Source organism: Trichocoleus sp. FACHB-591 (genome assembly GCF_014695845.1).
Classification (GTDB): Bacteria; Cyanobacteriota; Cyanobacteriia; order FACHB-46; family FACHB-46; genus Trichocoleus.
On record NZ_JACJPA010000021.1, the window covers coordinates 1 to 57,671 of the forward strand.

Genomic DNA, 57,671 nt, shown 5'->3' on the forward strand with positions numbered 1-57,671 from the left:
TTGCCTACGAAAGTGGTAGAACTATCTATCAAATCAAGCACGGGATGCTCTCTGAGTATCTCAAGGAGCAACTCAAGCATCCGTCCGTTCAAATGACTTTTGCGTAAGTTCTGCTTGAATAAACTCATTCAAATTTGCTATCAAAAAATTGACATTTACCTAAACCCCGGTTAGTCTATCGGGATATAGTATTTTTGAAGGCTATGTCTATCTCCGTGCTACCTCGAACTCAAGCCTCATCAACGAATTCCCGGCATTTTGCGCCGCGATCGCTGTTGCCTTTGGAAACGGAGAGCTGCTGGAAGATTGAGACGGGTGTAGTTAGAGCCTTGAGCTGGTTAGAGGATGGCACTGTCGTCACACTGGGCTTGTGGGGAGCAGGAGAAATTGTGGGCAAAACGTTAGCCCAAATCGATCCCTATCAATTGGAGTGTTTGACAAAAGTAGAGGCAACTCGGCTGCAAACCGACAATTGGCTGCAAACTCAATCCGCTTTGCTGGCTCATATTCAACAAGCTGGAGAGTTGACGCTAATTCGCAGCCATCGTCGCGTTGATATGATGCTGCTGAAGCTATTGAATTGGTTAGGCAAAAAGTTTGGTCGTCAAGTTGAGCAAGGACAACTGATCGATCTCCGCCTCACCCACCAAGATATTGCTGACATGCTCGGCTCCACTCGCGTCACTATTACCCGCACTCTCAATCAGCTAGAGCAACAGGGCTTGATTCGTCGCCTATCCCTTCAGCGCATTGTGCTGCAAGAAGAAGAAGTTTGGCACTATGAGATCTAGGGGAGATCTAGGGCAACCATGAGAGGGCTATAACGAGTAGAGTTTGATGTGGGTCAGAAGTTAATCTTTAGGCGGATGCGAATCGTGTCAACTAGTAGCGAAACTATGTAGTAGTTGCCCCCTCCTAACCGCGATCGCGCCAGTTGTTCATGTCAACTAGATTTTTTGTATCCGTTGAAGAAAAAACACGGCTATTCCATGCGGAGCTGGTTAAAGCAGGGGTAGAGTATCAACAAGCCAGTCGGGTAGCCAAGGTTCTAGCCCAGAATCAGTTCGAAGAATCCTTGCCCCCTGAAGAAGCTCAACTGACTGAAGAAGCTTGCCGCATTTGGTTGCAGCATCGCCAGCGCCTAAACTTTATCGAACAAACTCTCGCTTCTTTTTCTGCCAAGCCAACTACTGAGATTTCTGCTACCAAGTTAACTGAGTCGAACTGCAAAAATTGTGCAGGTTCTAACCAATCGTTGGGTTGACGTTGCTAAAAGTTTAGCGGGTTTGGTAGAGGCGGGTCTTGTACCTAACTTTCCATGACTGGGACACTTACAAGCGGCATCGCTAGCACCCTTAAGGGTTGGATGGTTATGGATGCGATCGCGAGCTAGCATGAATGAGTAGCACAACGATACAAGTTTTAACCAATGTCATCCATAACGCAGCAAACCGATTAGATTAGACAATAATTTAGAGCTGCAAGCATTCAGGGCATCTGGCAGGAGTTAATCACGATGGCAAGCAAGCAAATTTTGATGTTGGTGGGCGACTACGTCGAAGATTATGAAGTGATGGTGCCTTTCCAAGCGTTACAAATGGTTGGGCATACGGTACACGCAATTTGTCCACACAAAGAAGCAGGCGACAAAATTCGAACCGCGATTCATGACTTTGAAGGTGACCAAACCTACAGCGAGAAACCTGGGCACAACTTTGAACTCAATGCCACCTTCGACTACATTGACGAAGCCAATTATGATGCCTTAGTCATCCCTGGTGGGCGAGCACCAGAGTATATTCGCCTCAACTCGCGGGTGATTGAGATTGTGCGCCATTTTGCGGGTCACAACAAACCGATCGCGGTTATTTGTCATGGCCCCCAAGTCTTGGTAGCGGCTGGTGTGTTGGCGGGTAAGCGTTGTGCGGCTTATCCTACCTGCGCCCCCGACGTGAATCGCGCTGGAGGAGAATATGTAGAAATTGCTGTGCATGACGCGATCGCTGATGGCAATTTGATCTCAGCTCCTGCTTGGCCTGCTCATCCGCGCTGGTTGGCTGAGTTTCTCAAAGCCCTCGGCACCAAGATTGAGCACGAGCAGGAAGAGATGGCAGCTGTTTAATGTGAACTCCAGAATGAATATTTTTACTTACGCTCTCCATTTAGTCGGATCTGCAGCCACAGCGTATGTCTACGCTAGTCAAATTCGCGATCCCCTGACACGGCCTAATATTGTTGCGGGATTTCAATTGGCTGAGTCGGGCTCTGTGCCGTTTCTAGAAGCATTACGCGATCGCGCCGCTGCTGAAGGAGATACCTGGCTAGCAGAGAAACTAGGCCGTCATGCCGCAGATGAACGGCGACATGGGCAAATTTTTGCTCAAGCCTTGAAGCAACTCAACAAGCAAGTGATTGACTTCAAACAACTAGCAAAGCAATCGGAAGATCGCAAACCTGAAGAGCGCCGTAGTCCTTTCTTTGCTGCCTATTTTGAAGGCTATGCCCAGGCTGACCTCAAGCCAGAAAACATAGATTGGGCTGTATTTATGGCCAGTACTTATATTCTGGAACTCGATGCCAGCAAAGACTTTGCCCGGATGGCTCAAGTTCTCCCCGACGATGATCTACGGAGTGCCAGCCTGAAGAAAGGGATGTTCAGTATCGCCAAGGATGAAACTGGACATGCGGCTTATTTGTATGAAGCGCTAGAGCGTCGCTTACCTGCCACTCAAGTGGCTGAACTTGTGGATGAATGGCGATCGCGCAAAGTCAATGCTTTATTGGCAATGGTTGGGAGCCTAGTACAGAAGAGTGGTCAGATGCCTTCCTTAGTGCAAGATGGCGCTCCCACAGAAGCCTCTTCTGAAGAACCCGCAATCCAGGTGGCAGCGTAACCGATCCTCCTGGTTAATTCAGGAAAATGCCTTGCACAATATGACCCTGAAAGCTATAGGGACAATCCCTTTTGGTTGCCCATAAATATCATCCTGTTACTCTCCCTCGGCAAGTGCCGAAACCAATGCGGGCATATCCAGATTTCTCACAGTAACCCCGTAGAATCACTTCATCTCCATCCACCAGGAACGATCGCTTTTCTCCGGTGGGTAATTCGATGGGTTGGGAGCCACGTCGAGTAATTTCTAGCAAGCATCCTTGAGAACCTGGTTCTGCCCCAGATATAGTGCCACTGGCAAGCAAATTAGCAGGACGGAGATTACAGCCATTGCTAGCATGATGAGTAAGCATCTGAGCCAAGGTCCAATACATTTCCTGAAACGAACCCTGACTAAGTTGCACAGGCTCAATGCCTGCTTCTCGCATTTGGGTAGAACATAAAGATACTTCGACAGTGATGGCAATGCCTCCCTGTTGGCGATCGCGCTCAGAAGCTAAGTAGGGCAAAGGTTCCGGATCTCCTTCAGCCCGCTGAAACGCAGAACACCGAAAAGGAGCTAAGGCTTCCGTAGTCACGACCCACGGAGAAATGGTAGTGGCGAAGTTTTTTGCCAAAAATGGTCCCAGTGGTTGGTATTCCCAAGCTTGAATATCTCTAGCAGACCAATCATTAACTAAGCACAGTCCAAAGAGATAATCCTCAGCCTGATCGATGGCGATCGCCTCTCCCAACTCATTACCAACTCCTACGAAAGCTCCGACTTCCAGCTCGTAGTCCAACATTTGACTGGGGCCAAAGCTCGGCGCTGTGGCTTCTGGTGGTTTGCGTTGACCGTTGGGGCGCTTGATGGTTGTACCGCTGACCACAATGGAAGACGCGCGTCCGTGATAAGCGATCGGTACATATTTGTAATTAGGCAGCAAAGGATTGTCGGGGCGGAACAGCTTGCCGACGTTGGTCGCATGAAAAATAGACGCATAAAAGTCTGTGTAGTCAGCGATCGCGGCAGGTAATAGCATCTCTGCTTCCGACATGGGTACGAGAATGTCGGGGTCGATTGAGGAAGACTGCTGAGGCGATCGCAATAGTTCACTCAAGCGATGCCGTAACGTCGATGTCGCTTGATTGCCCAGAGCCATTAGAGCATTGAGATTAGAGTCTACACAAGCTGCTTGCAGATCTCCAGGCAGCCCTTCTAGAAGCCCACGTTCATGACACTGGAGGAGATCTAAAATTTGATCGCCGATCGCTACACCCAGCCGAGGATATTCGGTGCTGTTGTGTCTGCGAAACACCCCCAACGGTAGGTTTTGAACGGGAAAGTCTGTATTGGGTTGGTTAGCGGACTCCACCCAACTCCGCAAATTTGGATCATGCGTGGCATTGATGGCAAAAGACATAGCACTTTAAACCTTCCTTGTAGAGGTATAGCATTTGAACAGTGATTAAAAGGGAAAACAATTGAGTGTTATTCCGAATGCTATGCCCTTGAAGACAGATCGGGACTATTGAGTTAGCTCAACTTTGCACTAGACAAAGCATTCAGATCAGAGTTTACAGTCGGTGGTTTACACTGCTGGCTGGATGCTTTGTCCCTACGAGTTTTTAGAAAGTACGAATTATGCGTGGTGCATCAGTTCTTTGGTGGGCCAGGCGGTGAGTTGTGCACCTTGCTGGTATTCCTCCAATGAGAAGGCATCTACTTGAATAGCTTCATTACGCGCAGATTCGGCTTCGCGGATTAGGGTGGCTTCTGTTGCTGTAATCACTCCAGCTTCTAAAGCGGCATCAATTAGCTTTTCTGGCTTAGCAGGTGGGAGTTTGCCATCGCGGATAGCCGCTTTGATGGTTTTGAGGATAACTTCGGCTTGGATAGATAGCTGGAAGGCTTGCTCCAATCGTCCTAAGGCCTCATCAGGATGAGAAGGAACATAGATATTAGTGGTGAGGCGATCGCGTACTCCTTCGGGCATCTCCACCGCTTGAGCCAGTGTGCCGCCGAGTTCATCTGTTGGCAGGGTGCCGATAGGATTGAGCCGAGACCACCAAAGGATCGGCCCTCGGAACACTGGGCCAAGGATAGGGATTGATAGATTGGCAAATAACCCTTCAAATGCCAGTTGAATTTGAGCAAAAGCATACTGCATTGACCAATGCACCAGAGGGAGATCTTCTGGGTTGCGTCCCTCTGCCTCAAAGCGGCGTAAAGTAGCCATACCTAGATACATCCAGGAGAGCACATCAGCAAAACGTCCCGTCAGCTTCTCCCGTCGCTTCAAGGAACCGCCAAAAGCAATCAGAGCGATGTCTGTGAGGGTGGCAAAGGTAGCAGATGCCCAAGCCAGTTTGCGGTAATACTGTGCCGTGGGGCCAGATACGGGAGATTGAGCTAAGGCTCCACGGGAAAGACTCAACAACATTGACCGGATGGTGTTGCGAACCATCAAGCCGATGTGATGCCAAAGGGCATGATCAAAGGCGATCGCATCTCCCTCATTCAAAGCCGTAACTTCTTGATAAATATAAGGATGGCAACGAATTGCTCCCTGTCCAAAGATCATCAATGTGCGAGTGAGGATATTTGCGCCTTCTACTGTAATCGGGATGGGCATAGCGGTGTAGACGTTGGCTAAAAGGTTTCGCGGGCCTTTGCAAATCCCTGAACCACCGAGGATATCCATGCCATCGTTGACCAGCTTACGGGATAGCTCTGTGAACTGGTACTTAGCGATCGCAGAAACAACCGCTGGTTTTTCTCCATTATCTACTGCCGCGCAGGTGTAGATGCGGGCTGCTTCCATGAGGTAGGTCAGCCCAGCAATCCGGGCTAGGGGTTCCTCCACGCCTTCAAACCGCCCAATCGATAGCCCAAACTGTCTTCGTACTACTGCGTGGGCACTAGTAACTCGCGTGACCAATTTGGCAATTCCGGTACAAGAGGCAGGGAAACTAATGCCTCGGCCTGCCGCCAAGCTTTGCATCAACATCTTCCAGCCTTGGCCTGCCTGTTCACTGCCACCGATAATTTGGTCAATGGAAACGACCACATTCTGCCCTTCTACCGGAGAGTTGTAAAACGGTACTCCCATAGGATCGTGGCGTTTACCTAGTACTAGACCAGGGGTATCCGCTGGAATCAAGGCGCAGGTAATGCCAACATTCTCACCCTTACCTAGGAGATTTTCGGGGTCACGGAGCCTGAAAGCCAAGCCGATCAGGGTAGCGATCGCCCCTAATGTGATATATCGCTTGCGAAAGTTCAACAGCAGATACAGTTTTTCGTCTCCACCCCGGAACACAATGCCTTCTGAGGTGATACTGGCAGCATCAGAACCAGCAGTAGGTTCAGTGAGGGCAAAACAAGGCATCTCTTCACCCTTAGCTAATCGAGGGAGATAATAATCTTTTTGCTCTGGGGTGCCGTAATTCAGTAGCAGTTTCGCGGGGCCAAGAGAATTGGTGACTCCAACGGTGGCTGTATGGATAAACGATCGCGAGGCCAACTTCACCATCACCGCACTGTAGGCCAAATTGGAGAAACCCAATCCGCCGTATTCTTGCGGAATCATCATGCCGAAGAAGCGCTCTTGTTTGAGATAATGCCACACTTCTGGCGGCAAGTCTTTACGGCGATTGATCTCCCAATCCGTCGCCATCCGGCAAACTTGCTCTACAGGTCCATCTAGAAATGCTTGACTTTCGGTGGACAGTTCTGGATAGGGCTCACTGCTCATCCGGTTCAGGTCAGGTGCGCCAGAGAAAAATTCTCCATCGACCCAAACTGTTCCTGCCTCGATCGCGGCTTTCTCGGTTTCAGAAATACTGGGCAATAGCTTCAGCACTTGAATTGCATTCATCAAGGGAACTGTAAGGAGCGATCGCCGCAACAGAGGGAGATTCAGCACCAAAGCTACAATTCCGAATCCTATCCACAGCCAAGTAGGGGCTTGAAAAACTGCCAGAATACCCGCTGTATAAAGTGACCAAGCCCAGAGCGGCACTCCTAAATAACCGAGAAGTAGGAGGAGAAAGAGGGAAAGAGAGAAGGCGATCGCCAAGGAAATAGGAAGCATGACCTTCACCAAATCGATTTAGATAAAGATGCGATTCGATTACCTCTAATAACCCCTCCCCAGTCCCTCCCTGGTACGGAGAGGGGTGTATCAATTAATGCGGTTCCCTCTCCCCGTGGGGGAGGGTTAGGGAGGGGTCTGTTTAATTGCTAAAGCATCAAGTTTTCAATCACGCCAGCAGCACCCATGCCGCCACCAACACACATCGTCACCAAGCCGTAGCGCACACCGCGTCGTTTCATCTCATGCAGAATCGTGGCGGTGAGTTTAGCTCCAGTCATGCCGAGAGGATGTCCTAGAGCGATCGCGCCACCATTGACATTGATGATCTCCTCGTCGAGACCCAGTTTACGGATCACAGCTAGAGATTGAGCGGCAAAGGCTTCATTGAGTTCAATTAAGCCAATGTCATCTAGGGTTAAACCGACTTGCTTGAGTACCCTGGGAATTGCTTCTACAGGCCCAATCCCCATCACTTCCGGAGGTACGCCAGCCACACTGAAACCTAACAATCGTCCCATTGGTTTCACGCCTAGCTCATCCATCTTGCGTTGGCTCATGATGATTGTGGCAGCAGCCCCATCGGACATTTGCGAGGAATTGCCAGCCGTGACACTGCCTCCCATCCGGAATACAGAGGGCAGTTTTGCTAGAGCTTCCATGCTGGTGTCCGCCCGTGGCCCTTCATCTACTTGGAAGACCATATCTACCGTTTTGGCTTCGCCATCTACATATAGCGTTTCGTGAATGGGGAGCGGAATCGTTTCTTCCTCAAATTTCCCTGCTTGAATGGCGGCCAAAGCTCGCTGGTGCGATCGCAGAGCAAAGGCATCTTGATCTTCACGCGAAACGTGATACTGCTGCACCACATTTTCAGCCGTTAACCCCATTGTGCAGTAGACTTGCGGCGTTGAAGTCATCAGGTCTGGGTTGGGAACCATTGCATGACCGCCCATCGGGATCAGGCTCATGGTTTCAGCACCACCCGCGACCATCACATCGGCTTGTCCTGTCATCACGGCTTGGGTCGCCATTGCGATCGTCTGTAATCCCGAAGCACAGAAGCGGTTCACGGTGCAGCCTGCGACGGTGTCGGGTAATCCCGCCCGTTGAGCAATCACCCGTCCCAAGTTAAATCCTTGTTCGGCTTCGGGGAAGGAGCAGCCGATGATGATATCGTCAATCTGCTCTGCTTCTAGTCCTTCTACTCTAGCGATCGCTCCCTTCACTGCGATCGCCCCCATATCGTCAGGACGCATGTTGCGGAGGGTACCGCGAGGGGCTTTGCCAACTGCCGTCCGAACGCTGCTTACAATATATGCATCTTGCATGGTCGTTTCTCCTTAGTTCCGCAGTGGCTTCTTCGTCTTCAACATGTGGGCGATCCGCTCTTGGGTTTTGGGTTGGCTGAGGAGCGGTAAGAAGTTCTCCCGTTCTAGGCGCAACAGGTAATCTTCATGCACGAGAGTGGGAGCGGAGAGTTCGCCACCTGTCATCACGTAAGCCAACTTCCCTGCTAGGTAGCGATCGTATTCGCTGGCAAAACCGCCTTGTTGGAAAACATAAGCGATATGTTCTAGCATGGCTCTGGCGGGACGGCCCAGGACCATAATGGCGGTTTGTTCTGGTGGGGGTGCATACCCAGCGCGATCGAGATGGATGACCTCAGCTTTAGCCACTTCTAGGCGATTCTCTCCAGTGATCAAAATGCGGGCATCACAAGGGAGGTATCCCATCTGTTGGGCTTCGTAGGCACTGGTAGAAACCTTAGCCATCGCGATCGTTTCAAAAGCGGCCTTGAGGAACGGTTGAATGTCGCTGGGAGAGTCGCTAGCAGCTCGTTCTGCCACTCGTGCCACAGTCCGCATGATGCCCCCTGCCCCAGGAATTAGACCCACGCCTACCTCTACCAAGCCAATATAGGTTTCGGCGGCAGCAACGACGTGAGGACAAGCCATCACTAGCTCACAACCACCTCCCAAGGCTCGCCCTTGCAGGGCAATGACTACTGGTTTGGGGGCATAGCGGATACGCTGGAGAACTGACTGGAACTCCACAATCAGGTCATCCAGTGCTTGCAAGTTGCCCGATTGGGCGGTCATTCCCATTTCAGCGAGGTTTGCACCGCCAGAGAAATGAGCGCTACCGTTGCCAATCACCATGCCTTTTAGGTCGCCCCGCTCTTCTAGGAGATCTAGAACCTCAGCTAATCCTTCTACTACTTTGAAGCTGAGGGTATTGCCTTTAGAGCGAAATTCGTACAGCGCCACACCATCGCCCAAATCCAGCAAAGCGGCTTCAGCATTCTGCCATAACGTCTTTTGGGGATCTGTTTTGATCTCTCCCAAATTGATTTTGTCCACCGTAGGGGCGAAGGATTCGGTCAATAATCCTTGCGATTGACTGCTATGCCTACTTCCGAATCCTTCGCCCTCCCTATACATGGTTTCCACCCAGTCGGGCACTGAGATATTGGCTGCTTTCATATCTGCCAGTACGGTTTCAAAGCCTAGCATCTCCCAAATCTCAAAGGGGCCAACATCCCAGCCAAACCCCCAGCACATAGCTCGGTCGATATCAGCAGGGCTATCAGCAATTTCAGGGATACGACGGGCGCTATATCCGAGTAAGTCCAGTGTGGTGGTGCGGAAGAACTGCCCTGCACGACCAGGATCTTTGTACAGAGCTTGCAGGCGATCGCTCAAAGCTGATACCTTACCCAACTTCTCCACCTCGCCCAAATTCATGGGTTTAGCGGGCTCGTAGTTCATCATTTCTGGATTAACCGAGAGAATTTCACCCTTCTGTTTTTTGTAAAATCCCTGTCCTGCTTTGGCTCCGATCGCCCCTGCCATGACGAGTTTGTGCAGCACTTCTGGCACCCGGAACATCTCGCGGCTTTCATCGTGGGAAATTGCGGGATAAAGGTTTTTTGTCACATACATCAGGGTATCTAACCCCACCAAATCAGCGGTGCGGAAGGTAGCTGATTTAGGGCGTCCTACCAGAGTTCCGGTGAGAGTATCGATCTCCTCAATGATGTATCCTTGTTCCGTCCAAGCTCGTAAGCCTTGCATCGTGGCATACATGCCAATGCGGTTGGCGATGAAGTTGGGTGTGTCTTTGGCAATCACCACACCTTTGCCTAACCGTGTTTCTCCGAACCAGCGCATGCGTGCGACTACTTGCGGATCTGTTTCCGGAGTCGGGATGATTTCTAGCAATTTTAGATAGCGGGGTGGATTGAAGAAATGCGTCCCTAGAAAGCGTTGGCGAAAGGATGCTGATCGACCTTCCGCGATCGCATGAATCGGCAATCCACTGGTATTAGTAGAAATTACAGCATCTGACCGCATGACCGCTTCCAGCCGTTGCATCAGTTGTTGCTTGATGTCTAGATTCTCAACAACAGCCTCAATGACCCAATCTACATTGGCTAGACGATCAAAATGTTCTTCAAAGTTACCCAGGATGACGCGATGAGCCACTTTATCCGTAAAGAAGATCGGTGGAGATAGCTTGCGGGCTTTCTTAAACGCGCCTTCTACCAAATCATTTTTATTCCCTGTCTTGGCAGGTAGATCCAATAGATGCACAGTTAAACCGATGTTGGCGAGGTGAGCAGCAATCTGGCTTCCCATTACACCTGCACCCAGGACGGCGGCGGTTCGAAATGGCTTAAACATTGAGGAACTCTCCCTTGCATTGAGGGTTATGAGCTAATAGATTGGCAATTTTGTGAGTGAATGAGGCGCAATCAAACTCGTCCAAAGGATGAACGTGATTAAACGATTAATCCGAGGTAGGGATTGGGCAAAGGCAGGACAGGCAGCAGGCGAAACAGACGGATACACGCTCGACAGGTCACTCTCAGGAGCTTGAGGAGATGTAGAAGCTGCTTTCTGCTTATCCTGATCTTTCCCACAGCTTGGCTCTGATTCCCCGTACAAAGCATCAATTTCTTTACTAAAGGTTTTATTAATCTGGGTACGGTTCAGTTGCCCGGTTGGATTTAATAAGCCGTTTTCTGCGGTAAACGGATTGTTGATTAGTTGAAAGCGCTTGACGATCGCCCAGTATGGTAAATGACAGTTGGCGGTATCGACCAAAGCTTGGTAAAGCGCTATGACGTGAGGATGTGTGAGGAGAGCATCGGGTGGGAGATCAATCCCCACTCCCAAGGCATAGCTATGGAGAGCCTGTAAGTCTGGAACAATTAAGGCAGCACAGAATTTTTGGGCGGAACCCACGGCGATCGCTTGAGCCACCAACGGGAACTGTTGTAAGCGCTGCTCAATCGGTTGTGGTGCAATATATTTACCCGTTGCGAGTTTAAACAGAGACTTCTTCAGACCTGTAATTTTTAGGAAGCCATCTGCTGTAAACGCGCCCAAATCACCTGTATGCAACCAGCCTTGCTGATCAACGAGTTTCTGTGTTGCCTCTGGATTCTTGTAATACCCGGAAGTAATACAAGGTCCACGCACCAAAACTTCGTCATCCTCCGCGATCGCCACCTCTATCCCTGCGATCGGTAGTCCCACCGTTCCCGCTCGGTTAAAGGAGCCACGATTACAGCACACCACCGCACTGGCTTGGGTGAGACCATACCCATGTAGAATTGGGATGCCAGCGGCGGCAAAGACATTAGCTAATTCTGCCTTCAGCGCTGCTCCGCCACAGATCACATATTTAAGGCGACCCCCCAAGAGCGATCGCCATTTTGACAGCACCAGCCAATCGGCTACCCTGAGCACTAGAGCATATAGAAGGTTAGGTTGGCGGCCAATTTCATAACGTTTGGCTAAACCTAGCGCCCAGAGAAAGATCAGACGAGTGAATAGAGAACTAGCTTTACTCCCCCTCTCGACAATCTTGCTATATGTCTTTTCTAACACAATAGGCACGGTCACTAAGATAGTGGGTTGAACCTCCTGGAGATGTTTGGTGAGACGGCTAGCACTGGAGAAGTAGATGCTGTGCCCGTAGAGGATATGTCCGTAGAGCATCGTCCGCGCTAACACATGGTTTAACGGCAGAAAAGAAAGCACTGTTTCCTCATCACCTTTGCCCAGGGTGGCAATGCCTGAGAAAGCGGCAAAAGCGTTCATAGAGAGGTTTTCATGGGTTAGCATGACCCCTTGCAGTTGCCCCGCTTCATCCGGGATATAGATGATTGTGGCCAAATCCTCAGGTTTTGAATTCGCCTGTAGAGCTGGCGTTGCCTCACTTGTCTCTAGGATGGGTTGGGTACTTTGCAACTCACCCAGAGACATCAATGAAACGGGAAACGATTGGAGCCAGTGCGATCGCTGCTCTGCCCAATCCTCAGGCACATCCGCCACGATAATATGCCGTAAGTGAGGAGTATCTCCTAAATGTGGCGTGACTTGGACCAACAGCTCTAGGTCGGCAATGACTAAAGCCTTAGCTTCACTGCGTTGGAGAACAAAAATAATTTGCTCTAGGGTATGAGTGAGATCGATGGGTACATCAACCAACCCTGCCCATAGGCAACCCATATCAGCCAAGCCAAATTTGACATCGCTATACATCAATAAAGCGACGCGATCGCCGCTCTCTAACCCTAACCTTAGCAAACCCAACGCACAGGCTTCAGCAGCTGCCCGAAAGCCGTGATTGGAAAGGGATTGCCAATTTGTGCCAGTCCATTGATTCAAAGCTTGAGCATTTGGGGCTTGGGCACAAGCCTCATCAAGTAATGAGGGGATTGTGCGCCCCAGAACGACCCTGCCAGAGCTAGGAGGAGCCTGGTAAGTCTTATCCATGTGGAAGATCTCCTCGAAGAGTAAAAACCCTTCTCCTCACGAATAATATGTTTCAGCTCTCCAAAGCAATAGTTCTAAAGAGAAATTTGGGAACGCAAAGGATGCAACGAGAACAGTGCGCTACAAGTTTCTTAAACTATCCTAAAAGTTAAACAATTGATCGAGGTTTAATCGTCAAGGATTCAACAACGCTTCAGAGATGCTAGATGCAGACCCATTAGAAAATAAAGAACACGACTTCTAAGGCCGGAGTCTTAGTCAATTCCCAGTGTCTCCTTATAACTTGGTAGTAATTAGCAGTAGTTTCTATACAGCTTCAGTCTGGGCAGTACCATACCTAACAAACTGACAGCAATAGATTTTCAGATAATATTTAGTGTAGCTATAAGAAAATCAATTCGCTGATTTTTATACATTTCTTGAACAAAACTAAAAGCAAATCAACCTTTTGCAAAGTTAAAGATAAGGGCTATATACAGCCTTTCTTCTTGATCCCCAATAGCTTATCCTCCAAAAGAGAGACACAAAACGGCAAGTAAGTGCTTTTTTCTGTTCCGATTGAGCTGGTAACCAGACAAACAAATTATGTATATCACTAGGTCTACCTCTTAGAACTCTAAGATTTAGCGATCGCATTTTCTTTGTAATTAAACTTTAATCCTAAGCTTAAAAACAGTTTACATATAAGGTACAAGACCAGTAAGCCAGAGTAATTATCTTCCTTCATAGATTTTCAGGTGATAGTTTCTCAGCGCAACATCACCTGAAAAATCATGAAGTTTGAGGATTTTCTGAAGGGTTTAATAGACGAATCTACCAAGCGAACCTACTAGAGTTTAGGCGAGTTCAAAAGCCCCACTCCAGCCAACGGTAAATTAGTAGTGCACCACACACAGCCCTAAAGCCTCACAGGATGGACTTCCTGCCAGATGTCGTTCTAGCCAGTTCTCTAAGTCGGTGAATACCTTTTGGTAATCAACATCCACATAAAGATCGTGATAACACCCTGGATACTCATGATGTTCTTTATCAGAAAACATAACTTGCTGAAAGAAAACTCGGCTGCTTTCGGGGTGGATCACTTGATCGGCACTGCCATGCAGCAGTAATAGAGGAATTTGCAAATCCGAGGCATGTTTGTAGATCCAATCTACGGTCGCAAAAAACTCTGTGGCTAATCGGGCACTACCATACTCATGTCGCAGTGGATCTTGGGTATAGATAGAGAGAAGCGTTGGGTCGCGGGAGCCTAGGTCTGAGGGAATCCCTAGCCGTAAACTAAAGCGGGGAAACACTCCTGATAGGAGCCGCCCCACGATCAGCTTGCAGCGAGATACAGAGACTCTTCCTAGAGCTGGAGCAGATACAATCAACCCCTGCAAGAAGTTTGGCGATCGCAAGGCATAATCTAGCGCGATCGTGCCACCTAAACTATGGCCCCAAAGAAAATAAGGACAAGGGCAACTGGCGCGTAGAGTCTGAATATGTTGCAGAAATGCCTGAAGGTCTTCCCGGAACTCCGCCCAAGCCCCAATGTGTCCTCGCTGCCCAGGGGAACGTCCATGACCCCGCAGATCAAAAGCATAAACCTCATATTCCTGTCTAACCAAATACTGCACAACCTGGCCGAACAGACTGCTATGTGCTCCTAAGCCATGTACCATGACAACTACAGCCTGAACCTGCCCTTCTGGATGCCAGCTTTGGTAATAGAGGTCAAGCCCACCAAATCCCTTGAACTTCCCTTCAATATGTCTCATCACAATGCTCCACGAACGTTTTGATATCGTTGTGGTTTTAGGATGCATGGTTAAGTTACTGGAAGCTTATAGCTAGGCAGCTAAAAGATACCTATCCTTGGCAAAGTTCTGCCAGAACAGCATTCCGCTGACTTAAAGCTAGCCTCTCGCACCTACCTTCACTGTGCCATTAGCAGCGGTTGTGCAAGAAGCCAATTTCAGCGACAAATAATTTTGCTTCTATCTATAAGTGGCAACTCAGTAGCGGCAACCTAGACCACGACTACCGTTGAGGAGCCTGAAGAGTACTAAACTTTGACGATTAGAAGTCGTTGTGCATCTACTTAGTAGTATATCTAACCGAAATTGTGGTGACACCAGTATCCTTTGGTAGAAATAGCAGATATCGTTCAACCTAACTTCGCCACTACCCAGCGTTAAGCCCAAGCTATAACGCCCTGGACACTGGGTAATAGGGCGACCAAGTTGATGCAGGATGGTTTTTCTGGACAGCCCCCCAGCCCCAAACTCGGGGAAATTAGAGCGAGCCTGTTATCTAGAAAGAAAAATCAAAATCTGCGAGAGTAAATGCGTGAGTTGAAAGCCCTTCTGGAGGGGGTCTGGGGGACGCAGCCGTCCCTCAGCGGGGGTTTGGGGGCGAGTGCCCCCAAGGCTCGGTTCCCAAATACCAAAACACCCAAAAATCAAGCTTGCAAAATCGTCTTAGAAACAATTCGAGTCTTCTTCCGATCCGCCTCCGACAACTCCTCACCCGACTGCAATCGTGTCGCACTCGTCTGCAAAATCGTCGCCGCCCCCTGATCGCCCATTTGTAGCGCCGTTTTCGCCGCTGTTTGCAACATCGTTGCTGCCCCCACGCGATCGCCCTGCTGCAACTTCGCCTCCGCAATCTGAGTTTGCCGATACTTCGCTAACGCCAAAATGTGATGCTGCACCTCCGCATCCACCGCAGGCTGAAACACACTCAACGCCGCCGCTTCGACTGGAACCATTTCCGAAACCAGTCCCTCTTGCCCTTGCATTGGGTCGTCATAGCGCACCTGCACCCGCGCGATCGCATGTTGCCCCTCAGGCAACGCTCCCACATACAAATTCGCCAAAATCACCCGTGGCACATCGGTCATCAAGTCCCCCAGCCGCACCGTACACCAAGTACCCTCCTGCTGCACAGGTAACTCCACCGTATCAGGAGCCACCTGCGCGATCGGCTTTAGATCGGCCAACCGTACCTGCGGCTCTAGGAACAATTGCAGATAAGCATTGGTTAGGCCTACCGCTTGTGCCCGACTAAACAAGCGACCAAAGACCTCCACTGCCTCGCCCGGATGCTGGATGTACGACAAACTGCCCCCGGCGGCATCAGCAATTTTTTCTAAAATGTCCTGGTTCCAGTGATCGCCAAAGCCCAAGCTATTCAAAGTCAGATTGTAACTAGTAGCTAATTCGGCCAACTTGAGACAGCGCTGATTGTCCCCATGCTCATTTTCGCCGTCAGTCAGGACAAAAGCTTGAGAAACCGTGTCTTTTTTGCCCTTGGCTAACTCCTCAATACCCAAGCGCATCCCTTCATCGATCGCTGTACCACCGCCAGCTTTGAGTTGAGCAATTTTGCCCTTAATGCCTACCGGATCATCGATCACCTGATTGGCAACTAGCACTTTGGCCTTGTGGTCAAACACAACCACCGAAATGCGATCGCCCGGAGACAATTGATCAATCAGTTGTTGCGCTGCTTGCTTCACCGTTTCTAGAGGCCGCCCATTCATTGAACCGCTGTGATCCAAGATCAAGCACAAATTTAGGGGTACTGTGCGATCGCTAGCCTCTGGAATGGCCGACACCGAAATTGCCAATTGCCGCTGGCTACTCGGTTGCGTCGCATCTAGATGGCGATCGTTGAGGACAGGTTGCAAGCTGACTTTCATAACCGAGGCTCCTGGGCAGGCAAATAGAGGAGGGTAGTAGTAACCTCACCATCCACACCCAACGCTACGGAATCAGGAGGCGATTCATTCCATGAATCAAGCTGAAACCGCGCCATTTCGGCTCGGAAAACAGCAGTCCGGCGTTCAGAGTCAAGGGCACGCTACTATTGTTAAAAATAGCGCCATTAATACAGGCAAAGACACGCACAGGCTATGAACTTACCGATCCAAGCCGTTCAATCTCCCTACTATGGAGATGCGTTCTCTCGGACCCCCCCACCCGATTTACCCTCCTTGCTGCTCAAGGAGCGGATCGTTTATCTAGGGATGCCGCTAGTTCCCGCCGTAACTGAGTTGATTATTGCGGAATTGTTGTACCTACAGTACGAAGACCCAGAAAAACCCATCAAAATCTATATCAACTCCACTGGGACTTCTAGCTACAATGGCGAGCCCGTCGGCTTTGAGACAGAAGCTTTCGCCATCTGCGACACCATGAAGTACATCAAGCCCCCCATTCACACTATCTGTTTGGGCTCAGCAATGGGGATGGCGGCCATGCTTTTGTCAGCTGGGACCAAAGGCTGCCGAGCTAGTTTACCCAATGCCACAATCGTGCTGCATCAACCCAAGAGCTATGCTCGCGGCCAAGCGACCGATATTCAAATTCGGGCGAAAGAGGTGCTGGCTAACAAAAGAACGATGGTCGATATTTTGGCAGAAAATACTGGCCAATCTCCCGAAAAAATTATCAAGGACATGGATCGGATCTTCTATATCACTCCTCAGGAAGCTGTCCCCTACGGCTTGATTGATCGAGTTTTAGAAAAAGAAGACCTCGCTCATCCTCCTCTGCCCGCAGGCGTTATCTAGACTGTGAGGAGTTAGGAGAGAGGAATGAGGTGTTAAGAACTTATTGACCCCCTCGCTTACTCATCCGCTCACTTGCTCACCCTTCACTTGCCCACCTCTCACCTCATTGACTGACGGAGCATATTATGCCTATTGGCGTTCCTAAGGTTCCCTACCGGATGCCGGGGGAACAATTTACCCAGTGGATCGACATCTACAACCGCCTCTATCGCGAACGGATTATTTTCCTAGGGCGAGATGTGGATGATGAGATTGCCAACCAGATCATTGCGGTGATGCTGTACCTGGATTCAGAAGATCCTGGCAAAGATATTTACCTTTACATCAACTCCCCTGGCGGGATGGTTACGTCTGGCATGGCGATTTACGACACCATGCAGCACATTAAATCCGATGTAGTGACCATCTGTGTAGGTCTAGCGGCCTCTATGGGTTCCTTCCTGCTAGCCGCCGGAACGAAAGGGAAGCGTTTAGCCCTGCCCCACTCGCGGATCATGATTCACCAGCCTTCTGGTGGTACCCGTGGTCAAGCGACCGACATCGAGATTGAAGCGCGAGAAATTTTGCGAATCCGTCGTCAGCTTAACCAAATCTACGCTGACAAGACGGGCCAAACCTTGCAGAAGATCGAGAAAGACATGGATCGGGACTTCTTCATGTCAGCCCACGAAGCCAAAGAATACGGCTTGGTTGATCGCGTCCTAGACGATCGCACCCCTTAACCACCCAGTAGGAATCAAGCACCTGTGAAGCCTGCACGGATTTCTTGATTCTTGCTGAGATGTCAATCTATCTTTAGTAATGGCAGAATCTGATAATTCTGCCATTTTTTCATTTCGATGAACGTTGCAGATTGCTACCGTCTTCTAGGACTGCGCTCCGGTGCTTCCTTTGCCGAAATCAAAGCTTCTTACCGCCGTCTAGCGCGGCAGTATCATCCTGATGTCAATCCAGGGGATCAGCGTGCTAAGGAAAAGTTTATTGAGCTGACGGCAGCTTACAAACTCCTCTTGACTACAGTGAAGTCCTCAGAGGGACAAGCCGGTCAGGGCCAAGGGACTGCTAGCAATACCGCCGCAACTTCTCCTACCACTAAGTCTCCGCCTCCCACGCCAAAAGTGACGGTGAAACGAGCCACATCGGAAACCCAGGTTAAGGTAACCAAGAAGCAACCTGGAGTTGAGTTTAATCCGCAGCTTTCGGAAACAGAACAAAAACTTAAGCAGAGAGTTTACGAACAGCTCCAGCAATTGCTGAGGGATCAGCGCTTTCCCAAGGCTGTCACAATTGTAGAAGGGTTAGCCCAACGCATCCCCCAAGACCCAGAAGTGCGGCAGTGGCAGGCGATCGTCTATCAACGCTTGGGTCGGCACTTGGTCAGCCAAAAGCAGCTAGATAAAGCCAGAATTTACCTAAAAAAAGCTCTCCGCACAGATCCTCACAACCGATCGCTCTGGGCCGAAGTAGAACGCGATTTTCGCCGCATAGAACAGATGCTCTAAAGCTGTTGAGCGGTTAAACCTTAACCTATTTAGGTGATGTGAAATTATTCAAGCTTCACTAAGCTATAGTGCAATCTCCAGTGCCTAGACGTAGGCCAGAGGTGGGGTGCTGATGATTGCGGAACGAAGTCGAAAAGAGCTTAGGCGGGGTATACGATCGCTCGCCGTTTCAGGGGTTTTAGCGATCGCAGGTATAGGAGGTTGGCTGGTTTATAGCCAATTTTGGAGCCAAGCAGTCAAGCCTGTCGTAGCACCTTTAGTGACGGTAGAGCGAGACACGATCGAAACCACGATTAACGAAAGTGGCACTGTAGAACTGCGATCGCAACAAACCTTAAAATCACCTACAGAAGGTGCGGTCGAGCAAGTGCTGGTGAGACCAGGAGACACCGTAAAAGCGGGTCAAACGCTGGTAGTGTTGCGGTATCCAGATCGTCAAACTGCTTTAGCCAACCAACAAGTCAAGATTCAGAAGCAAGCCCTGACCCTGGAACGCGATCGCCAAAAAATTCTAGAACTGCAAGAACAACTCGCGGACGAAGAACGCGAACAGCAAAAGCTCGAAAACCTATCAAAACAAGGAGCACTCGCTCAGCAAAGAGTGCAAGAGCAAGTAACTCAGGTACGAGAACTGCGAACCACGCTACGCAATACAGAATCGGGTATCCGCACAGGAGCCTTGGAACTGGAAAGTCTACAGCTAGAGAAACAGCGGATTCAGCAGCAGTTGCGGGATACGGTGGTGACTGCACCAATTGATGGCCTGATTCTGGATGTAAAAGTCAAGAATGGAGACGGCGTTGAACTGCGTACCGACTTGCTAACACTGGGCGATCCGAGCCAGGAACTAGTAACGCTACAACTTTCCACGCTAAATGCTGTACGAGTAAAGGTGAATCAACCCGCCCGAATTACCGTGATTGGGCCAGATAAACAGGTATTTACCGGACGGGTGCAAAGTTTGTATCCCCAAGCGATCGCTCCTGACACGCAAGAACAAAACAGCCGTCGTGGTTCTAGCCAGTCGAATCAAGCCACGGTTCCCGCGACGGTTCGCCTAGATCGGCCCACCCGCAGTTTAATTCCAGGCAGTCAGGTGAATGTGGAACTGGTGATTGAAGAGCGTCCCAATGTGGTGGCGCTCAACACCGAAGCAATTCAGCGCACTGGAGCGACCCCGTTTGTTTGGATTCGAGACGCTGAGGGCAAAGCTGAAAAGCGATCGGTTGATTTGGGTTTGGAGGGTCTAGTCACGGTCGAGGTGAAATCAGGATTGCAACCGGGCGAGAAAGTCATTTTGCCACCCCCAGAACCACCGCTAGAACCAGGAATGCAGGTCACACCGCAAACCGAGGCTAAACCCAGTGTTACTCCCGCTTCGCCCTAGTCATGATGGAGCGCGATCGCAAATTTGACCATGAAATGCAGGTGGTGTCATGAGTCTTGCTTTAGCTGATTTGTTGAAATTAACCTGCCGTTCTTTAGCCGGAAATCCACTACGCTCTGCTCTGACCCTGCTAGGAGTATTTATGGGTGTTGGCGCGGTTTATGCCACATTGCAAGTCGGCAGCATTAGCCGAGCGATCATTGCAGCAGAATTGGCAAAGCGAGATGCCCCTCAAATCACGCTATATCCTAGCTGGAACAGTAGAGGTGATGCACCTGCCCAGTTAAAAGCTGAAGACATGGAGTTTTTGCGATCGCGCTTGACCCACTTACAGGCAATTAGCGCAGCGGATTGGTCAGGCCCAGCTCAAGTGCTGTTTCAAGACCGAGAAGCAAATCCTTTTATGACTGCGGTATCTCAAGAATTTCTGCTGACCTCTGGACGCAATTTGGTGGCAGGTCGCTTTTTTACGGCAGCAGATTTTGCCAATTATCGTCCAGTTGTGGTGATCGATCAGTTTCTGTCCGAAAAGCTATTTGCAGCCCAAGACGCGATCGGTCAACGGATTTATGTGGATAGTCGTCCTTACATTGTGGTGGGGGTAGTGCCAACCCGAACAGAGAGCGAGGAACCACCAGAAGGGGAAATTTGGATTTCAATCGCGCTGCACAGTGCGCTGACAGGCAGCCAGGACGTCGGTGGTTTACGGCTTCGCCCTGACGAAATTCAAAACTTAGAGAATCTAGGTAAGCAAGCCGAGCAACTACTGATGCAGAAATTCCCCGGTAAGAAGTTCTGGACTTGGAACAATGTCGAGGATATTGTGGAGCAGCAGCAAACCTTGGAACTCGCTTCGCAGGCACTGGCTGTGGTAGGACTGATCTCGTTACTGGTTGGTGGTGTAGGCATCGCCAACATTATGATCGCCTCGGTGACAGAGCGAACGGCTGAGATTGGCTTACGTCGGGCGATTGGAGCGACTCAGCAGGACATCATGCTGCAATTTGTCTTGGAAGCGGCAGTGCTCAGCGTGGTAGGTGGTGTTGTGGCTTTAGGGATGGTGCATGGCCTGACGGCAACGGTGGCAAAAACTTTTAAGTTGCCCTACCAGTTTGAATCTGGCACCGCAGCTTTGGCGCTAGGCTCAGCGGTTTTAGTGGGAATTGGGGCTGGTTTGCCTCCTGCTTTACGCGCCAGTCAACTCGATCCAGTAAAAGCTCTACGCTCAGAGTAATTCAGCAAATTCCATAAACGAGTTGGATGTCACGATCGCAACTTACTGTAAATGTAATGAGATCTGACAGATAAGTGGCTATGGCTGAAGCAACGGTGACTGTAACTGTAAAACTATTCGCGGCTTACCAGGAAGCCTACGGATTACCAGAACTGGCTTTAGAGCTGCCAATCGGGGCAACGGTGGCTGAGGTGCGCGATCGCCTGATCCAAGAGCATCCAGAACTAGAGCGCTGGCGCAACTTAACTCGCTTCGGTGTGAATTTGCAATTTGTCGAACCCAATACCTTGTTACAAGCGGGCGATGAAGTGGTGTTAATTCCGCCTGTCAGCGGTGGGTGATGAATTGCGTTGCGGTTTTTAACAGCTATATGAGCGATCGCTCACAAAAATTTCTCTACATTACTCAGTCAATTGTGAGTAAAGTCTAGGCCAAATCCTGATGGAATTGGCTAAAAGCTTTACTCTATAGGAACTTAGCCCAATCCCGACAAAATAAGTCGGGTATATTTGACGCTGTTTTGGAAGGCGTGTTACTATCTGAACCACTGCCGACGCGACAGAACTTCAAAGACCGTAATTCTTGATTACAAGAGAGCTGTGACCATGACCCAGGCAACTCACACACCCACCCTATCCACTGCTGCCACCTTCAGGGCATTGAAGTGTAAAGAATGTGGCGAAGAGTACGAACTTAAAGCCACCCACGTTTGTGAGTTTTGTTTTGGGCCGTTGGAAGTTGCCTACGACTACAGCGCTATCCAACGGCAAGTCTCTCGCGCCAGTATTCAAGCTGGCCCTAACTCGATTTGGCGTTATCGTCCCTTCTTGCCCGTGGCCACCGACAACCCCATCGATGTCGGCACTGGCATGACTCCTCTTGTCCAAGCCAATCGCTTGGCGCGTCGCCTCGGTCTGAAGAAGCTCTATATCAAGAATGATGCTGTCAACATGCCCACCTTGAGTTTCAAGGATCGGGTCGTTTCTGTCGCTCTGACTCGTGCTCGTGAGCTGGGTTTCACCACTGTCTCTTGTGCTAGCACAGGCAACTTGGCAAACTCCACGGCTGCGATCGCGGCTCATGCAGGTCTGGATTGCTGCGTCTTCATCCCCTCTGACCTAGAAGCAGGCAAAGTCCTAGGCACATTGATCTACGGCCCGACGGTGATGGCAGTGCAAGGTAACTACGACCAAGTGAACCGCCTCTGCTCGGAAGTTGCTAACACTCACGGTTGGGGCTTCGTCAACATCAACCTGCGCCCTTACTACTCCGAAGGTTCCAAAACCCTCGGTTACGAAGTTGCTGAGCAACTCGGTTGGGAGCTCCCCGATCATGTGGTCGCTCCTTTGGCTTCTGGCTCTCTCTTTACCAAGATCTACAAAGGCTTCCAAGAATTCGTCAAAGTTGGTTTAGTAGATGAGAAGCCAGTGCGCTTTAGTGGCGCTCAGGCTGAAGGTTGCTCTCCCATCGCTCAAGCTTTCCGCGAAGGCCGTGACTTTATCTCTCCTGTCAAGCCCAACACGATCGCTAAGTCGATCGCGATCGGTAACCCTGCTGATGGTGTCTATGCGGTAGACGTGGCGAAGAAAACCAACGGCAATATCGAATCTGTTAACGATACCGAAATCATTGAAGGGATCAAACTGCTGGCTGAAACTGAAGGCATCTTCACCGAAACCGCAGGCGGCACCACAATCGCAGTGCTGAAGAAGCTAGTAGAAGCAGGTAAGATCAACCCTGATGAAACGACTGTGGTTTACATCACGGGTAATGGCCTCAAGACCCAGGAAGCGCTACAAGGCTGCATTAACGAACCTCTGACTATCGAACCCAAACTCGACAGTTTCGAGCGAGCTTTAGAGCGCTCCCGCACCCTCGATCGCCTAGAGTGGCAACAAGTATTAGTCTAGAAAGATAGAAGGACGCTAGCGTCCTTCTATCTTTCCCTATCTCATCCTTTTTCATCCTTTCAATTTGTCTTATGTCCGTTAAAGTTCTGATTCCGACTCCTCTGCAAAAGCTGACCAACAACCAAGCCACGGTTGAGTGTGCGGGTAGTAACATTAGTGAACTCTTGGAGTCTTTAGAGCAAAGCTGCCCTGGCATCAAAGCTCGTCTTTGTGATGACCAAGGTGAGTTGCGCCGCTTTGTCAACTTCTACGTCAATAACGAAGACATCCGGTTCTTGGATGGGCAAAAGACTCCGCTGAGCGATGGTGACGAAGTGAGCATCATTCCAGCGATCGCGGGTGGTTGAGTTTGAGCGATCGCAGCTTGCCGTTAAGGTGAAATTAGCGGTACTCTCAGCAGAAATATAGAATAACTTAACCCTTGCAGCTTTACGCTCAGGGGTTTTTTCATGAAATCTGGTTTTATCACGCTGCCTCGTACTATTTCGTTACATTTTAAGTCAGCGTGAGAATCCCCCTGGGACAATGAAGATCAATGCAGATCCATTGGGTGCCGTCTGAGTATGATTTGTTGCCTGAATCCGAACTGTAAGCAACCCCAAAATTCTGATAGTGCCGCTGTCTGCCAGAGCTGTGAGACAAAGTTGGTTCCCTTACTCAGAGATCGCTACCGGATTTTGCAGCCGATTGGGCAAGGTGGTTTTGGTCGCACTTATTTAGCGATCGATGAAGACCGCCTCAAGACTCGTTGCGTGGTGAAGCAGTTTTCACCTCAGGTGCAGAGTGCCCGCTCGTTAGATAAAGCAATTCGTTTATTTGATCAAGAAGCAGTACGGCTGCATGAGCTAGGTGAGCATCCTCAAATTCCAGCTTTGTTAGCTTACTTTGAGCAAGAGCAGCGCTTGTACTTAGTGCAGCAATTTATTGAGGGGCTGAATTTAAGCCAGGAACTTCAGCAACAAGGCAGGTTTAGTGAACAAAAAATTCGGGATGTTTTGGCTGATCTCCTGCCCGTTTTGCGGTTTGTGCATGAGTGTCAGGTCGTTCACCGAGACATCACACCTTCCAATATTGTGCGGCGCAAGTTAGACCATAAATTGGTGCTGATTGACTTTGGCGTAGCCAAGCTGCTGAGAGATGTCACCTTGGCACAACCAGGCACCAAAATTGGCACCGAGGGCTATTCACCGATTGAGCAACTGCGGAGCGGCAAAGCCTACCCAGCCAGTGATTTGTACAGCTTGGGTGCGACCTGTCTTTACTTAATGACCCGCGTGAAGCCAGAGGATCTCTACGATCCTTTGCAAGGACGATGGCTGTGGCGGGATTACCTGGCTAAGAAAGGGACCAATATCAGCCAACAATTAGGACAAATTCTGGACAAGCTGCTCAAGGATTTAGTTAGCGATCGCTATCAGTCGGTGGACGAAGTGCTCCAAGATTTACAAGCTGTGGCGGCTCCTTTACCTGACTCGGCACCGAAACCATCTAACCCACCGCTATCCAGTATTCCTCCTACTTCGCAACCACCGCGATCGCGGCCTCTAACTTCCCAGCCACCTACATCACGGCCTTCTGGTTACTCTATTTCTAGTTTCACTTCTGGGCCAAGCTCGTCAACGCCAGTTTCCCAGCCAGTTTCTCAACCTATAACTGCAAACCCCTCTGCGGGGCCTACCTTTTCGGGGCCCCGCCAGTCCCAAGCAGCTCTGTGGCGGTGTGTCGGCACGTTGACAGGGCACTCTTCTTGGGTGATGTCACTCGCTATGAGTTCTCGCAAACAAATCCTTGCGAGTGGCAGCTTGGATGACACAATCAAGGTCTGGAATTTGCAAACGGGCAGCTTGATCCGCACCTTACCAGGGCATCTCAAGGCGGTCAATTCTGTGGCGATTAGCCCGGACGGACAACTGCTGGTTAGTGGTAGTGACGATACGACGGTCAAGATTTGGAACCTCCAGACTGGTGATCTGCTCAACAATCTGGTCGGACATTCTAGAGATGTCAACTCTGTCATGATCACCCCCAATGGTCTGCTTTTGGCTAGTGGCAGTGAAGACAGAACAGTGCGGTTGTGGAAGGTGCGAACGGGAGAGCTGCTCCGCACCTTATCTGGAACTGCGGGCATGGTGAAGTCGGTTGCGATCAGTCCCAATAGCTTGTTGTTAGCCAGTGGCGGGCTAGATAACCAGATTAAGCTGTGGCACTTAGGCAGCGGGGAGTTGACTCGTACGCTCTATGGACACTTCAACTCGGTCAATTCGGTGGCCATTACCCCGGATGGACAAATCTTAGCGAGTGGCAGCAAAGATAAAAGCATTCGCTTGTGGAATCTGAGTACAGGGGAGTTGATCCGCACGCTCACAGGCCACTCTGATATGGTGAACGCGATCGCCATTACCCCGGATGGCCGCATGCTGATTAGTGGCAGTAGCGACAAGACAATCAAAATCTGGAGTATTGGCACAGGGGACTTAATCTGCAACTTAACCGACCACTCCAACCCCGTGAGTGCGATCGCGGTGAGTGCGGGCGGGCAGTTGTTTGCCAGTGGCAGTTGGGACAACACGATTAAAATCTGGCAACTGACTTCTTAAGGAGTTGGAGCAGTGGAAGGCGCAACTAAGGCAAACCCCTCAGCATTGCCTAAAACTCGTTGGCTAGAAATCTGCAAGCTATTGAGCACTGCGGTATCTAGCAACAGATAATGCTGGGTGGCTTGAAGCCGCTGCAAATCTGGTAGCCCCGCAGGTAACACTAGGCGATCGCTGTAAAAATTGAGGCTGGGGCGGTGATTGGGAAATGAGGTGTAAACAGTCGTTCCCGGTGGGGTATGAGTGGCAATTAAGGCTACGACTGGCTGCACCGGATAAGCCTCGTTTAGTTCCCATAGCCAAAGCGATGAACTCATCAGCAGTCCTAGGCTGAGGTAGCAGCCTAGCAGCAACACCGTGATGAACTGCCGTTGCTGCCGTAGCATCCACCAAGCAGCCCAACCAAAGCTCACACCGACCGTTACACCGATCGCCAACAAAACAGGTTGAGAATCAGCCCAACTGCCATAAGCTCCCCCCGCGAAACCAGCGATCGCTAAAAATCCTAAGAATCCTGCTGCTACTTTGGAATAAGGGCGATCGCGGTGCCAAAGCTGATCGAGCTGGGCTCCCAAGGCTAAAGACACGAAGGGATAGAGCGGGAGCACGTACCAAGGCAATTTGGTCGTCATGACTGAAACAGCGCTCAGGTAGATTCCGATTCCTACTAAAACCAAATGGCTCCAAGTCAGTTGCCGCTTCTGCCACGCCAAAATCAATCCACTGGGTAAGAAGATCAGCCAAGGCCAAGTGTATTTCAGCAACTCTAAAAGGTAATACCAAACAGGGCCAGTGTTGCTGTTGACCGATTCCCAAACCCGATTTACTGATTGCGCCAGGAAATGCACTTGTAGAAAAACAGAGCCGTAGTGCTGCACTTGCGCCGCATACCAAGCGAAGACTGGCATTGATCCCAAAGCAATTCCAGACCACAAATAGGGACTCCGAAGCAAAGCATACTGCCGATCTACGACTAGAAAACTGAACGCGATCGCTCCTAGAAGCAGCGCCAAAATTCCTTTGGTCAGAGCCAACAAGCCTAGTGCGATGCCCACTCCTAAAGCCCAACGGCGATCCTGTCGCGCTTTCAGTAGACATCCCAATAACAGCAGCAAGAAGGTAATGGTGATGCCATCGCGCATCGCCAGTCGTCCATGCCGCACCACTGGCAGGAGAGTGAGATATACAGCAGCCGAGAACAGAGCTGGTAGGCGCTGGCTAAAAACTTGCCGCCCCACCCAATACAACAGCGGTACGGCGCAGGCGCTGAGGAAGGCGGCAGGTAGGCGAGTCGTAAAGTCACTCACCTCAAATAGCTGGTAACTGCTGGCAATCAACCATTCCAGCAGCGGTGGCTTGTTGAGATAAGGACTACCGTTGAGCATGGGATAGAGCCAATTGCCAGTGCGGTACATAGCTTTGGCGATCGCTGCATAAGTACCTTCGTCCCAGTCTCGCAGCGGCACCCCACCCAAGTTGATCCCCCATAGACCACAAGCCGCAACTAGTAGCCCCAAGCTCCAACCTAAATCTAAATTGAGCCACTTAGAATCCTGACCCGCTGGGTTACTCAACGCTCCTACTCCCGATTTCCACGTAACTCCCGATTTCCACGTCACAGTTAGCCTCTAGCAAAAAGGGACGAGCGATCGCTCATCCCTGATTCCTCAAACTGATCTCGAATTTATGGAGATGCCCTGGCATCAGAATAAAAGAAAATGGTTTCTACCGACGCTTTTGGGCTTTCCAAGTGCCGCCATAGACATAAAATGAATTGCCTTGGCTCACTTCAGGCCAGCAGCGATCGCAGACAAACCGCCATTGTTCGGACTCATCTAGCTTGACGCGATAGAGCACAGCCGCAGAATTAGCACAGCGATCGCACAGCTTGACTCTGGTGGCTCGTGCCATCAGTTAAGCCACAATTGAAGACTTGGGCCGAGCAAAAATCATCCGACCCGCCGAGGTTTGTAAGGCTCCCGTGACTACCACTTGCAGTTCATCCCCGATGCGGTTGCCGCCTTCCTCTACCACCACCATCGTGCCGTCATTCAGGTAGCCCACACCCTGAGCAGGTTCTTTACCTTCTTTGAGGATCTTCAAATCTAGGTAATCTCCTGGCAAATAAGCAGGTCGTAGCGATTGGGCCAATTCGTTAATGTTTAAGACTGGCACACGCTGAAGGCTAGCGACTTTATTTAAGTTGTAGTCATTGGTGAGCAAAGTGGCGTTAATTTCCTGGGCCAACCGCACCAGCTTCGCATCGACAGTCGAGACATCATCGTAGTCTGCCGAGTGAATCACCAGTCGTTCAGGATAAGCTTCCTTCATGCGATTGAGGATGTCTAAACCCCGGCGTCCACGCACCCGTTTTTGGTCGCTAGAGGCATCGGCAACTTGTTGCAGTTCCAGCAAAATAAACTGCGGGATCAAAATCTGGCCTTCTAGAAACCCGGTACCAAGAAGTTCTTCAATACGTCCGTCAATGATGCAGCTAGTATCCAAAACTTTAGTTGCGGCGGGTTTCAAGGTGCCCTCTGCCAGCAACATAGTTTCTACAGAGTGGGGATTGATCAGCCGTAGCAAGGCTCGACCGTGAGTATCGGCCAAAGACATCCCAGAGAACGCAAACAAAATGCTGCCAAGTACGGCTGCTAATGGCTTAATAAAAGCAAATTCCCAGGGGATCGGTAGCAAGAAAATGGGCGCTAGCATCAGGTTGGCGACCAAAAGCCCCAAGACTAGCCCGACAGAACGGCTGAGCAAAATATCAACGGGCATTTGGCGAACTTGTTTTTCTAGCCGCCGATAGGCAGTCTGAGCCGCAAGGCCAAAAGCCATGCCAATTAAGGCTCCAAAGCCAGCGGTGACTAAGCTCAAACCTTCACGATTACTGACTTGGGCTAAGGCTGTGTTGGGTAGGAGATCAACGCTGAAGAAGCCTATCCCCCCCCCTGCTAGTATGAATGAGAAGATGATCAGTGCATCGAGCATATGTATAGCCCATTGGGATGGATGGGATGAATGTCTAGTCCCAATAGACAAGCTCTGGGAGGGACTAGAAGAGAGTTAAGCGATCGCTGAGCGTCGTGTTAAGCCGATTGAATTCACTTTCAATATTTGGAAGGGCTTCAGCAGCGACTTGAACTCACTCAGCTACTAAAAATTTACATGGCTCTATTTTATATCTTCGACTTCCTTAACTTTGTAATAGCTGTTGTTCTAGCTTTTAATGAAATTGCACTTCATGAAATAACTTTTCTGCTTGCTTTATCTCAGCGGTTTTAGTTTGGCAGGATAACGCTTAATCGTGAATGTATTGATTTCATTAGATTTTCGGTTAAAACAACAGTCCTAAATCATTCATTAAATTGCTGTTAGACAACACAAATTCTTTGACTCCAATCCTCGATCGCGATCGCCCGAAAGCGGCTTATCTGCATATCCCTTTTTGTCGGCGGCGCTGTTATTACTGTGATTTTCCAGTATCTGTGGTGGGGGATCAGGCTCGGGGCGAGAATTCTGGGGCGATCGCCCAGTATGTGGAAGTGCTCTGCCAAGAAATTGAGCTGGCTGTAGAGCTAACGGTATTAGAAAAAGCCGTTCCTATTCAGCCTTTAGAAACCATTTTTTTTGGGGGTGGGACTCCGTCTCTCCTCTCTGTAGCGCAGCTCGACCGCATTCTGCAAACGTTAGAGCATAAGTTTGGTATCGCTGCGAATGCCGAAATCTCGATTGAGATCGACCCAGGCACCTTTGATTTGCCTCAAATTCAAGGCTATCGAGCGGCTGGAGTCGATCGAGTTAGCTTAGGTGTGCAGGCGTTTCAACCGGAATTGTTAGCGCTCTGTGGTCGCACCCATTCGGTAGTAGATATTTATGCGGCTGTGGAACTAATCCACCAAGCGCAGATGGTTAACTTTAGTTTAGATTTAATTTCGGGGTTGCCGCATCAGACCCTAGATCAGTGGCAAGCCTCCATCGAAGCAGCAATCGCTTTGGCTCCCAAGCATCTTTCCTGCTACGACCTGATTGTGGAGCCTGTCACAGCCTTTGGTCGGCAATATCAACCTGGAGACCAGCCACTACCCTCCGATACATCGGCGGCTGAAATGTATCGCTTAGCCCAACAACTGCTCAGTGCTGCGGGATACGAACACTACGAAGTTTCCAACTACGCACAACCGGGGTTCCAGTGTCGTCACAATTGCGTTTACTGGAAAAACCAGCCTTTTTATGGTTTTGGTATGGGAGCCGCTAGTTACCTGCAAGGGCAACGCTTCACCCGCCCCCGCAAAACCCGCGAATACTACGAATGGGTCAAAGCCCAAAAATCAAACCTCTCTAGCTCTCCTCCTTCCGCATCCTTCCAAGACCTTCTCCTCGACACATTGATGCTGGGTTTCCGTCTTGCCGAAGGTTTAAGTTTGGTGGAGTTAGCTCAGCAATTTGGCAAACCTAGCTTAGATAAAATCTGCCATTCTTTGCAGTCGCATTATGCACAAGGCTGGGTAGAAGTTGGTGGCGTGGAATGGGAAGCGATCGCCCAGCTACCTTTAGAAGCGCTACCACCGGAAGCCCGAATCAGGCTCAGCGACCCAGAAGGATTTCTGTTTTCTAACCAAGTTCTAGCTGACCTATTTGCAGACCTAGAGTAGGCTAGTTGAAACCTTGAGCCTGCTCTAGCCATGATTCCCATCGGTGATAACTTACCCCGGCGCTCTCACCCGATCGTGACCTATGGCTTGATTGGGCTTAGTGTTGGTTTATTTTTGTGGGAGTTGCAGTTAGACTCGTCCGCCTTAAATGATTTTTTACAGACTTGGGGCGTGGTGCCAGCGCGGATAGCTGCTCTGAGTCAAGACGCGATCGCGGGTCAATGGTTGGCGCTACCGTTGCTGGTTGCTTCCTTAGTAACGAGTTTATTTCTGCATCAAGGCTTCGCCCAACTGCTGGGAAATTTACTTTTTTTTAGAGTTTTTGCAACCCAAGTTGAAGCTTCACTGGGGCATGGAGCGTTTCTAGCTTTTTTTGTTCTAGCCGGGATCATGACTAGTAGCTTACAAGTCTTGATTAACCCAACTCTACAAGCTCCATTTATTGGTGCCAATGGTGCGATCGCCGCAGTTTTGGGCGCTTACTTAGTTGGTTTTCCCAAAGCCAAAATTGACTCCATTCTGCCCTTGGTAGTCGTTTTTGTGCCGCTTGAGTTACCTGTATGGGTTTACTTGTTTTGGTGGTTCGTCCAACAGTCAACTTATGGGTTAGATAGCTTCACTATACCTGGCGGCATTAATCCGTCTGGCTGGAGTTACTGGACACAAACCATCGGGCTACTTTTAGGAGCGGCCGGAATGAAGTTTAGGTTAATGAATATCAAGACATCGGGTTAGCGTAGACACAATCTATTAACGGCAAACTCCGAGTATGAGCAATTGACTGAGCCGTTTCGTAGGCAGCTTCGTAGTTTTTACAGGTACAAATCAAACGAGCTTCGGCTGTTGAATCATCACAGCCTGGCCGAAGTTCAATCCCTGACTGGGTTTGGTAAACCGTAAAAAAAGATGATTCCACTTGTAATAAACCCAATTTCAAACAATAATTTTATACTTTTTAAAGGTTCCTCTCAGTATTTTTGAGGAACTTAACTCCTAATTCTACTGGCAAAGCTTCATCGTTGTGCGGATAGAAACATTAGAAAATTTGTACGCGAAGAAGAACCTATCTAACGCAAGCTGAGTCTGCAATTCAGCGATCGCCTAGTTTCTATTTCACGGACTATTCCACTGGCGCTCAAGCCTATCTAATCAACATCTACTCAAACTTAAAGTCGAATCATCTCATTAAGTTAACAATATTTATTAATGAAAGGATTACTAAAGCTAACCTCTAAAAGTAACAGTTAAAACTGATAAATTTTAGCTCAAGTAAGTCAGCTTGATTGCCTTGAAGTTTTTGGTGGCGAATCGCTCAACCGTGAACCCATAAGCTTCTAGAGTATCTATCACTTGAATGGCTTATCTGTTGTCTTACCCAGGGCCAGACCAACTAGTACAACACCAGCAGTAACTGTTTACGATACTCCTTTGTCAAAGGATGATCATCCCCCAATAGGTCAAAGATCATGATCATGGCTTTTCGAGCACCATCCCCTCGATAATTCCGGTTTCGGCCGACTAACTCTAAAAATAGATTTAAGGCTGCGGCATAATCTTCATTTAAAGTCAGGCGAATCGCCTTAAAAAACAGTTCATCTAGTTCATTTTCAGCGGCGGATTCTGTCACTATTTGCTGAAACTGAATCAAAGCCTTTATGGCCTGCGCTTGAGCGAAATACTCTTTGTCATCGGCTTGAATTGCAGTCAATAACTTGGTCGCTGATTCGAACTTATTTTGGCTAACTAGAAACCTGGCACCCGCCAGAATCAAGCGGCGGTCTTCAGGATATTCCTCGCTCAATGCTTGCAGCAGTTGCTTAGCTGTGGCTGCGTCGCCCGTTTGAATCGCAGTCTGTAGCGTTTCTAACCCTTGCTCTAGCTCAGACTTTAGGCTTAACTCTGAAAGCAGCGATCGCAGCTTGGGTTCTGGTAAAACACCAACAAAGCCATCTCGCATTTCACCTTGCATCCAGATTTTGACATCTGGCACCCCTTCTACACCGTACGTATTGGCTAAATCTGGGCTTTGATCAATATCAACCTTGGCTAAGACGAAATCGTACTCCTGCACCAACTTCTCTAAGATTGGTTTCAGCATCTGGCAGGGGCCGCACCACTGGGCAAAAAAATCGACTACGACTGGCTTTTCGTAGGACTTTTGCACAACCTCAGCGGCAAAGTTGTCGCTATTAACCTCAATAGACACACCCATGACCACTACTTCCCTAACTGACCTGCTCGTTGTCCAATTTTAGGACAAATCCTCCACCAGGCTCAGCACTACACACATTGCTTCGAGGGCAGAGGGTTTAGGGTCGGTTGTTTGTCCCGCGATCGCGGCTGGAGTTGCACTGGTTCAGCCAGGGGTGGGCTGGACCTGAGAGCTGCCGAACTAGGAATTTCGATCACAAATTCTGTGCCCTGACCTGGGATGGAGTGGCACTTTAAGCGACCTCCATGCTTCTCCACCACAATTTGGTAGCTGATGGACAAGCCTAATCCCACCCCACGCCCGACTGGTTTAGTGGTAAAAAAGGGGTCGAAGAGTCGCCGTTGCACCGTTTCACTGATGCCAGGCCCGTTGTCAGCAATACGAATGACTACCCACTGATCGGCCTGCACGGTCGTGCAAACATGAATCACCCCTGGCTGCTCAGCAGACTGGTCTTGGGAGTCCTCCAAAACATCGATTGCGTTACTCAAAATATTCATGAAGACTTGGTTGAGCTGTCCAGCGTAACACTCCACGAGGGGGAGGTCGCCATATTCTGGCAGCACCGTAATTCCAGGATGACCCGCATGGGCTTTGAGCCGATTTTTCAGAATCAAAAGCGTGTTGTCGAGACCTTCATGAATGTCTACTGCTTTCATTTCCGCTTCATCCAAGCGCGAGAAGTTTCGCAGAGACAAGACAATTTCGCGAATCCGTTCCGCCCCAACTTTCATCGATTGCAGCAGTTTTTGTAAGTCTGTGGCTAGGAACTCTAAGTCAATCCCTTCCAGGGCCGCTTGCAATTCATCCACCGGAGCGGGACATTGTTGTTGATAGAGCGTGAGTAAATGCAGCACTGTCTGGACATACTCGTCGGCATACTTGACGTTGCCGTAAATAAAGCTAACCGGATTATTGATCTCGTGCGCGACTCCTGCGACCAACTGGCCCAAACTGGACATCTTTTCCGACTGAACCAGTTGAGATTGAGTCCGTTGTAGCTCATGTAAGGTGGACTCTAGCTGTTGAGCTTGCTGCTTTAGTTGCGCCTCTGACTGCCTGAGCGCTGCTTCCATCTGCTCCCGCTCGGCAATTTCTTGCTTGAGCATGAAGTTTGCTTGGGATAGCTCGCTAGTCCGCTCGTGGACCCGCTTTTCTAGTTGATCAAAGGCTCGTTGCAGAATCGATTCCGTTTGCTTACGCTCGGTAATGTCTCGCGTCACTTTCGCAAAGCCTTGGAGTTGGCCGTGGTTATCCCGCAGCGCGATCATGAGCGCATTCACCCAAAATCTGGAACCATCTCGGCGGACCCGCTCGCCTTCCACCTCGCACTGACCCAAGGTAGCGGCTTGCTGTAGCTCCCACGCAGGTTTGCCTTCTTGGACTTGTTCGGGTGGATAAAAACAAGAGAAATGCCGACCAATCACTTCTTCTGCACTGTAGCCTTTGATCCGCTCTGCACCTGTGTTCCAACTAATGACCACACCATCTGAGTCGAGCATATAAATGGCATAGTCTTTGACGCTTTCTACCAGGAGCTGAAATCTTTCCTCACTGGAGCGCAGTTGTTTCGCCGATCGCCTGCGTTCCGTAATGTCGTGGGCGGTGGCATAAATCAATTTTTGCTCTGGCAGCGCTTGAGCTTTCCAAGATAACCAACGATAGGAACCGTCTTGGCACAAGCAGCGATTCTCAAAACAAATGGGTTCTGAACTCAGGAGTAGTTGCTGGATATAAGCTTTGGTCAGAGCGCGATCGCTAGGGTGCACAAATTGCATTGCAGGAGTAGCGAGTAGCTCAGCAGCAGTAAAACCCAAGGTTTTTTCGCAAACTGGATTCCAGCGCTTGAAATAGCCGTCGAAACCCACCACACAAAGCAAATCCAGAGATAGCGTAAAAAAAGGGTCTAATAACGGTTGATCAAAACTTGCTGTCGCTTTTACTGCTGCCGTTTGGGTCTCTATGTGCACTATTTCACTCCTGCCAACTAATAAGTTGTTCTATGACACTGACCCTCCCGGAAACTTCGCAGTTATTTAGAGGACGGTGGCAGAAAAACAACTGGACACGGAGATGCACCCAACTTACCAGCGTTTATGCTCTTCCACTGCTTCTATCTCTGGGAGGAAGTGGAGACTCCTCCAGAGTGAAAAGCTTTAACATTAGCCCTATCTTAAAATGAACTTTCTTTAATTTATTCAAATGTTTCAGAAAGTAACTATTAATAAAGTTGATTGTATAAATTGTGTCACCCGCACCTTCCTGTGCTCTTCTAGGGTTGCAAGAGATTAATTCATGTTTCTTTGGGTTGACAGGCAAGGAAACTGATGTTGACTACTACAGAAGTGCGTTGGTTTCAGCTATGTACGATTCCAGAGGCGATCGCTAGCTCACCTGAGGGCTCGAAAGAATAGTACAGTGGAGAGCTACAATCCTGATTGCTCGTTGGTAAACCTTGACTGTTATTCATCCAATTACTTGGGACGCCTTAGTCAACATCGTTGCCAGACTGAGTTTGGCTTTGCTCGTTGGTGGCGTCATTGGCTTTGAGCGGGAGATTCACCATAAACCCGCTGGCCTAAGAACCCACATGCTCGTTAGTTTTGGCTCGGCGCTTTTAGTGCTCATTCCTATCCAATTAGGGCAAACCGAAGCCAGTGCCGATGCTCTTAGTCGCGTCATCCAAGGTATAGCCGCCGGAATTGGCTTCTTGGGAGCAGGGGAAATCCTCCAGCAGGCGAAGCACAAATCTGAGCAAGTGCGTATCCGAGGGCTGACCTCTGCCGCGGCAATCTGGGTTTCAGCAGGGTTAGGGATTGCCGCAGGTTGTGGTTTGCTAGCCCTCAGCTTAATCGCTGCCCTCATGGTGCTTTTTGTGCTGACTGTGTTGAAGCGGTTTGAGCCGCGTGGTTAGCCTCGGAAAAATAATTCATACAGGGTCAGCAGAATTTCGACCACAATCAAAATAACGATGTACCACTCTACTCGCTGGCTACTATTGCGTTGCAGCAAATCCAGCACAGTTTCAGCGGTGCGCGAAATCAACTCTAATTTGCGTTGTAAGGCTAAGTTGCGTTCGCTAATTTCATATTCATCTTCCATGCGGAGGTAGAGGCGCTCTAATTCTGGGCGCTCCCAAAGGGTTTCTGGCTTTTCGCCAAAGGCTACCAGTCCCACCATTTTGTGCTGAATCAACAATGTGCCCCCGATATGGCGCAGCAATTCTCGGTCTTGGCGTTTGCCTCGGCCTTGGTATTGCAGGTCAGCCGCTAGGGGTTCAATGCGATCGAAGAAATCGGAAATGCTGGCTTCGTAGTGGGACAAAACCACGCTTTTCGCCAAAACATCAGCTACAATTTGCAGTCGCTCTACTGTAAACTCGCTCAGAAGAATAATGCCGTCTTTCACCCGAGAGGCATCAGCGGGGCTGAGCTGAATCTGATCGGCTTCCGTTTCCGGTTTTTCAAACGGCTCAATTACAGAAGGCTTGAGATTGGTTAGAAAACCGTCAGTTTCTTCTGGAGTTAAGTTAAAGAGCACCACAGCTCCATAACGAAATATCACTGCACAACCTTGCTCTCCTGCGGTCACCACTAAAGGTAAAACGGCTAGGCGATCGCCTTTTTCTAAGACTTTGATGTCAATCCGCTCACCTAAAAATAGCGTCTGCACCCCAATCGTAGTTTTGCCTGCAAAGAGAGTGTCAGATTCGTGAGCTGTGAAAATTTTCTGCATATTAACTGGAAGATGAACTGTCCATTGTATTCAAGAGGGCCTCAAGGCCGCGCAACTGCTCTATTGCTAACTGGGTTAACCAAGATAGCTGTGGAGACTCTTTTCTTCTCCAGCCTAAGGTGAGGGCTGGTAGAATGACCACTTTTCTTACTTCGCGTTTACTCACTTAATACTGGTTGACTTCGGGCGTGCTGCCTCTTGAGTTCGTATTGTGCCTCGGTGTCGCCAGATTTCGATGCTGAGGATGCAGGTCATCAACCACACCAAACCTGCTGCATAACCTGCCAAAACATCGGTGGGCCAGTGAACGCCCAAATAGAGCCGACTAAACCCGATCGCGGCAATTAGAACTGCTGTTGAGATCAGAATCCCGACACGCCACCGCTTAAAGTGAGTCGCCAGCAAATAACCCAGCAACCCATAGACCACCACCGATAGCATGGCGTGACCACTAGGAAAGCTGTAATATTTCACATCCACAATCCTGGCCCACAACGCGGGACGGGCACGCGCAAACACATCCTTCAGCAAAACATTGAGTCCCGCTGCCCCTGCTGCCGCGATCGCTAATGTAGTCGCTTCAGAGCGTTGACCTCGCCAGAGCAGCCAAGCCCCTAAGGCCAAACTCATAATTGTCAGCTCTGTGGGTTCTCCTAGAAACGTAATTGCGATCATGAGGCGATCGAGCAGGGGGTTATGTAGCTCCCGCAGGCTCAGCAAAATTGTCGTATCGAATGCTTGCGTTTCTTTTTCTAGAACCTCATCGGCTATTTCGGCAAAGCCCCAGAGAGCTAGACCCGCCAACACTAAACCGCCCAGCCGTACTGTAGAGAGCAGTGGCAATAGTTTAGGGCCGACGCGATCGCGCCAAGCTCGAATAATTTGGGCACTCAGATCCTGCATTAGCCGCTGGTTCGCTTCAACGCTCTTAATTGCATAAGTAAAGAACTCGTTCCAGAACTATGGTAGGCTTTGCCAGGCTTGAGCCACGATGTCGCTGAGCCAACGTCGTTGAGCCGCATCGAGCAAGCTGTCGTCTGTAAGCACTTCTGTTGTTAAATCTTCTAAAGAACGACCTTCAGAGCGTGTAATTAGGACCACACCCGCGATCGCAGCGGCCACCAACTCTTCGTCAACTGGCTCTTGGCGAAGTGCAACAATTTCTTCAGAATTCACAGGGATGGGATAATTCATGGCTAGTTAATTAAGTCGATCGCCGCCTAGAAGCTATATGAGAATGTTGTAAAGTTTCTTAAGTAATTTAGTATTCGGAAGTTTAACGTAATTTGGGGTTCTGTCAACCCTGCCTTGCTACGTAATTTGTTGGAGTAAATCCCCCAAATAATCCCCACGATGAAAGAAATTCTTTATATTGAAGTTCCTACCCCAGACACAGAAGCTGTGTGTCAGTGGCTACAACAAGACTTTCACTCAGAGCTGGGCGAGAAGATTGTGACGCCCAATGGCTTCCGCGTTAGATGTTCCAGGACTACAACGGCATCTAAGACAATTTCAGACTCAGCGAGTGTCCTAGACTCAGAGCTGTCAGTTTTTGTCTGGTCTTTACAGCGAACAACTTACTTAAAGATTTTCCGGTGGGCAGAGATCGCAATCCCGGGAGAGCAGAAATTTCTCCAGCAACTTACGACCGAGATTAGGCAGCAGTTTCCGAATCAATATCCTGTGCCACCTGCGATCGACCTAACGCAGCAATCGATCTTTGAAGCTTTGGCTTCTCGCTATCCCCAAACGGTGAAGTTCTTCCAGAAAATGCCGAATGGGGAGTATGACTTAACTCGCGTTTACTGGTGGGAGCAGCGCTGGCGCGAGGGAGTGCGTAATCCTCAGCAGCCGCAACAGGTAATTTTTCGCTCAGAAGCGAGTCGGGAAGGGCGAGAAGCTAGGAATTCAGATTTGCAAAACCCCAATGTCGATTACGACTTGATTTACATTGGTGGCGCGTTGGGAGTGATTCATGCAGCGGTGATGGCTCGGCTGGGCTACCGGGTGCTGTTGGTGGAGCGCTTGCCCTTTGGTCGTATGAACCGAGAATGGAATATTTCTCGTGATGAATTCCAGAGCTTGATTGATTTGGGACTGTTTACGCCTGCTGACTTTGAATCCGTGATTGCCAGAGAATATATCGACGGATTTCATAAATTTTTTGATGCTAACAATCCGCCCCAATCCAAGGCTCCAATTCTGCACACGCCGACTGTTCTGAATGTAGGGATTGATGCTGAGAAGCTATTGCGAGTTTGTGGCGACAAATTCCGAGCGGCAGGGGGTGAAGTTTGGGACGAAACTGAGTTTGTCCGAGCTGATGTCAGCGCTGAGCAAGTGACTGTGACCTTGACTCACGTACCAACGCGATCGCCCAAACAAGTCACAGGCCGCTTGCTCGTCGATGCAATGGGTACTGCTTCCCCGATCGCTTGGCAACTGAATGGCGGTCGAGCCTTTGACAGCGTTTGCCCCACGGTAGGAGCCGCGATCGCGAGTGGTTTCGAGCCAGAAGTGTGGGATGCCAAGTATGGCGATGTGCTCAACAGTCATGGCGACATTTCTAAAGGGCGACAACTGATTTGGGAGTTGTTTCCCGCTCAGGGCGAGGAACTCACAATTTATCTATTCCACTACCATCAGGTACATCCTGATAATCCTGGCTCGTTGCTGGAAATGTACGAGGACTTTTTTACGATTCTGCCTGAGTATCGCCGCTGCGATATGGACCAGTTGATATGGCGCAAGCCGACGTTTGGTTATATTCCAGGGCACTTCACGGTCGGCAGTCGCGATCGCCAAGTCGCATTCGATCGATTAGTGGCGATTGGGGATGCTGCTTCGTTGCAGTCTCCTTTGGTTTTCACGGGATTTGGCTCACTGGTGCGAAACTTGGGCCGTTTAACGCATTTGCTTGATACGGCTTTGCAGCATGATTTGCTCAGCGCTAAGCACCTCAATCGCATCCATACGTTTCAAAGCAATGTCTCCGTTACCTGGCTGTTCTCTAAAGGCATGATGGTGCCCACCCACCGCTTCCTGCCACCAGAGCGCATCAACGCCATGCTGAATACCTTCTTTGGCATTCTCGCAGCCGAATCTCCAGCTGTAGCAGATGCGTTTATCAAAGACCGAGCCGATTGGGTGTCATTTAACCGCATGGCGATCCAAGCCGCTTGGCAAAACCCTGCCTTATTGGTTTGGATCTGGCAACTGGCTGGCCCGAAAGACTTTTTCCGCTGGATTGGTAGCTATGTAAACTTTACCGTTGCTGCCCTAATGAGCAGCTTAGTAGGTAGTTGGCTACCTTCACTGACCCGCTCGAGCCAACCTTGGCTCGAGACGCACTACCCTGGCTTTTGGTTGTGGTTGTTGAGCTGGAACTATGCGCTAACGGCGGGCCTAGGTCGTCCTCAAGTTAGCCTCAGGCGATCGCTGCCCAACCTCTCTGCCTCTCAGCCTGAGGCACCTGAGATATCCCCATCTCCCAACCTTGGCACGAGTAGCCCTTTAGCAGGCAAGAAAGGTTGATAACGTGAGTTCTGCAAATCTTGCTCCCCTTCCCTCGTAGGGAAGGGGCTGGGGGTTAGGTCTCAATCCAACTAAGAACGAGGCTGGGGAAAGCTGGGTAGCTCTACCGCCGCCATTGAAGCGCGTTTTTTGTGCGATCGCAGGGGATACAGGGTGGGGGAGGGCCAACTAGAGGAAAAGGTAAAAGAGGCTATACTGGTTGACTCGCCTGGGTCTGCGCTCGCCTTCGACTGGTCTGTGGGTGGCTCGCTGGTCTCTGCCGTAGCCCTAGGTGTAGCAGCAGGTGCTACTTCTGCAACATCAATCAGCTTGGCTAAATCGTGCCAAAGTTCCTCTTCTTCAGGAAGATTAGTGCCGAACGTGAGTGGAGTGACGACCTCTTCTCCAGAGGTAGTTGGCTCCAGCAATGTAGCCTCCACGAGATCCTCTGGCTCCTCTGGCAAATCCTCTTGCCAATTAGCTGCATCAAACGGGGCGATCGCCTCTATCTCAATTGTCGGGTTAGCCTCAACGATGACGGTAGGACTGATCAATTCATCATCGATAATGATGAGTTCGTCTTCTGCAACTGCTTCAGGTGTGATGGTTTCGGACTTAGCGGTTTCAGATTTAGCGGTTTCAGATTCAGTAGTTTCAGAGGTCAAAATCACTTCAGCCGGAGATTGCTCAGAAGTTGCTTGCTCTGCGGTCTCAGCGGCTTCTGATATCTTCTTCTTGAGGTTGTAACTAATCGAAAGCTGAGCCTGGGAATTCGCGATCGCTTGATCCCATAAAGGATGATTGGCACTGAGATCATCAGGATCTGAGGTATCGGTAGCGGGAGATGACAACAAATCTTGCAAAATAGGTGCGATCGCGGATGGCAGTTCTAGCAAGGAATCGTCTGCCAAGTCAGACCCAACTCCTGACCAATCAGAGACAGCATCTGCGGTGGTAGAACTCAGAGGTGACGCTGACGCAGCAAAGTCTCCCTCACCCTCTAAGTCGGCATCCAGCAGCCAAGGTTGCGCTGACCAGGGCTGAATCGAGTCTACTTTGGGCAAAAAGGCGGGGTCTGAGGCAGCAGCAGGTTTTTGCGGGGAACGAGCTTTAGTCGGGCTAGGGATCGCACTAGCAGCGGTTAGGTCAGGATGCGCTTCATGGCAAGGAGAGCTAACATCCAAGCACTTTTCTAAAGCTGCTTTGAATTGCAATGTGTAGCGCTGTTGGCGGTGCAGGCGCGATCGCAAGTCTCGACAGATATTTTCTGCTTGCATCACAGCGTGAGTTTGCTCGTTGTAACGCTGTTGCGTCAAAGCACATTCGCGCTCTAGCTGAGCTACTCGTTCCTGGCTATTCTCCAGTTGAGCCGTGATAGTTTCTACTAAAATCTGTTGGCGCTGAGCCGCTTGATGAGAGCATTCCAATTCGTGCATCAAGCGGGCAATATGCTCATCTGCTGCGGTCAGTTCCTCGCTTTGCTGGGCCAGAATGGTTTCTTGCTCTTGAGTGCGGCTGGCTTGAGCTTCCAGCGTGATTTGGCACTCGTTTAGAACTACTTCCAACTGAGTCACGCGGCTCAGCAAGTAGCCGTTGCGCTGTTGTAGCTCTTGCATGATGGTGACAATTTCATTCACCTCTGGGAGGGAGAGGGAAACCAGCGACTCCGCCAACTCAGATTCAGGCTCGCGGCTCTCCGAGGCAACTTCAACGACAGGATGGGCGATCGCATCAATGCTGATAGCATTCGGGAAATCGACGGTTTGCCAGTCATCTTCTAGCATCTCTGACCGTTGGGGCGGCAAATCCGTCGGCTCGGCGCTGAACTCAGCAGGGGCAGGATCAACAACGTTGAAATCGTTTGGCTTCGGTAGCTCTGGGCCATTCGTTGGGGTGTCAGCTTCACTCATCACTCTCATCCAAAAGGTAAGGAATCCTAGTCCAGATTGAGCACCGCCTTTTCGGGACTAGCAGGCAGGAGCCACTCAATTCTCCGTAATCCGTAACAAGCTAAATAGATAGCCTGACCTACGTTGCAACCTCAGCTCGACCAAGTCAGAACTTCAGTATCTGCAACACAGGCAAATTGTTAGTTAATCTTGTAGGCTAGCATCCGAAAACCATTACGGCTGTATTGCCCAAGAAATTATTAAAAATTGAAAATTAGCCAAAACTAAAAGTTAAGGACGGACAATCGACTCAGGGTTAAGGAGTTTTTCAACAGAGAGAGCACACCGAACATTAAAAAATCTAGCGGAATCAAGGCTCTAGGTCTAGCCTTAAATCAGGGATTTTGAAAGTTATTATTAATTTTTCTCAAGATTAAATTAATTAAGGTCATTCTCAATGGTTGAAAATTGTCCGAAATCCAACGTTGATTAGGAAGCCCAAATCCAAGAAATATTTCCCACTTCAGCAGCAACTTCTCAGCCATCTGAATTCTTTAAATTGATATTAGTTAGCTGGGTCAGGCAGACTCTACAAACCTCGTAGGGCTTGATGCAACAAGTCGCGGTGCATTAAAGCCCGATCCACTAAGGAATGAATTTGATTTGCCGAGAGAGGAGCACCGTTGGCATAATGCTCGACCCAAGCTTGACTAATGGTGCGGGGATCGCTTGGGATCGGGGCATGCTGCGAGTTGCCAAGCAAATCCCAACCCGGAATATCCAGTTCACTCATCAGTTGGCTCACTTTAGGGTCGTAGCTGAGGGCAAAACAGCGGCACCCCTCGGCTGCGGCCATAATTAGGCCGTGGTAGCGCATCGCGATCGCCATTTCTACACCCCGAAACACGCCTTTAAGCTGCTGGGGATCACTCAAACTGAGAATTTTGCTGGGTCCAGGCAGTTGAGGCTGAATGGTTTCGGCGATCGCTAAGTCTTGGGCAGCTTGAAAGGGTACAAGCAAAATACAAGTTTGGGTGGCCTTTTGAAAATCTATTAAAGCCTGGGTCAGGATCGCCAGTCGCTCTGGGGTCAATGAGGAGTGCGATCGCAGCGCCACAGCCACTCGTGGGGCTGGCAGATCCCACAGTCCTTCAACAGGTTTGGCTTCTAAGGCCCACACGGGGTCAGGCGCAAGCAGGAATGGTACCTGCCATTCAGACAAAAGAGCAGCAGACCCTTGATCCCGCACGCTTACGGCATCACAGTTGGTAAAGGCTTGACGAGCTAACCAGCGGGTAAAGCTGCGATTTAGAGGGCCAATACCTTGCGCCCAAGCAATGGTCTTGAGGCCAAACCGCTGCGCGAGTCCCATTAACCCACCGTAATAAACTGGGCTGGCGGCGCTGGTTACGTCTTGCATCAGGCTACCACCGCCCCAAATGAGTACGTTGGCTTGCTTGAGGGCAGGAATTAAAACTTGAGGCGTTTTGCGATCGCAGGCTTCTACGCCGTAAGCCGCTTGAGTTTGGGCAGAGTCGCCGGACAGCACGATTGGGGTGACATGGTTAGGGAGCATTTGCAGCAGCGAGGCTAGCAGGGCTTCATCTCCCCCATTGCCTTTGCCATAATAGCCACACAAGACCGCCCGTACTGATTCCATCCTCTGACTCCCGTACTGTCACCCTTACAATACCGGAGTTCCGGAAGCGGTAGCATAAAAAGTTAGGGACACAAGTTTGTGTCTGAACTTGCAGTTTGGGTGATGGGTGGCTAACATGCACGCACTTTCAATTCCCACTTGGATTATTCACATTTCTAGTGTGCTGGAGTGGATGGCGGCAATTTGGTTGATTTGGACTTATGCGGAGGTGAGCCAAAATCGAGCTTGGCGATCGCTTTCCTTGGGAATGTTGCCTGCTTTGGTGAGTGCGATGTGTGCTTGTACTTGGCACTTTTTTGATAATGTGGCTGCGTTGGAGTGGTTGGTGACGCTGCAAGCGGCAATGACGGTGGCAGGGAATTTTACGTTGTGCTTGGCGGGGTGGTGGATTTGGCGGGCGAGCCGGAAGGGTGATGTGGTTACGCCTCTAGATTCAGAATAATTTCGGTCATAGTTCCAACTTTAAAGTCCGAACCTTGGGGGCACTCGCCCCCAAACCCCCGCTGAGGGACGGCTGCGTCCCCCAGACCCCCTCCAGACGGGTCTATTTGTGAGTGTTTCGATATCCAAGCAGATTCCTAACCCCAACTCATAACTCCTCTTTCATTCCTCATCACATTTCACTCCTCACCACTTCCATGTCTAAAGAATCTCTTTTCGCTATATCGCTCTTTCCCTACTTGGGATTTCTCTGGTTTTTGACTCGTTCTGGGCAAACGCCTCGGTTGGCTTTGATTGGGTTTTATTTGACGTTGCTGTTTGTGGCGGTGACGATTCCGGCAGGGATTTATGCCAAGGTGGCTTATGGGGCAAATTTGGCGGATATTGATTGGTTACATGGTGGAGCGGAGTTTTTCTTGACTCTGTCGAATATCTTTGTGGTGCTGGGGTTTCGGCAGGCGGTAGTGGAGAAACAGCGATCGCTGCCCTAAATGCTCTCTTTGCCGTGGCATCAGGATTCTCCGCTATAGTTGGGAAAGCAATTGGCACGTTGCTAGAAGTGAACATGCCAGAAGTGGAAACGCCATCCGTCAAAACGCCACAACTAGAAACATTGGAGTTAACTCGGCTTTGCAGATAACGTTTTTAGGAACTAGCTCTGGAGTCCCCACGCGATCGCGCAATGTTTCGAGCGTGGCCCTGCGTTTACCCCAACGAGCAGAAGTTTGGCTGTTTGATTGTGGGGAAGGCACTCAACACCAGTTCCTACGCAGTGACCTCAAAGTTAGTCAGTTGTGCCGCATTTTTATTACCCACATGCACGGAGATCACATCTTTGGCTTGATGGGGTTGTTGGCGAGTTGTGGATTGGCGGGAAGCCCAACTCGGATTGATATTTACGGCCCACCCGGACTAGATGAATATTTGCGGGCCAGCGGGCGTTACTCACAAACGCATTTTTCCTATCCGATCAAGGTTCACACGGTGCAACCGGGAGTGATTTATGAGGACGATGAGTTTGTGGTTAGTTGTGGGCCGCTAAAGCATCGGATTACGAGTTTTGGCTATCGCGTGGTGGAGAAGGATCGAGTGGGGCGCTTCGATGTAGAAAAGGCAAAGGCTCTGGGTATTCCTTCGGGGCCGCTCTACGGCAAGCTGAAGCGGGGTGAGACGGTGACGCTACCCGATGGCCGCAAAATTAATGGATCCGAACTCTGTGGCCCCACAGAAGCGGGTCGGAAGATTGCTTACTGCACAGACACAATTTTTTGTGAGGGCGCGGTGGAGCTAGCTCAAGAGGCAGATGTAGTGATCCATGAGGCTACGTTTGCCCATCAAGATGCGGAGTTGGCTTATCAGCGCTTACATTCCACCTCGACAATGGCGGCTCAAGTCGCGCTAGCAGCTCAGGCGAAGCGGTTGATCATGACGCACTTTAGCCCCCGTTATGCTCCGGGCAATGCCATTCAACTGAGTGATTTGCAAGATGAAGCACGGGCTATTTTCCCCAACACAGAAATGGCCTACGATTTCTTCACCTATGAAGTCCCACGACGACAGGCTACAGAGCTGATTTCTACCTCATAACCTGCTGCCTGAGCCTTAGGTGATTTCTAGCTGATTTTTAACTGGCTCTCGACTCGTTATCTTCAGCGGTTGCCCGCTGGCGCTGGCTTTTCATTAAGCGATCGCGAATTTCAATCAAGCGAGATTGGCTACTGATGGGTGCCCGTGGCAGGGGCACTTCCATGTTCGGCCAGTTGGGTAAGTCGATGCAGGGGCACTCTAAGTCAGGGGTGCCAATGATGGGTAGAGGTACGGGCATGGAGCAACGGGCACAACCCATAATGTCCCAGGCAGGAGAGAGCAATTCGGCAATGGTTTGATGGGTGCCTTCTAGATGGCAGTCTCCTGATTCTGGAGCGCGGACGAGTTGCCAGCAATCTTCAAATTCTTGGCTGTAGCGATCGCCTTGAATGACAGGTTCTGGCAGTAAAGCAGTTTGACCATTATCAATCACAACTTTCTTACCTAACTGAAACCAGTAGGCCAGATACTGTCTAACTTGCTGTTCCGATGCCATAAGTGCAACCAACGCTTGGTTTTGCCAAGTTATGAAGAGGTTAATACTGCTGAATAAATTGATTTGATTTGCTTAAATTTATGGCACGTGTTTTAACATTTAGACTTCTCACTTAAGGTTGAGCTTGAGGTGCCAAAGTCTTTATATAGCAAGGATTAGTCCCATGCTATTGCTATCTGCCCCTGATTGTAATTCTCGCAACTTAGCTTCAGTCTGAAGTCACTAATATCTTTAGATTTAATTACGATTTATCTCTCGCGCTTTTCAGCGTCCCCTTTAGCGCTTTCCGCTAAGACCATAGATAGTGGAGTGCCTAGCTGAGTCAAATTGAGCACGTAACCACCTGTCACCAGATAAGTAGCACCCGCGATCGCTCCTATGTAGCGCACCAGAGTGCCGAGGCGATCGCGGAAAGTTCGTCCGATCGGGTAGGCAGGCACCACGCCCCAGCCCGTTTCTTCGGCCACTAAAATAATTTGACCCTGGGTTTGTTGCAGGCTGTGTAGCAGAGCTTGTTGAGTTTGCTCCCAAGCCGTCTCGTCTTGCTCTAGCAAGTTAGCAAGCCAGGTTCCTAGCGAGTCCACCAGCAAGCATTGTTCTGGTTGCGCCTGCTGAATCACTGTGACTAGCTCAACAGGCTCTTGAACCGTTTGCCACGTTTCTGGACGGCGATCGCGATGCCGTTCGATCCGGGCTTGCCACTCTGGGTCATTAGGGTTTGTTTGAGCAGTAGCCACATAAGCCACGGCTTTGCCTGACTGGGTTGCCAGAGCTTCGGCCCATTCACTTTTGCCAGAGCGAGCGGGGCCAGTGACTAAGCATAGTGAGGAAGTGGAATGAGGCAGTAAGTTCATGGCAAGGCTTGAAAATCAATGGGAGCGGGAGTGGCAAGGCAAAGTTTGGAGTCAGATGAGAATTGCTCGAACTCAGAGAAAATTATAATTTTCTGCGATCGCCACCAGTTACAATGCCGTCAAGGTTAATGTCGGTTAAATAGCTTGCGGAGTCAAAAAGTTACGATAAACTCAACTCCTAAGCAGAGAAATTTCAGTAGAGAGATTGAGCGACGCATCAGGGCGGATTTCTAGGAGTAAGGTAACGAAATTATGAACCCAGATCTACAACGAATCGAGGCAACTCTTCATCAGCTAAAAGGTCCCGCTGCTGCACCGGGTCAACCTGCCTCTTCTGGAAATCGTGCCTATTCGTTTACGGTCGGCTCCAAGCCCCAAAGTGGTGCTCCAAGTCAGGCAGCGATCGCGGTGCAGCCTTTTCCCGCCGACCACGACAAGACTCCCAGTTTGCCAAGGCTCAAGGTTCCTAACTTTACTAGTCATCGCCATGCTGCTAATCCCGCGCTGGCCTTGAACTTGCTCAAGGAAATTGAAGGGACTGCTTCCGGTTGGTATACGGCGCTGAATCAAGTGGTGCAGCAAATCCAAGAGCTTTACCTTGAAGGGCCAATTGTAGACGGTTGGCTAGAGTCCCACCCACGCAAACCAGAGGCAGGCTCTGAGGAAACTGCAGGAGTACAACCTGCAGAGGTAGACTCGCTGATGAGCTACGTGGCAGAACTTTGCGACATGCCGCAAACTAACGTGACTTGTGAATCTCCTCAACCCGGTTATCAACTCTGTGGTCTAGATGGGGATGGGAAAGTTTGGTCAAAGCCTTGTCCGCCAGAGCAGGTTGCTAGTGTGGGTTTAGCGATCGCTCGTCATCAACGCCTCCGTCAACTCTTAGCTCGTAAGCGGCAACTCGAAGCTCGTCTAGGTCGCCTCGCAAAAACTCTGATCGTGCTTCACAGTCACATCCAAGAGCACTAAGTATTGACTGCGTAAGGCTTTAGCTCTATTTTTAGACCTGTTTTGATCCAGCCGCCTCGTCGGATCTTTGCGCTAGTTTAAATATCTTCATCAAAAATTGACTTAGTAACTGCGGGTTTATGAGGTAAATAGAAATAGCTGAGACAGCCACTTTGTAGCTGAGTTGTCACTGAATCAAGTGCATCACTCAGTATCAGTAAGTGTTGAGAGCTGACTTGCAGGAGCTTGACTATATGCCTGATCCGCAGATTTCTGCCGTAATTTGTACCCATAACCGGGAGCAATATTTAGGTGCAGCAATTGATAGCCTGCTGGAGCAGGATTTCCCCCATTTTGAAGTGATTGTGGTGGATAACGCCTCTACCGATCGCACCCGCGAGATTGTGGAAGCGCGTTTGTCTCATCCCCGCTTGCAATACATTTACGAGCCCGTTCCCGGTCTTTCGGTCGCCCGCAATACTGGGGCGAAGGTGGCTAGAAGTAGCATTATTGCTTATCTAGATGATGATGCAGAAGCTAGCCCAGGATGGCTGAGTGCGCTTTATCGAGCTTACCAAAGCAATGAAAGACTCGCGATCGCGGGCGGGAAGGTGACATTGCTTTGGCCTCCAAATGTCACGGCTCCGCGCTGGTTGTCTCCTGGATTGGCGGCAAACTTGGGCGACTATGACTTAGGTGACGCGATCGTCCAAATTCAAAACCCCAATCTCACCCCGCGAGGCCTCAACTACTCGGTGCGTCGGACTTTCTTAGATCAAATTGGTGGGTTTGATGTCAATTTAGGACGGGTAGGCAAGAACCTCCTCTCCAATGAGGAGCTCTACCTGACTGAGCAAGCCTTAAAGCGAGACTGGCAAGTCGCTTACATTCCCGATGCGCTAGTGGCTCACAACGTCTCTTTGGAGCGCACCAAAGCTGCTTGGTTCCTGAATCGAGGCTGGTGGCAGGGGATTAGTGAGCATTACCGCGAAAAAGTGTCAGGCCGTACCGGAGCAGGCCAGCTACGCCGGGGTGGAGAGCGTCTAGTGCGAGGGTTGTATAAATCCCTCAAATATTTTGCTGACCCAGCCCAGCGCTTTGATAATTTTGTCTACGCTTACTGTCAAATTGGTTATCTACAGGCTGTCATTCAAGGCATGCTAGCCACCTCAGACAGCAAACAACCTGAACTCAGTGCTTCAGGCACTAAGCGACCTGACTCGTAACAAAGTTCTGGAAATTAAGGGGGATTGCACGTGGCAGAAGCCAAACCCACAATTTTGGTCACAGGTGGAGCAGGGTACATCGGCTCCCATGCGGTCTTAGCGCTCCAGCAGGCGGGCTACGAAGTCGTAGTTTTAGACAATTTGGTCTACGGGCACCGTGATTTGGTAGAACAGGTGCTAAAAGTTGAGCTTGTGGTGGGAGATACCAGCGATCGCGCCCTCCTAGACCAAGTCTTTGCTACTCACAACATTGCAGCGGTGATGCACTTTGCCGCCTATGCCTATGTGGGCGAATCGGTCACAGATCCCGCCAAGTATTACCAAAACAATGTCATGGGGACGTTGACGCTGCTAGAAGCGATGTTAGCCGCCTCGATTAAACAGTTTGTTTTCTCCTCTACTTGTGCCACCTACGGCGTTCCTACAACGGTACCGATTCCGGAGGATCACCCGCAGCAGCCGATCAATCCCTATGGGGCGAGTAAGCTGATGGTGGAGCGGATATTAGCAGACTTTGATGTCGCCTATGGTCTCAAGTCTGTGTGTTTCCGCTACTTCAACGCAGCAGGAGCCGATCCGGGTGGCCTACTGGGAGAAGATCACAACCCCGAAACCCATCTACTACCCCTGGTCCTCATGACCGCCTTGGGCCAACGAGAGTCTGTGTCAATTTTTGGCACTGATTATCCGACGCCCGATGGCACCTGCATTCGCGACTACATTCACGTCGCTGATCTGGCTACAGCTCATCTTTTAGGGTTAGAGTATCTGCTGCAAGGTGGTAACAGTGAGGTATTTAATTTGGGGAACGGGAATGGCTTTTCGGTGCGACAGGTGATTGAAGTTGCTCAACAGGTAACTGGGAAATCTATTGCCGCCGTTGAGCACGATCGCCGCCCGGGTGATCCCCCCAGCTTGATTGGCAGTAGCGACAAGGCGCGATCGCTGCTGAATTGGCAACCCCAATATTCCAGCCTGCATGATATTCTGTCTCACGCTTGGCAGTGGCATCAGAAGCGCCATCGAACCTGTCACTGATAGACCCCGTTTAATCTCCCATTTACTTTTTCTCGTTTTTTGTCACGTTCACCCTGGGCATTGTTACCATGACCTCCAAGCTCTCCAAGCTTCCAGTCTCCGTTCTAATTCCGGCTAAAAACGAAGAAGAAAATCTTCCAGCTTGTTTGGCTAGCGTTGCTAGAGCCGACGAAGTGTTTGTGGTCGATTCTCAAAGTAACGATCGCTCGATCGAAATTTCCGAAAGCCTGGGCGCGAATGTGGTGCAATTCCACTTCAATGGTCGCTGGCCCAAAAAGAAAAACTGGTCTTTAGAAAATCTACCCTTCCGCAACGAGTGGGTGCTAATCGTCGATTGTGACGAGCGGATTACACCTGAGCTATGGGATGAAATTGCGGCTGTCATTCAGCAACCCGACTGCAACGGCTACTACCTGAATCGCCGCGTGTTTTTCCTGGGTAAGTGGATTCGTCACGGTGGCAAATATCCCGACTGGAACCTGCGTTTATTCCGACACGCCAAGGGCCGTTACGAGAACCTCAATACCGAAGAAATCCGCAACACAGGGGACAACGAAGTCCACGAGCATGTGGTTTTAGAAGGCAAGGTCGGCTACCTGAAAAACGACATGCTGCACGAAGACTTTCGCGACTTGTTCCACTGGTTAGAGCGCCACAACCGCTACTCCAACTGGGAAGCTCGCGTTTACCTCAACTTGCTTACGGGTAATGGTGAGGATGGCACGATCGGCGCTAACTTGTTCGGCGACTCAGTCCAGCGCAAGCGTTTCTTGAAAAAGATTTGGGTACAGTTACCCTTTAAGCCGCTGCTACGCTTTATTTTGTTCTACATCATCCGTCTAGGCTTTTTGGATGGCAAAGCGGGCTACATCTACGGGCGCTTATTGAGCCAGTATGAGTACCAAATCGGCGTCAAGTTGTACGAGTTACGCGATTGTGGTGGCAAGCTCAACACGAGCAGCACACCCAAAGCTGTGCAACCTGCACCCCAACCGGAAGCCGCGCCTACCCAGTCTCCTCTATGACTTCTACTCCCAACCCTGGCCTAGAACCTCAGCTCAACGACGCGATCGCCAATCCTCCAGCCGAAACCAATCAACTGACCGCGCAAGAACCTGAAGCCTGGATGGATCTGCGGCGCTACGACCAATCTAGGTTCGATCGCGGTCGTCCGGGCTGGTACGTGCTGATCTGGTGGTTGGTGCAGGCGATCGCCTTTCCGCTCACGCCTCACCCAGCCAATGGGTTACGCCGGAGTTTGCTCAAGCTGTTTGGGGCAGAGGTTGGGGTAGGAGTAGTGATTCGTCCTACCGCTCGGTTCACTTACCCTTGGAAGGTCGCGATCGGGGACTATAGCTGGATTGGGGATGATGTGGTTTTTTACAGCCTCGATCGCATTCAAGTCGGTCATCACTCTGTCATTTCGCAGAAGTCGTATCTTTGCACTGGCAGCCACAACTTTCAAGACACGGCCTTTGGGCTAGTGACGGCCCCGATTACAATTGGCAACGGGGCTTGGGTCGCTACCGATTGTTTTATCGCCCCTGGCGTGCAAGTGGGAGCTAATGCTGTAGTGGGTGCGCGCAGTAGTGTCTTTAGTAGCTTACCTGAGGGCCAGGTTTGCTGGGGTACGCCTTGTCGGCCTCATTACCCCAGACAAATGACCTGTTAATTTTGCGGTGAGGGTGATGTGGAATTGAGCCTTGTCCCACTTTCACATCACCCCGTAAGACTATAGCTATCCCAAATGGGTTGTGAGGGGCGTGCCCCTCACAACCCGCTAATCTCACACATAATTTAGGACAGCTATAGAAACTATTCATTCATGTTGCGGTAAGTCGCAACTGCCGAGGGAGAAATTCGGTTGAGGTAACGGAAGATCCAGTACTTAAATACCGTATCCAAAATTACTGGGAAAGTGGCAATAAACAGGAAGATAAAATCGTGGTTTTCTGGTAATCCTAAATGCCTGGAAACTCCCCCTAAAATTACCTCCCAACCGTGGGGAGAGTGAAACCCGACGAAGATATCTGTAAACAAGATAATGATAAAAGCTTTAGCGCTGTCACTCAGGCCATAAACCACTTCGTCCATAAAGGCTTTGACGACTGCAATTTCTCGCTTACTGGCGGTGATCACACAAGCAAAAGCAATCAAGGATAAAAGATCGGCAAAGACATTCTTAATCGCATTGGCACTGCGATCGCTATATTCTCTTGCCAGTTCTACCGCTCTCTCTTTGACTTGGGTTTCAATGTCTTCCCCAGTCAGTCTAGGAGCAGTACCAATTAAACTCTTGAATTTCAGCCTTTCCTCAAATTTTTGCAGATCAATAAAAGCCTCTTCTTCCATATCTGGATTCAGGAAGATTTCAGCAGATTTATGATCTCTAAAGCGATCCACAACTGGCCCAATGAAGAAGTTTTTAGTAACCTGTTGTGTGAGTAGAGGAATCAGAATAACTAATAAAATAAACCGAATCGAGATAATAGTTCGCGCTTTAGTATTGCGAAAATTCTCTACTACTTCTGCTTCTGATTTAGGGTCTAAATCTCGCCTCAAGCGGATAAAAGTTCTCAGAATCGATCGAGGAACAATATTGGGTCCTTCCGAGGCTTTATCAACTTTAGTAGCGGGTGCAGGCACCGTAGATGAACGAACCCACTCATTTGTATTATTTGGGTTCTCCACTCTTGTTGGCAGAGTGGGCGCTACAGGCACTAAGGAAGTAGTAGGTGGAGCCTGAGGGATTGGAGCTGGACGTTGTGGGCTGTAGCGGGCTAAAACTTCATCAATAAACCTTAGCTTTTCGAGGATAATAGCTGCCTTATCTCTCGCTTCATACGCTAACTGTTCAGGAGAATTATTAGTAGATTTAAAGCTGTTGGTCGTTTGATTGGAGAGATCAACAAATAGGCGACTTGCTTTAAATTCGGTCAGCCTAAATCTAGCAATATTGAGGTATTTTCTCAGCTCAGCTTGAAAGTAGGAGGAAACATTACTGCTAAAACCATCTGAGCGGACAGAGATTCTGCTGCCCTGAAAGTGCTCATCTTCAATGGCTTTGATCATGAGAGCAGCATCGTAGGCTTGATCTAGGGATCTTTCAGGTGTATTGAACAGCCAACTGCTGGCAGTAAGTACATAGTTTCTCAGTTTTGCCAACGTAGACGTTTTCATAGTGAAAAGTTTTTCACAATCTCTTATGCTTTTGAATCATTCAATGCAGTTTTTTGGCAAAAACTTATTCCTAAATTCATGTCAAGTTGCTGCAATCAATTAAGTCAGTAGTACGGGCAATGAAGCGGTATCTAGATTCGCTATTTTAACTCTATAGGCTGTAAGAATCTACACTATCTACTGACACTTTAAAGCAGCGATTGCCACTTTTTAAGCTATATAGCAGTCTTAAATAATTTATCAGGTTGGTAGGGTGCACCTTTCACAATCCCTTGGGATTGCTCTAGTCTTGAGCTTAGCGTTTAACTTAGCATTCGTAGCATCTTCACGAGTCTATGTCTATTCCCGAGACCTAACTACTTCAGCTTCATGCCCCAGCCTGGCAAAAAAGTTATAAGCCTACAGCTCATTTGACTCAGTTACTTGACTAGGCACCGAAACGTAAGTTTGAAGCCAGGTTTGCATTTCCTGAACCAGCCACTCTTGTTCTGCGGCTGCTAAGCCGAGGCCAAAGAGATGGGTTTTACCGAGCGCTTGCAAAGCAATCCTACCTAGAGCCGCTTTTCTAACCTGCTGAATATTTCGCGTGGGTTCATGCTGCCAGCGATAGCTCATCCCCCAAAAACGAGACTCAATCGCTAAACAATGGTGAGTTAAAGATAGCGACTGCTGACCTTGGATAAGTTGCCCTACCTGCATCGCCTCCTGCCCCAAGGAACTAAAGACCCCCAACCCAGCCAGGAAAAATGCGTGTAAGAACAGGAGAAATGGCGTGCTAACTACCAACGGCAGCATTGTTTCTGGAAAGACGGCTAGAGGAACCAGGGGCACAATAGCCAGCACCGCTAGCCAGAGCGGTAAAGACAGCATCCCCATCGTTAGTAATAGCCTGCCACTAAATCGCGCTGGCGCAGACCAAGCTGCTGTAGGAGCGATTTCAACTTGAAAGGTAGTAGAAGACTGATGGATGCGAATCTGACTGGTGGCGGGTGGAGCCGCGATCGCCCTCTGCTCTGTAACAGTAGGGATTACCGAACTTACTGGATCAGCGATCGCCTCTACACGGGGTTGAGCCGCTAGAGCTTGTTGAGCTGTTGAAAAGCGTTGCTCTACCGCAGGAGCGATTAGGGTATCAATCCACTGAGTCCAGGCAGGACTGAGATCACTAGGAGCCTGGGCCTGCCATTGCAGCCGCAAATTTTGCTGAGGTAAATCAGCCGGGTCAACGCCTGTGAGCAAATGCACTAAAGTTGCACCCAATGCGTATAAATCGGAAGCAGGGACAGCGCGACCGCCAAACTGCTCCATAGGAGTGTAGCCGTAGGTGCCTACGACCGTGAAGCTGCTGCCTGGGGCGATCGCCTGGTTTTGTCCAGAGCCAAAGTCCACCAGATAAATTTGCTGTTCTGGCGTCAGGATCAGATTGCTGGGTTTGAGATCCCGGTGTAATAAAGGTGGGCACAGACTGTGCAAATCTGCCAAAATTTCTAGAACTTGGCTGGCAATTTGGTGAACCTCAGTTGCCGTAAAGCGATACCCCTGATCTAGCAACTGTTGCAAAGAAGTACCAGGGATATAGTCTTGGACAAAACCAAACCAAGCCACACCTGCTACTGGTTCCAACGAAAACTGGGTATGGCACCGAGGCACTCGTGGATGGTCAAGTTGTTGCAAAATCTGGGCTTCGCGCTCAAATAGCTTCCAATTGTCCCATTGCAGTTGCGGGTTGAAGCCTAGGAGCTTGATCACTACTGGTTCTGGGGTTTCTGTGGCTTGGTTAGATGCCAAATCGATCGCTAGCCACGTTTGGCGGGCGGCATTTTGCTGGCTGGTCTGCCCTGCTGGTTGCCCCAGCGGTTGTTGGAGTTGATAGCGCCCCTGGAGAATTTGTCCAGCCTGCATGATTGCGTCGTGCCTGTATAAAGCCACTAATTTGCTTTTGCCAGTGCCGCTGATATTAGTGCATGGCAGCTTTATTCTAAACGTTGCGCCCTTACCAGGGGGGCTAATCGCTGGAATCGTGCCTTGATGAGCTGGTTAAAGTTTGGCTTACCCAAAAAAGCTAGAACAAAATTTAGTCTTGGCCCCGACGCTTGGCGTCCATTGAGATCCCAAGAAATTTTGCGATCATTGGATCAAGGCTATGTGATGGAGCAAATGCTGTACAACAGCTTATAGCCACACTAATGTAGTGCTGTAGGGCTTGTGACTGCTTCCAATTCAACGATTTGCTTTTTATGAAAACAAATTAGGTTGATGTCAACGGTTTATACCACAGAAGATTTGCTCAGGATTTTGGCAGAGGAGTACCGCGCTTGTCTCAATGGTCAGCGGCTCAACTTGGCTGCCACTGGTGCGGAAGCGAATCCAGTTGTAGCTCCATTCCTCAATACAGAAGCGATTCAAAAATTTAGTGCCTACCGAGACTTCCGGGCTGCGGTGCATCGCTACCAAATTGAGCATCAAGTCTCTGGAATTGTCTGGCGACAATTAAGCGTGCAAGACCAAACCTTGGAGTTTCCGGAAGTGGCAGAGCAGCTTGTCGCGCTCCCTAGTGATGTGGCAGTACTCAAGCAAGCCAAGCCCAAAATTTTAGATTTTTGGTCTCAAGTCACAGTTGGGATGGATTTTTATTTAGTGACTAATCACGGCAAAGAGAGCGATCGCATTACTGCTAGCGAGGTTCTGCCGATTGCCCAGCGAGCGGATTGGGTGGGCCTCAGCAAACACGAGCGCGTAGACTTCCTGCAAGTCATTTTGCAGCTCGGAGCCAATCAACGGCCAGCAACTTCTTATCCGCAAGGATGGCTAGAGCTGGGCAGTGACTTTATCTGCGCCGTCAATCCAGGTCAAAATCCAATTTTTTGAACCAGGGCCATTTTTTGCACTAGGAGGGGAGCAATTCCCTTTCAGCCAAGAAGTTTAGTCACGACTGCTACAAAAAGGCTAAGTTTTAGTTGATGCTCACAAAGCATCATTGTCGCGATCGCCAGCCAAATTTTAATGAAGATGAAACCTGCGTTGCTGAAAGTTTTGCTCAACTCCAACCCAGTCTCTAAAAGTACGCTTTCCCGTTTCCTACCGCTGATGGGGATGAGCATGCTACTACTGGGCAGTTGCACACCAGCAAGTAGGCTTTTACCCTCGCAGCCGCGCACAGAGCAAGGAGTAGGCAACGTCAAGAATGAAACTCCTGACCGTCCGCTGACTCCCACTGCTGAAGACACCAACTTTGTTGTAGAAGTTGTGGAGCGGGTAGAACCTGCGGTCGTGCAGATCGACACAGCGCAAAGGGTAAGAAACCGAGCCCCAAGTGGCTTGAATGATCCTTTTCTACGAGAGTTTTTTGGTGGGCGACCAGAAGCACCGAGAGAACGAGTGATTCGCGGGTCAGGTTCCGGTTTTGTCATGAGTGCTGACGGCCAAATTTTGACCAATGCTCATGTGGTTAACCAAGCGGATGTCGTGACGGTCTCTTTCCCAGGCGGGCAGAGCTATGAGGGCAAGGTGTTGGGAGCGGACCCAGTGACAGACATTGCTGTCGTCAAGATTCCAGCCACCAATCTGCCCACGGTAGAAATGGGGAGTTCTAAAAATGTCCGGCCAGGGCAGTGGGCGATCGCGATCGGCAACCCCTTAGGCTTGCAGGAAACCGTAACCTTAGGAGTCGTCAGCGCCACCGATCGCTCTGGCAGTGATATTGGAGTCTCAGACAAACGCATTGGCTTTATCCAAACCGATGCGGCAATTAATCCAGGCAATTCCGGCGGGCCGTTGCTGAATGCTCGCGGTCAAGTGATTGGTATCAACACGGCCATCATTGGCGGCGCTCAAGGCATTGGCTTTGCCATTCCAATTGATACAGCGCAACAGATCGCCCAAACCCTGATCACTCAAGGAAAAGTTCTACATCCTTACCTGGGTGTACAACTGGTAGCCCTGACCCCGGAAGTGCGAGAAAAACTAGAGAGCCGCAACATTCAGATTCCAGCCCAGGAAGGGATTCTAATTCTGCAAGTAGGACCCAATTCGCCCGCCGATAAAGTGGGGATTCAGCCAGGAGACGTGCTCCAGAAAATTAACAACCAGCCTGTCAGCTCACCCGATGAAGTCCAGCGCTTAGTCGAGCAGAGTGGCGTGGGGCGTCCATTACCGATTCAACTTCAACGAGGCGATCGCTCCTTACAAGTCTCCGTCGTGCCCGAACCTTTACCTGCCCCAACCGAGTAAGTTCTGCGCCCAGTTGCTACAACGCGATCGCTCCTTAAAACTTTGCGATCGCTCCTTC

The 57,671-nt window shown here is 49.9% G+C and carries 49 protein-coding genes; 27 read left to right on the plus strand and 22 right to left on the minus strand.

Annotation, left to right across the window (positions count from 1 at the left end):
• The first annotated feature begins 203 nt into the window (after window positions 1-203).
• From H6F90_RS02980 to H6F90_RS02995, 4 genes are all read left to right on the plus strand, one after another.
• Window positions 204-791: a Crp/Fnr family transcriptional regulator gene (locus H6F90_RS02980; RefSeq protein WP_190550104.1), complete on the plus strand. Its 588-nt coding sequence runs from the start codon at window positions 204-206 to the stop codon at window positions 789-791.
• 149 nt (window positions 792-940) lie between these two features.
• Window positions 941-1,264, plus strand: a complete 324-nt coding sequence (locus H6F90_RS02985) for a hypothetical protein (RefSeq protein WP_190441624.1) — start codon at window positions 941-943, stop codon at window positions 1,262-1,264.
• 252 nt (window positions 1,265-1,516) lie between these two features.
• Complete coding sequence (locus tag H6F90_RS02990) at window positions 1,517-2,122, plus strand: DJ-1/PfpI family protein (RefSeq protein ID WP_190441623.1); 606 nt, start codon at window positions 1,517-1,519, stop codon at window positions 2,120-2,122.
• 13 nt (window positions 2,123-2,135) lie between these two features.
• Complete coding sequence (locus tag H6F90_RS02995) at window positions 2,136-2,894, plus strand: ferritin-like domain-containing protein (protein ID WP_190550106.1); 759 nt, start codon at window positions 2,136-2,138, stop codon at window positions 2,892-2,894.
• A gap of 88 nt (window positions 2,895-2,982) precedes the next feature.
• On the opposite strand, the gene fahA is transcribed toward H6F90_RS02995, so the two are convergent.
• The 7 genes from fahA to H6F90_RS03030 all read right to left on the minus strand — a co-directional run bounded on the left by fahA (window position 2,983) and on the right by H6F90_RS03030 (window position 16,443).
• Window positions 2,983-4,296: a fumarylacetoacetase gene (gene fahA / locus H6F90_RS03000; RefSeq protein WP_190550108.1), complete on the minus strand. Its 1,314-nt coding sequence runs from the start codon at window positions 4,294-4,296 to the stop codon at window positions 2,983-2,985.
• Window positions 4,297-4,515: 219 nt separating this feature from the next.
• On the minus strand, window positions 4,516-6,969 hold the full coding sequence (locus H6F90_RS03005; RefSeq protein WP_190550110.1) for an acyl-CoA dehydrogenase: 2,454 nt from the start codon (window positions 6,967-6,969) through the stop codon (window positions 4,516-4,518).
• Window positions 6,970-7,118: 149 nt separating this feature from the next.
• Window positions 7,119-8,300: an acetyl-CoA C-acyltransferase gene (locus tag H6F90_RS03010; protein WP_190550112.1), complete on the minus strand. Its 1,182-nt coding sequence runs from the start codon at window positions 8,298-8,300 to the stop codon at window positions 7,119-7,121.
• Window positions 8,301-8,312: 12 nt separating this feature from the next.
• Window positions 8,313-10,655, minus strand: coding sequence for a 3-hydroxyacyl-CoA dehydrogenase/enoyl-CoA hydratase family protein (locus tag H6F90_RS03015; protein WP_190550114.1), 2,343 nt, complete (start codon window positions 10,653-10,655; stop codon window positions 8,313-8,315).
• A gap of 33 nt (window positions 10,656-10,688) precedes the next feature.
• Window positions 10,689-12,758, minus strand: coding sequence for a long-chain fatty acid--CoA ligase (locus tag H6F90_RS03020; protein WP_199295683.1), 2,070 nt, complete (start codon window positions 12,756-12,758; stop codon window positions 10,689-10,691).
• 875 nt (window positions 12,759-13,633) lie between these two features.
• Window positions 13,634-14,518 carry an alpha/beta hydrolase gene (locus H6F90_RS03025; protein WP_190550116.1) on the minus strand — a complete coding sequence of 295 codons (885 nt, stop codon included), beginning with the start codon at window positions 14,516-14,518 and terminating at the stop codon, window positions 13,634-13,636.
• Between the two features lie 683 nt (window positions 14,519-15,201).
• Window positions 15,202-16,443 carry a VWA domain-containing protein gene (locus H6F90_RS03030; RefSeq protein ID WP_190550118.1) on the minus strand — a complete coding sequence of 414 codons (1,242 nt, stop codon included), beginning with the start codon at window positions 16,441-16,443 and terminating at the stop codon, window positions 15,202-15,204.
• Between the two features lie 213 nt (window positions 16,444-16,656).
• On the opposite strand from H6F90_RS03030, the gene H6F90_RS03035 reads away from it, so the two are divergent.
• The 9 genes from H6F90_RS03035 (at window position 16,657) to H6F90_RS03075 (ending at window position 25,946) form a co-directional block, all read left to right on the plus strand.
• Window positions 16,657-17,316, plus strand: coding sequence for an ATP-dependent Clp protease proteolytic subunit (locus tag H6F90_RS03035; protein WP_190441612.1), 660 nt, complete (start codon window positions 16,657-16,659; stop codon window positions 17,314-17,316).
• Window positions 17,317-17,441: 125 nt separating this feature from the next.
• Window positions 17,442-18,038, plus strand: a complete 597-nt coding sequence (locus H6F90_RS03040; RefSeq protein ID WP_190441610.1) for an ATP-dependent Clp protease proteolytic subunit — start codon at window positions 17,442-17,444, stop codon at window positions 18,036-18,038.
• A 117-nt stretch (window positions 18,039-18,155) separates the two neighbouring features.
• A complete protein-coding gene (locus H6F90_RS03045; protein ID WP_190550120.1) occupies window positions 18,156-18,818 on the plus strand; it encodes a J domain-containing protein in 663 nt (220 codons plus the stop codon).
• A gap of 112 nt (window positions 18,819-18,930) precedes the next feature.
• A complete protein-coding gene (locus tag H6F90_RS03050; protein WP_190550122.1) occupies window positions 18,931-20,205 on the plus strand; it encodes an efflux RND transporter periplasmic adaptor subunit in 1,275 nt (424 codons plus the stop codon).
• 49 nt (window positions 20,206-20,254) lie between these two features.
• On the plus strand, window positions 20,255-21,439 hold the full coding sequence (locus H6F90_RS03055; RefSeq protein WP_190550124.1) for an ABC transporter permease: 1,185 nt from the start codon (window positions 20,255-20,257) through the stop codon (window positions 21,437-21,439).
• A gap of 80 nt (window positions 21,440-21,519) precedes the next feature.
• A complete protein-coding gene (locus tag H6F90_RS03060; protein ID WP_190550126.1) occupies window positions 21,520-21,780 on the plus strand; it encodes a MoaD/ThiS family protein in 261 nt (86 codons plus the stop codon).
• A 264-nt stretch (window positions 21,781-22,044) separates the two neighbouring features.
• The gene (gene thrC / locus H6F90_RS03065) at window positions 22,045-23,349 is read left to right on the plus strand and encodes a threonine synthase (RefSeq protein ID WP_190441600.1); all 1,305 of its coding nucleotides are present in this window, start codon (window positions 22,045-22,047) and stop codon (window positions 23,347-23,349) included.
• A gap of 71 nt (window positions 23,350-23,420) precedes the next feature.
• The gene (locus H6F90_RS03070) at window positions 23,421-23,696 is read left to right on the plus strand and encodes a MoaD/ThiS family protein (protein WP_190550129.1); all 276 of its coding nucleotides are present in this window, start codon (window positions 23,421-23,423) and stop codon (window positions 23,694-23,696) included.
• Between the two features lie 216 nt (window positions 23,697-23,912).
• The gene (locus H6F90_RS03075) at window positions 23,913-25,946 is read left to right on the plus strand and encodes a serine/threonine-protein kinase (RefSeq protein WP_190550131.1); all 2,034 of its coding nucleotides are present in this window, start codon (window positions 23,913-23,915) and stop codon (window positions 25,944-25,946) included.
• On the opposite strand, the gene H6F90_RS03080 is transcribed toward H6F90_RS03075, so the two are convergent.
• The 3 genes from H6F90_RS03080 to H6F90_RS03090 all read right to left on the minus strand — a co-directional run bounded on the left by H6F90_RS03080 (window position 25,943) and on the right by H6F90_RS03090 (window position 28,937).
• Complete coding sequence (locus tag H6F90_RS03080; RefSeq protein WP_370587933.1) at window positions 25,943-27,562, minus strand: ArnT family glycosyltransferase; 1,620 nt, start codon at window positions 27,560-27,562, stop codon at window positions 25,943-25,945. The genes H6F90_RS03075 and H6F90_RS03080 overlap by 4 nt on opposite strands.
• 106 nt (window positions 27,563-27,668) lie before the next feature.
• Window positions 27,669-27,854, minus strand: coding sequence for a hypothetical protein (locus H6F90_RS03085; protein ID WP_190550133.1), 186 nt, complete (start codon window positions 27,852-27,854; stop codon window positions 27,669-27,671).
• A gap of 3 nt (window positions 27,855-27,857) precedes the next feature.
• A complete protein-coding gene (locus H6F90_RS03090; protein WP_190550134.1) occupies window positions 27,858-28,937 on the minus strand; it encodes a PIN/TRAM domain-containing protein in 1,080 nt (359 codons plus the stop codon).
• A 401-nt stretch (window positions 28,938-29,338) separates the two neighbouring features.
• On the opposite strand from H6F90_RS03090, the gene hemW reads away from it, so the two are divergent.
• Window positions 29,339-30,601, plus strand: a complete 1,263-nt coding sequence (gene hemW / locus H6F90_RS03095; protein ID WP_190550136.1) for a radical SAM family heme chaperone HemW — start codon at window positions 29,339-29,341, stop codon at window positions 30,599-30,601.
• Between the two features lie 30 nt (window positions 30,602-30,631).
• Complete coding sequence (locus H6F90_RS03100; RefSeq protein ID WP_190550138.1) at window positions 30,632-31,336, plus strand: rhomboid family intramembrane serine protease; 705 nt, start codon at window positions 30,632-30,634, stop codon at window positions 31,334-31,336.
• Here the strand turns inward: H6F90_RS03100 and H6F90_RS03105 are convergent.
• The 3 genes from H6F90_RS03105 to H6F90_RS03115 form a co-directional block, all read right to left on the minus strand.
• Window positions 31,320-31,517: a hypothetical protein gene (locus H6F90_RS03105; RefSeq protein ID WP_190441585.1), complete on the minus strand. Its 198-nt coding sequence runs from the start codon at window positions 31,515-31,517 to the stop codon at window positions 31,320-31,322. The two genes, H6F90_RS03100 and H6F90_RS03105, sit on opposite strands and share 17 nt — an antisense overlap.
• Window positions 31,518-31,991: 474 nt before the next feature.
• Window positions 31,992-32,813, minus strand: a complete 822-nt coding sequence (locus H6F90_RS03110; RefSeq protein ID WP_190550140.1) for a tetratricopeptide repeat protein — start codon at window positions 32,811-32,813, stop codon at window positions 31,992-31,994.
• Window positions 32,814-32,881: 68 nt separating this feature from the next.
• A complete protein-coding gene (locus H6F90_RS03115) occupies window positions 32,882-34,783 on the minus strand; it encodes a PAS domain S-box protein (protein ID WP_199295684.1) in 1,902 nt (633 codons plus the stop codon).
• 485 nt (window positions 34,784-35,268) lie between these two features.
• Between H6F90_RS03115 and H6F90_RS03120 the strand changes: the two genes are divergently transcribed.
• A complete protein-coding gene (locus H6F90_RS03120; RefSeq protein ID WP_190441581.1) occupies window positions 35,269-35,727 on the plus strand; it encodes an MgtC/SapB family protein in 459 nt (152 codons plus the stop codon).
• On the opposite strand, the gene H6F90_RS03125 is transcribed toward H6F90_RS03120, so the two are convergent.
• The 3 genes from H6F90_RS03125 to H6F90_RS03135 all read right to left on the minus strand — a co-directional run bounded on the left by H6F90_RS03125 (window position 35,724) and on the right by H6F90_RS03135 (window position 37,742).
• On the minus strand, window positions 35,724-36,548 hold the full coding sequence (locus tag H6F90_RS03125; protein ID WP_190550142.1) for an RMD1 family protein: 825 nt from the start codon (window positions 36,546-36,548) through the stop codon (window positions 35,724-35,726). The genes H6F90_RS03120 and H6F90_RS03125 overlap by 4 nt on opposite strands.
• 162 nt (window positions 36,549-36,710) lie before the next feature.
• On the minus strand, window positions 36,711-37,451 hold the full coding sequence (locus H6F90_RS03130) for a phosphatase PAP2 family protein (protein ID WP_190550144.1): 741 nt from the start codon (window positions 37,449-37,451) through the stop codon (window positions 36,711-36,713).
• A 57-nt stretch (window positions 37,452-37,508) separates the two neighbouring features.
• Window positions 37,509-37,742, minus strand: coding sequence for a hypothetical protein (locus tag H6F90_RS03135; RefSeq protein WP_190441575.1), 234 nt, complete (start codon window positions 37,740-37,742; stop codon window positions 37,509-37,511).
• Window positions 37,743-37,901: 159 nt separating this feature from the next.
• On the opposite strand from H6F90_RS03135, the gene H6F90_RS03140 reads away from it, so the two are divergent.
• A complete protein-coding gene (locus H6F90_RS03140) occupies window positions 37,902-40,082 on the plus strand; it encodes an NAD(P)/FAD-dependent oxidoreductase (protein WP_242024308.1) in 2,181 nt (726 codons plus the stop codon).
• Between the two features lie 71 nt (window positions 40,083-40,153).
• Here the strand turns inward: H6F90_RS03140 and H6F90_RS03145 are convergent, their stop codons facing one another.
• Together H6F90_RS03145 and csaB are read right to left on the minus strand one after the other, a co-directional pair.
• Window positions 40,154-41,971 carry a hypothetical protein gene (locus H6F90_RS03145; protein WP_190550146.1) on the minus strand — a complete coding sequence of 606 codons (1,818 nt, stop codon included), beginning with the start codon at window positions 41,969-41,971 and terminating at the stop codon, window positions 40,154-40,156.
• A gap of 568 nt (window positions 41,972-42,539) precedes the next feature.
• Window positions 42,540-43,610, minus strand: coding sequence for a polysaccharide pyruvyl transferase CsaB (gene csaB, locus H6F90_RS03150; RefSeq protein ID WP_190550147.1), 1,071 nt, complete (start codon window positions 43,608-43,610; stop codon window positions 42,540-42,542).
• Window positions 43,611-43,725: 115 nt separating this feature from the next.
• Here csaB and H6F90_RS03155 point away from each other — a divergent pair, with 115 nt between their 5' ends.
• The 3 genes from H6F90_RS03155 to H6F90_RS03165 all read left to right on the plus strand — a co-directional run bounded on the left by H6F90_RS03155 (window position 43,726) and on the right by H6F90_RS03165 (window position 45,638).
• The gene (locus H6F90_RS03155) at window positions 43,726-44,052 is read left to right on the plus strand and encodes a DUF2499 domain-containing protein (RefSeq protein ID WP_190441568.1); all 327 of its coding nucleotides are present in this window, start codon (window positions 43,726-43,728) and stop codon (window positions 44,050-44,052) included.
• A gap of 196 nt (window positions 44,053-44,248) precedes the next feature.
• Entirely contained in the window at window positions 44,249-44,542 is a 294-nt protein-coding gene (locus H6F90_RS03160) for a DUF3593 domain-containing protein (RefSeq protein WP_190550148.1), read from the plus strand.
• Window positions 44,543-44,681: 139 nt separating this feature from the next.
• Window positions 44,682-45,638 carry a ribonuclease Z gene (locus H6F90_RS03165; protein WP_190550149.1) on the plus strand — a complete coding sequence of 319 codons (957 nt, stop codon included), beginning with the start codon at window positions 44,682-44,684 and terminating at the stop codon, window positions 45,636-45,638.
• 37 nt (window positions 45,639-45,675) lie between these two features.
• Here the strand turns inward: H6F90_RS03165 and H6F90_RS03170 are convergent, their stop codons facing one another.
• The gene (locus H6F90_RS03170; RefSeq protein ID WP_190550150.1) at window positions 45,676-46,134 is read right to left on the minus strand and encodes a hypothetical protein; all 459 of its coding nucleotides are present in this window, start codon (window positions 46,132-46,134) and stop codon (window positions 45,676-45,678) included.
• A 248-nt stretch (window positions 46,135-46,382) separates the two neighbouring features.
• Window positions 46,383-46,988 (minus strand): bifunctional adenosylcobinamide kinase/adenosylcobinamide-phosphate guanylyltransferase, encoded by a 606-nt coding sequence (gene cobU, locus H6F90_RS03175; RefSeq protein ID WP_190550151.1) that lies wholly within the window; start codon window positions 46,986-46,988, stop codon window positions 46,383-46,385.
• A gap of 252 nt (window positions 46,989-47,240) precedes the next feature.
• On the opposite strand from cobU, the gene H6F90_RS03180 reads away from it, so the two are divergent.
• The 5 genes from H6F90_RS03180 (at window position 47,241) to hpsU (ending at window position 51,875) form a co-directional block, all read left to right on the plus strand.
• Window positions 47,241-47,960, plus strand: a complete 720-nt coding sequence (locus H6F90_RS03180) for a hypothetical protein (RefSeq protein WP_190550153.1) — start codon at window positions 47,241-47,243, stop codon at window positions 47,958-47,960.
• A 233-nt stretch (window positions 47,961-48,193) separates the two neighbouring features.
• Window positions 48,194-49,165, plus strand: coding sequence for a glycosyltransferase family 2 protein (locus H6F90_RS03185; RefSeq protein WP_190441556.1), 972 nt, complete (start codon window positions 48,194-48,196; stop codon window positions 49,163-49,165).
• A 30-nt stretch (window positions 49,166-49,195) separates the two neighbouring features.
• Window positions 49,196-50,203 (plus strand): UDP-glucose 4-epimerase GalE, encoded by a 1,008-nt coding sequence (gene galE / locus H6F90_RS03190; protein WP_190550155.1) that lies wholly within the window; start codon window positions 49,196-49,198, stop codon window positions 50,201-50,203.
• 68 nt (window positions 50,204-50,271) lie between these two features.
• Window positions 50,272-51,228, plus strand: a complete 957-nt coding sequence (locus H6F90_RS03195) for a glycosyltransferase family 2 protein (protein ID WP_190550157.1) — start codon at window positions 50,272-50,274, stop codon at window positions 51,226-51,228.
• Window positions 51,225-51,875 carry a hormogonium polysaccharide biosynthesis acetyltransferase HpsU gene (hpsU, locus tag H6F90_RS03200; protein WP_190550159.1) on the plus strand — a complete coding sequence of 217 codons (651 nt, stop codon included), beginning with the start codon at window positions 51,225-51,227 and terminating at the stop codon, window positions 51,873-51,875. Before H6F90_RS03195 ends, hpsU begins: the two co-directional genes overlap by 4 nt.
• Before the next feature lie 143 nt (window positions 51,876-52,018).
• Here hpsU and H6F90_RS03205 read toward each other — a convergent pair whose 3' ends face one another.
• Together H6F90_RS03205 and H6F90_RS03210 are read right to left on the minus strand one after the other, a co-directional pair.
• On the minus strand, window positions 52,019-53,383 hold the full coding sequence (locus H6F90_RS03205; protein ID WP_190550160.1) for a proton extrusion protein PcxA: 1,365 nt from the start codon (window positions 53,381-53,383) through the stop codon (window positions 52,019-52,021).
• Between the two features lie 399 nt (window positions 53,384-53,782).
• Complete coding sequence (locus tag H6F90_RS03210; protein WP_199295686.1) at window positions 53,783-55,285, minus strand: serine/threonine-protein kinase; 1,503 nt, start codon at window positions 55,283-55,285, stop codon at window positions 53,783-53,785.
• 354 nt (window positions 55,286-55,639) lie between these two features.
• Between H6F90_RS03210 and H6F90_RS03215 the strand changes: the two genes are divergently transcribed.
• Both H6F90_RS03215 and H6F90_RS03220 read left to right on the plus strand, forming a co-directional pair.
• Window positions 55,640-56,251 (plus strand): hypothetical protein, encoded by a 612-nt coding sequence (locus tag H6F90_RS03215; RefSeq protein ID WP_190437755.1) that lies wholly within the window; start codon window positions 55,640-55,642, stop codon window positions 56,249-56,251.
• Between the two features lie 135 nt (window positions 56,252-56,386).
• The gene (locus tag H6F90_RS03220; RefSeq protein WP_242024309.1) at window positions 56,387-57,613 is read left to right on the plus strand and encodes an HhoA/HhoB/HtrA family serine endopeptidase; all 1,227 of its coding nucleotides are present in this window, start codon (window positions 56,387-56,389) and stop codon (window positions 57,611-57,613) included.
• Window positions 57,614-57,671: the final 58 nt, after the last annotated feature.

Bases quoted from the DNA above. Each gene is read 5' to 3' on its own strand.
- H6F90_RS02980 (WP_190550104.1), top strand. From the start codon at position 204: ATGTCTATCTCCGTGCTACCTCGAACTCAAGCCTCATCAACGAATTCC.
- H6F90_RS02985 (WP_190441624.1), top strand. From the start codon at position 941: ATGTCAACTAGATTTTTTGTATCCGTTGAAGAAAAAACACGGCTATTC.
- H6F90_RS02990 (WP_190441623.1), top strand. From the start codon at position 1,517: ATGGCAAGCAAGCAAATTTTGATGTTGGTGGGCGACTACGTCGAAGAT.
- H6F90_RS02995 (WP_190550106.1), top strand. From the start codon at position 2,136: ATGAATATTTTTACTTACGCTCTCCATTTAGTCGGATCTGCAGCCACA.
- fahA (WP_190550108.1), bottom strand. From the start codon at position 4,296: ATGTCTTTTGCCATCAATGCCACGCATGATCCAAATTTGCGGAGTTGG.
- H6F90_RS03005 (WP_190550110.1), bottom strand. From the start codon at position 6,969: ATGCTTCCTATTTCCTTGGCGATCGCCTTCTCTCTTTCCCTCTTTCTC.
- H6F90_RS03010 (WP_190550112.1), bottom strand. From the start codon at position 8,300: ATGCAAGATGCATATATTGTAAGCAGCGTTCGGACGGCAGTTGGCAAA.
- H6F90_RS03015 (WP_190550114.1), bottom strand. From the start codon at position 10,655: ATGTTTAAGCCATTTCGAACCGCCGCCGTCCTGGGTGCAGGTGTAATG.
- H6F90_RS03020 (WP_199295683.1), bottom strand. From the start codon at position 12,758: ATGGATAAGACTTACCAGGCTCCTCCTAGCTCTGGCAGGGTCGTTCTG.
- H6F90_RS03025 (WP_190550116.1), bottom strand. From the start codon at position 14,518: ATGAGACATATTGAAGGGAAGTTCAAGGGATTTGGTGGGCTTGACCTC.
- H6F90_RS03030 (WP_190550118.1), bottom strand. From the start codon at position 16,443: ATGAAAGTCAGCTTGCAACCTGTCCTCAACGATCGCCATCTAGATGCG.
- H6F90_RS03035 (WP_190441612.1), top strand. From the start codon at position 16,657: ATGAACTTACCGATCCAAGCCGTTCAATCTCCCTACTATGGAGATGCG.
- H6F90_RS03040 (WP_190441610.1), top strand. From the start codon at position 17,442: ATGCCTATTGGCGTTCCTAAGGTTCCCTACCGGATGCCGGGGGAACAA.
- H6F90_RS03045 (WP_190550120.1), top strand. From the start codon at position 18,156: ATGAACGTTGCAGATTGCTACCGTCTTCTAGGACTGCGCTCCGGTGCT.
- H6F90_RS03050 (WP_190550122.1), top strand. From the start codon at position 18,931: ATGATTGCGGAACGAAGTCGAAAAGAGCTTAGGCGGGGTATACGATCG.
- H6F90_RS03055 (WP_190550124.1), top strand. From the start codon at position 20,255: ATGAGTCTTGCTTTAGCTGATTTGTTGAAATTAACCTGCCGTTCTTTA.
- H6F90_RS03060 (WP_190550126.1), top strand. From the start codon at position 21,520: ATGGCTGAAGCAACGGTGACTGTAACTGTAAAACTATTCGCGGCTTAC.
- thrC (WP_190441600.1), top strand. From the start codon at position 22,045: ATGACCCAGGCAACTCACACACCCACCCTATCCACTGCTGCCACCTTC.
- H6F90_RS03070 (WP_190550129.1), top strand. From the start codon at position 23,421: ATGTCCGTTAAAGTTCTGATTCCGACTCCTCTGCAAAAGCTGACCAAC.
- H6F90_RS03075 (WP_190550131.1), top strand. From the start codon at position 23,913: ATGATTTGTTGCCTGAATCCGAACTGTAAGCAACCCCAAAATTCTGAT.
- H6F90_RS03085 (WP_190550133.1), bottom strand. From the start codon at position 27,854: ATGGCACGAGCCACCAGAGTCAAGCTGTGCGATCGCTGTGCTAATTCT.
- H6F90_RS03090 (WP_190550134.1), bottom strand. From the start codon at position 28,937: ATGCTCGATGCACTGATCATCTTCTCATTCATACTAGCAGGGGGGGGG.
- H6F90_RS03100 (WP_190550138.1), top strand. From the start codon at position 30,632: ATGATTCCCATCGGTGATAACTTACCCCGGCGCTCTCACCCGATCGTG.
- H6F90_RS03110 (WP_190550140.1), bottom strand. From the start codon at position 32,813: ATGGGTGTGTCTATTGAGGTTAATAGCGACAACTTTGCCGCTGAGGTT.
- H6F90_RS03125 (WP_190550142.1), bottom strand. From the start codon at position 36,548: ATGCAGAAAATTTTCACAGCTCACGAATCTGACACTCTCTTTGCAGGC.
- H6F90_RS03130 (WP_190550144.1), bottom strand. From the start codon at position 37,451: ATGCAGGATCTGAGTGCCCAAATTATTCGAGCTTGGCGCGATCGCGTC.
- H6F90_RS03135 (WP_190441575.1), bottom strand. From the start codon at position 37,742: ATGAATTATCCCATCCCTGTGAATTCTGAAGAAATTGTTGCACTTCGC.
- H6F90_RS03140 (WP_242024308.1), top strand. From the start codon at position 37,902: ATGAAAGAAATTCTTTATATTGAAGTTCCTACCCCAGACACAGAAGCT.
- H6F90_RS03145 (WP_190550146.1), bottom strand. From the start codon at position 41,971: ATGAGTGAAGCTGACACCCCAACGAATGGCCCAGAGCTACCGAAGCCA.
- csaB (WP_190550147.1), bottom strand. From the start codon at position 43,610: ATGGAATCAGTACGGGCGGTCTTGTGTGGCTATTATGGCAAAGGCAAT.
- H6F90_RS03155 (WP_190441568.1), top strand. From the start codon at position 43,726: ATGCACGCACTTTCAATTCCCACTTGGATTATTCACATTTCTAGTGTG.
- H6F90_RS03160 (WP_190550148.1), top strand. From the start codon at position 44,249: ATGTCTAAAGAATCTCTTTTCGCTATATCGCTCTTTCCCTACTTGGGA.
- H6F90_RS03170 (WP_190550150.1), bottom strand. From the start codon at position 46,134: ATGGCATCGGAACAGCAAGTTAGACAGTATCTGGCCTACTGGTTTCAG.
- cobU (WP_190550151.1), bottom strand. From the start codon at position 46,988: ATGAACTTACTGCCTCATTCCACTTCCTCACTATGCTTAGTCACTGGC.
- H6F90_RS03180 (WP_190550153.1), top strand. From the start codon at position 47,241: ATGAACCCAGATCTACAACGAATCGAGGCAACTCTTCATCAGCTAAAA.
- H6F90_RS03185 (WP_190441556.1), top strand. From the start codon at position 48,194: ATGCCTGATCCGCAGATTTCTGCCGTAATTTGTACCCATAACCGGGAG.
- H6F90_RS03195 (WP_190550157.1), top strand. From the start codon at position 50,272: ATGACCTCCAAGCTCTCCAAGCTTCCAGTCTCCGTTCTAATTCCGGCT.
- hpsU (WP_190550159.1), top strand. From the start codon at position 51,225: ATGACTTCTACTCCCAACCCTGGCCTAGAACCTCAGCTCAACGACGCG.
- H6F90_RS03205 (WP_190550160.1), bottom strand. From the start codon at position 53,383: ATGAAAACGTCTACGTTGGCAAAACTGAGAAACTATGTACTTACTGCC.
- H6F90_RS03210 (WP_199295686.1), bottom strand. From the start codon at position 55,285: ATGCAGGCTGGACAAATTCTCCAGGGGCGCTATCAACTCCAACAACCG.
- H6F90_RS03215 (WP_190437755.1), top strand. From the start codon at position 55,640: ATGTCAACGGTTTATACCACAGAAGATTTGCTCAGGATTTTGGCAGAG.
- H6F90_RS03220 (WP_242024309.1), top strand. From the start codon at position 56,387: ATGAAGATGAAACCTGCGTTGCTGAAAGTTTTGCTCAACTCCAACCCA.